This is a genomic window from Streptomyces sp. NPDC006733, assembly GCF_040636125.1.
Taxonomy (GTDB): Bacteria; Actinomycetota; Actinomycetes; order Streptomycetales; family Streptomycetaceae; genus Actinacidiphila.
The window spans coordinates 1-57,671 of record NZ_JBEYJD010000004.1 but is presented as its reverse complement, the minus strand read 5'-3'; the positions used below and the strand labels follow the sequence as shown (position 1 = coordinate 57,671).

Here is a 57,671-nt window from a genome sequence, read left to right as displayed (position 1 = left end):
GGCCACCGAAGGTGAAGTAGCCGGGTCGCTCGCCGGGTTCGCAGGCCGCCTGGAGATCGCGGCGATCAACGGCCCCACGTCGGTCGTGGTTTCCGGCGATGAAGACGCCGTCACCGACTGGCTTCCGCAGTGGGAGGGACGCAAGACCACCCGCCTGCGGGTGTCGCACGCGTTCCACTCCCCGCTCATGGAGCCGATGCTCGACGAGTTCCGCACGGTCGCGGAGCGGCTGACCTACTCCGCTCCGCGCATTCCGGTGCTGTCCAACGTGACCGGGCAGCTCGTGTCGGCGTTCGACGCCGACTACTGGGTGCGGCACGTGCGCGGCGCGGTGCGGTTCGCCGATGGGGTCGGCACCTTGTGGGAGCTGGGTGTTCGTCGGTTCCTGGAGCTGGGTCCGGACGCGGTCCTGACCGCGATGGCCCGCCAGTGCGTCGAGGATGACACCGAGGCGGTGTTCCTCCCGGCGCTGCGCGCGAAGCACGGCGAGCTGGAGACGTTCGCCGGGTTCCTGGGCCACGTCCACACGGCCGGCATCAGCGTCGACTGGGACGCCTTCTACGCCGGAACCGGTGCCCACCGCGTCGACCTGCCCACCTACGCCTTCCAGCGCGAGAACTACTGGCTGTCCCGCAACACCGGTGGGGGCGATGTCGCCACCGTCGGCCTGGACCGGGTCGAGCACCCGATCCTGGCCGCCGCCGTGCAGGTCGGCGACCGCGACGAATGGGTCTTCACCGGCAGCATGTCGCAGGAGTCGCAGCCGTGGACGCGCGACCACGCGGTGTTCGGGATCGTGCTGGTGCCGGGTACCGCGATGTGCGAGATGGCCCTGACCATCGGCAGGAGGCTGGGCTGCGAAGTCGTGGACGAGATGGTCATCGCCGCGCCTCTGGTCCTGGAGGACGACGTGACGCGGCAGATCCGGGTCACGGTCGGTGCGGTCGGTGACGACGGTCGTCGCGAGATCGCCTTCTTCTCCCGGATCGCGGTGGGCCCGGATGAGGCCACCGAGCTGACCTGCCACGCCCGCGGCTGGCTCTCCGCCCAGGCCGAGAGCCTGGAGCTGTTGCCCATCCCGTGGCCGCCTGAGGACGCCCAACCGGTCGCCGTGTCCGAGCTGTACACGCTGCTCAACCGGAACGCCCACCTCACTGACGTGGGCTTCGACTACGGCCCGGCTTTCCGTGCCGTGCAGTCCGCCTGGCGCCGAGGTGACGAGGTTCTCGTCGAGCTGGAGCTGCCCGAGGCGGCCGGCTCGGCCGACGGGTTCGCCATCCACCCGGCGATGTTCGACTCCGCCCTGCACGGCGGGCTCGGCATGCTCGACATGGGTGAGGAGAATCCCAGCGGCTTGCCGTTCTCCTGGTCCGGGGTGCAGTTGGAGCGCTTCGGCCTGACCCGGCTCCGGGTGAGGATCACGTTGCCGGACCCGATGTCCCTGCGGCTGGACATCGCGGGCGAGGACGGCCTGCCGGTGGCCTGCCTGCGGCGGCTCGACGTCCGTCCGGTGGAGCAGGCCCATCTGGAAGCCGCGCGTCAGCAGGGCGAGCGCCACCTCTACGCGATGGACTGGATTTCCGTGCAGGCCGTCGCGCCACGGCCGACCGTCGGTCTCGCCGCGGTCGGTCCGGTCGGCGGGTCGATGGACCGGTTCGCCGATCTGGCCGAGCTGGAGAAGGGCGCGGAGGAGGGCATGCGAGCGCCCGAGGCGGTGCTGGCCGCGATCCATACGCCGAGCGGCGACGTGGCCGAAGCGGCGCGCACGTCCGTGGTCGAGGCGCTGGCGCTGGTGCAGGAATGGTTGGCCAGTGAGTGGCTGGGCGACGCCCGGCTGGTCGTGGTGACCCGGGGTGCGGTGTCCGTCGGTAGTGAGGCCGCTGATATCGCGCAGGCCGCGGTATGGGGTTTGCTGCACAGCGCGCAGTCGGAACACCCGGCCCGGTTCGTGCTGGTCGATCTCGATCTGGATGGTGCGGAACCGGACTGGGATGCGGTGCTCGGGACGGACGAGCCGCAGGTGGCGGTGCGTGACGGCAGGGTACTGGCGCCACGGCTGTCGCGTGCCTCCACGGATCCGTCGGCGCCTGGTACGTCGGCGACGGCGTTCGATACCGACGGAACCGTGGTGATCACGGGTGGTACGGGTGGTCTGGGCGCGGTGTTCGCCCGCCATCTTGCCGCCGACCACGGCGTACGCCATCTGCTACTGCTGAGCCGGCGTGGCCCACAGGCCACCGGTGCCGCCGAACTGGTGGCGGAGCTGGAGGGCCAGGGCTGCCACGCCAGAGTCATTGCCTGCGACGTGTCCGACCGCGAACAACTGGCCGCCGCACTGGCCTCTGCGGAGCGTCCGGTCACCGGAGTCGTCCACGCGGCCGGGGTGCTGGACGACAGTGTGATCCAGTCGCTCACGCCGGAGCAGGTCGAACGGGTGATGCGCCCGAAGGTGGATGCGGCGTGGCACCTGCACGAGCTGACCGCCGAAGCGGATCTGTCGGCGTTCGTGCTCTTCTCCTCGGTCGCGGCGCTCATCGGCAGCCCGGGCCAGGGCAACTACGCCGCCGCCAACGCCGCCCTCGACGCACTGGCCGCCGCGCGGCGGGCCGTCGGGCTGCAGGCGACGTCCCTGGCCTGGGGCCTGTGGGGCGACGTCGGCGGAATGGCGGCGCAACTGGGCCAAGGAGAGTTGGCCCGTCTGGAGCGGATGGGAGCCAAGGCGTTGACGGCCGAGCTGGGTCTCGACCTCTTCGACGAGGCACTCACCTCGGACGCGGCGCTGCTGGCGCCGGTCCGGCTGGACCCGGCGGTGCTGCGCGCCCAGGCCCGGGCCGGGACGATCCCGGCCGTGCTGCGCGGGCTGGCACCCGCGGCGGCCCGGCAGGTGGAGGCACCGACGGTGTCCCTGCGGGATCGGCTCGCGGGAGTGTCCTCGGCCGATCAGGAGCACATCGTCCTGGACCTGGTCCGTACCCAGGCGGCGGCCGTCCTGGGGTACGCGTCGGCCGGGGCCATCGAACCCGGGCGCGCGTTCCAGGAGATCGGCCTCGACTCGCTCGGCGCCGTCGCCCTGCGCAACCGGCTTACGCAGGCGACCGGCATGCGCCTTCCGGCCACGTTGGTGTTCGACCACCCCACGCCGGCAGAGATCGCGCGCCTGTTGCTGGCCGAGTTCGGCGGCGGTGCCGCCGTCGAACCGCTGATCGATACGGAACTGAAGAAGCTGGAAGACATGCTCTCCGCGATCGCCGACGGCGAACGGGGGCGCGTGGCCGATCGGCTGCGCCGCCTGCTGTCCGTCGTCGTCGACGACGGGGAAGCGGAGAGCACGGCCGAACGCATCGAAGCGGCCACATCCATGGATGAGGTCTTGCACATGATCGACGCCGAGTTCGGCGAAGCGTGACAAGGGGCGGGGAAATGGCAGAGAACACCGATCAGCAGGAGAAGATCGCCCGCTATCTCAAGAAGATGGCGAGCGACCTCAACCAGGCCCGCGCGCGTCTTCGCGAGTACGAGTCGCGCGAAGGGGAGCCGATCGCGATCGTGGGCATGAGCTGCCGCTACCCCGGCGGGGTGACGTCGCCGGAGGAGCTGTGGGAGCTGGTGGCGTCGGGCAGCGACGGCATGGGGCCGTTCCCGACCGACCGCGGCTGGGACCTGGAGGGGCTGTACGACCCGGACCCCGACCGGCTCGGCACCGTGTACGCCAGGGAGGGCGGGTTCATCGACGGGGCCGCCGAGTTCGATGCCGACTTCTTCGGCATCAGCCCCCGCGAAGCGACCGCCATGGACCCGCAGCAGCGCCTGCTGCTCGAGGCGTCGTGGGAGGCGCTGGAGGACGCGGGCATCGACCCGCACCATCTGCGCGGCACGGCGACCGGTGTCTTCTGCGGTGTCGGCCCGTCCGACTACGCGGCCATGCCCGCGGGAGCCCTGCCGCAGATCGAGGGATTCCGTCTGACCGGCTCCACCACCAGCGTGGTCTCGGGCCGTGTCGCCTACAGCCTCGGCCTGGAGGGCCCGGCCGTGTCCGTGGACACCGCCTGCTCCGCCTCCGCCGTCGCTCTGCACCTGGCGGCGAACGCACTGCGGGCGGGCGAGTGCTCGCTCGCGCTCGCCGGCGGCGTCACCGTGCTGGCCGGCCCCTTCCTGCACATGGAGTTCAGCCGCCAGCGCGGGCTGGCGCCCGACGGGCGCTGCAAGGCGTACGCGGCCTCCGCCGACGGGACCGGCTTCTCCGACGGTCTCGGCCTGATCGTGCTGGAGCGGTTGTCGGACGCCCAGCGCAATGGGCGGCGCATCCTGGGCTTGATCCGTGGCAGTGCGGTGAACCAGGACGGTGCGAGCAACGGTCTGACGGCGCCGAACGGCCCCGCGCAGGAGCGGGTGATCCGGCAGGCGCTGAGCAATGCCGGGCTGTCGCCGTCCGACGTCGACGCCGTCGAGGGCCACGGGACGGGCACCGTGCTGGGGGACCCGATCGAGGCGCAGGCGCTGCTGGCGACGTACGGCCGCGAGCGCGACGGCGACCCGCTGTGGCTCGGCTCGATCAAGTCCAACATCGGCCACACCTCCACCGCGGCCGGCGTCGCCGGCGTCATCAAGATGGTCATGGCGATGCGGAACGGGGTGCTGCCCCGGACCCTGCACGTCGATGAGGCGTCGCCGCACGTGGACTGGCACTCTGGCCGCGTCGAGCTGCTGACCCAGGCCCGGGAGTGGTCCGCGAAGGACCGTCCGCGGCGTGCGGGCGTCTCGTCCTTCGGTGTCAGCGGCACGAACGCGCACATCATCCTGGAGGAAGCGCCGGCCGAGGAGCCCTCTGCGGGGCCGTCCGCGGACGGACCGGACGAGATGACGCGGCCCGCCGGTGCGGTCCCGGTGATCCTTTCGGCGAGCAATGACGCGGCGCTGCGCGCGCAGGCGGCGCGGCTGCGCTCCCACTTGGCGGTACGGGCCGAACTGTCGGTTGCGGACACGGCGTACTCGCTGGTGTCGTCGCGGGCACTGCTGGAGCGCCGGGCTGTCGTGGTGGCGGCGGACCGCGACGAGCTCCTGTCGCGGCTCGCCGAGATGCCGGCGGAGTCGGGCGTCGGGGTCGAGGGCAAGACGGCGTTCTTGTTCACCGGTCAGGGCTCGCAGCGGTCGGGGATGGGCCTGGAGCTGGCCGCAACGTTTCCGGCCTTCGATGAGGCGTTGACGGCGGTGTGTGCGGAGTTGGATCCACGGCTGGGCCGGTCGGTGCGGGAGCTGCTGGCCGCTGATGCTGAGGTGCTGGCCTCGACGGAGTTCACCCAGGTGGTGCTGTTCGCTGTCGAGGTGGCGCTGTTCCGGCTGATGGAAGCACTGGGGGTGCGTCCGGACTATCTGATCGGGCATTCGGTCGGGGAGATCGCGGCCGCTCACGTGGCCGGGGTGCTGTCCTTGGCGGATGCCGCCGAACTGGTTGTGGCGCGTGGCCGGTTGATGGGTGCGCTGCCTGCGGGTGGGGCGATGGTCGCCGTGCAGGCCGCGGAAGCGGAGGTGACCGGGTCGCTGGCCGGGTTCGAGGGCCGTTTGGAGATCGCGGCGATCAACGGGCCGACGTCGGTCGTCGTGTCCGGTGCGCAGGATGCCCTCACGGACTGGCTGGCGCAGTGGGAGGGACGCAAGACCACCCGGTTGCGGGTGTCGCACGCGTTCCACTCCCCGCTCATGGAGCCGATGCTGGATGAGTTCCGGGCGGTCGCGGACAAGCTGAGCTACAGCAGCCCGCGCATTCCGGTGGTCTCCAATGTGTTCGGTGAGGTCGTGTCGGTCTTCGACGCCGACTACTGGGTGCGGCATGTACGTGGCGCGGTGCGGTTCGCCGATGGGGTCGGCACCTTGTGGGAGCTGGGTGTTCGTCGGTTCCTGGAGCTGGGTCCGGACGCGGTCCTGACCGCGATGGCCCGCCAGTGCGTCGAGGACGACACCGAGGCGGTGTTCCTCCCGGCGCTGCGCGCCAAGCACGGCGAGCTGGACACCTTCGCAGGCTTCCTCGGCCACGTGCACACCGCCGGCATCAGCGTCGACTGGAACGCCTTCTACACCGGTACCGGCGCCCAGCGCGTCGACCTGCCCACCTACGCCTTCCAGCGCGAGCGGTTCTGGCTGACCCCGGGTACCGCTCCGGGTGATGTTTCCGCCGCCGGCCTCATCGCCGTGGACCACCCCGTTCTGGCAGGCCGGGCGCTCATCGGGGACCGTGATGAGTGGCTCTTCACCGGCCGAATCTCCACCGAAGCGCAGCCGTGGACGCGCGACCACGTCGTCATGGGCGCGATCATCGTGCCCGGTGTGGCGCTGGTCGAGATGAGCTTGGCCGCAGGGCGCGAGGTCGGCTGCGCGGTGGTGGACGAGCTGGTGATCGAGTCTCCGCTCGCCCTGGACGAGACGGTGGCGCGCCAGATCCAACTCCTCATCGGGCATGCCGACGAGGACGGCCGCCGCGGGTTTGCCATCTTCTCCCGTCCCGAGGGCGACGAGGCGGACGAGCAGTCCGGCGCGATCTGCCACGGCCGCGGCTGGCTGGGGCCCGTGCCCGCGGCCGTGCCCGCGTGGGATGTCGCATGGCCGCCCCGGGACGCCGAGCCGCTCTCCGCGGACGCGCTCTACACCCGCATGACCGATATCGGCTACGACTACGGCGCCCTCTTCCAGGGTGTGGTCGAGGCGTGGCAGGACGAGGACGTCGTCTACGTCGAGCTGGCGCTGCCGGACGACGCGGACGCGCAGGCCTTCGGTATCCACCCCGGGCTCTTCGACTCCGCGGTGCAGAGCTCGCTGTTCGGTGAGAAGGCGGATGACACCCTCGTCATGCCGTTCTCCTGGAACGGCGTACACCTCAGCGGGACCGGGGTGTCGCGCGCCCGGGCCCGGCTCATGCCGGTGGGTGAGGCCGCGTTCCGCATCGACATCGTCGACGAGCACGACGAGCCGGTGCTCAGCATGGACCAGCTCGTGTTCCGTCCGGTCGACCAGGCGCAGCTGAGGCGGGCCGGCGAGCCGCAGGGCTCGCTGTACCAACTGGACTGGATGCCGGTGGCGGCCGGCACCGGCCGGTCCGCCCAGGTCGCGGTACTCGGTGCGCTCAACGCCGCGGGCGAGCCCTTCGAGGACCTGGACGCCTTGGAGCGCGCCCGCAGGGACGGCGCCCCGGCCACCGAGCTGGTACTCGCGGCCGTCGACGCCCCGGGGGCAACGGCATCCGCGGTCGAGGCGCTGGCGCTGGTGCAGCGGTGGCTGGCCAGCGAGTGGCTGGGCGAGTCCCAGCTGGTCGTGGTGACCCGAGGTGCGGTGTCCGTCGCCGGTGAGGGCCCCGACATGGCGCAGGCGGCGGTGTGGGGTCTGCTGCGCAGTGCGCAGTCGGAGCACCCGGGTCGGTTCGTGCTGGTGGATGGTGAGCTGGTTGGTGAGGAGCCGGATTGGGGCTCCGTGCTGGGCGCCGACGAGCCGCAGGTGGCGGTGCGTGACGGCCGACTGCTGGCGCCGAGGCTGTCGCGCGCCGCCGCCGGTACGTCGGTGACGATGATCGACCCTGAGGGCACGGTCGTGATCACCGGGGGTACGGGGGGTCTGGGTGCGGTGTTCGCCCGGCACCTGGTGGCCGTCCATGGCGTGCGTCATCTGCTGCTGCTGAGCCGGCGCGGCCCCCAGGCCGCGGGCGCCGCCGCGTTGGTGACCGAGCTGCAAGGCCTGGGCGCGGACGTCCGGGTCGTCGCCTGCGACGTCTCGGACCGCGACCAGCTGGCGGCGGTCCTCGGCTCCGCCGACCGGCGCCTGACCGCGGTGGTGCACGCGGCGGGGGTGCTGGACGACGGCGTCGTTGCGTCGCTGACGCCCGAGCAGGTCGAGCGGGTGCTGCGGCCGAAGGTGGACGCCGCCCTGCACCTGCACGAGCTGACCGCCGACACCGACCTGTCCGCGTTCGTGCTGTTCTCCTCCGTCGCGGCGCTCATCGGCAGCCCGGGCCAGGGCAACTACGCCGCCGCCAACGCCGCCCTCGACGCGCTGGCCGCGTCGCGCCGGGCAGCGGGGCTGCCGGCGACGTCCCTGGCCTGGGGCCCGTGGTCCGACGGTGCGGGGATGGCGGCGCAGCTGGGCCAGCCGGAGCTGGCCCGCCTCGAGCGGATGGGAGCCAAGGCGCTGACGGCCGAGCTGGGCGTCGCACTCTTCGATCAGGCCCTGACCGTGGACGCGGCGCTGCTGGCGCCGGTCCGGCTGGACCCGGCGGTACTGCGCGCCCAGGCCCGGGCCGGGACGATCCCGGCCGTGCTGCGCGGGCTGGCGCCTGTCGCGGCTCGGCGGGCGGCGGCCGGTGGGTCGCTCGCCCGGCGCCTGGCGGGCGTGCCGGAGGCGGACCGGGTGCGGGTCGCGCTCGAGCTGGTGCTGGCCCAGGCGGCGGGCGTGCTCGGGCATGCCTCAGCCTCGTCCATCGATCCTGGCCGCGCGTTCAACGAGCTCGGCTTCGACTCCCTGGGCGCCGTCGAACTGCGCAACCGGCTCACCGAGGCCACGGGCGTGCGCCTGCCCGCGACCCTGGTGTTCGATCACCCGACCCCGCAGGCGGTGGCCCGCCTGCTGGTGTCGCAGGTCGCGGTGGACGGTGCGGTCGACCGGCCGCGTGCGGCGCGCTCGCGGCGCGGCGACGCCGACGAACCGCTGGCGATCGTCGGCATGAGCTGCCGGTTCCCCGGCGGAGTGACATCGCCGGAGGAGCTGTGGGAGCTGGTGGCGTCCGGCCGGGACGGCATGGGCCCGTTCCCGACCGACCGCGGCTGGGACCTGGAGCGGCTCTACGACCCCGACCCCGACCAGGTCGGAACCGTGTACGCGCAGGCCGGCGGATTCGTCGACCGCATCGGCGCGTTCGACGCCGACTTCTTCGGCATCAGCCCGCGCGAGGCACTCGCGACGGATCCGCAGCAGCGTCTGCTGCTGGAGGCGTCGTGGGAGGCGTTCGAGCACGCGGGCATCGACCCGACGACGCTGCGCGGAACCGACACCGGCGTCTTCTGCGGCACCGTCTCCTCGGGCTACCACGCGATCATGGCTCCCGAACTGGAGGGCTACCACCTCACCGGGACCACGACGAGTGTGGTGTCCGGCCGGATCGCGTACACCCTGGGGCTCGAAGGTCCGGCGGTCTCCGTGGACACGGCATGCTCCTCCTCCGCCGTTGCCCTGCACATGGCATCGCAGGCTCTTCGCAACGGCGAGTGCGGGATGGCCCTGGTCGGCGGCATTTCCCTCATGGCCACGCCGGACCTGCTCATCGGCTTCAGCCGGCAGCGCGGCCTGGCCCCCGACGGGCGGTGCAAGGCGTATGCGGCGGCAGCGGACGGGACCGGGTTCTCCGACGGGCTGGGCCTGATGGTCGTGGAGCGGTTGTCGGACGCCCGGCGCAACGGGCGCCGCATCCTCGGTCTGATCCGCAGCAGTGCGGTGAACCAGGACGGTGCGAGCAACGGTCTGACCGCGCCGAACGGCCCCTCGCAGGAGCGGGTGATCCGGCAGGCGCTGAGCAATGCCGGGCTGTCGTCGGCGGATGTGGACGCGGTCGAGGGGCACGGCACGGGGACCAAGCTCGGGGACCCGATCGAGGCACAGGCGCTGCTGGCGACGTACGGCCAGGAGCGGGACGGTGAGCCGCTGTGGCTCGGGTCGATCAAGTCCAACATCGGGCACACCTCGGCCGCCGCCGGCGTGGCCGGTGTGATCAAGATGGTGATGGCGATGCGGCACGGGGTGCTGCCGCAGACGTTGCACGTCGATGAGGCGTCGCCGCACATCGACTGGGAGTCGGGCGACGTGAAGTTGCTGACCGAGGCCCGGAAGTGGCCTGCGGGGGAGCGGCCCCGTCGGGCCGCGGTGTCGTCGTTCGGTGTGAGCGGCACGAACGCGCACATCATCCTGGAGGAGGCGCCCGCCGAGCTGCCCGCGAGGAGCGCACCCGAGCTGCGTCCGATGCCCGCGGTTCCGGTGACGGTGTCCGGCCGAGACCTGGCCGCGATGCGTGCGCAGGCGGAACGGCTGCGGGCGTTTGTGCTGGCGCGGCCGGAAGTGTCTCTGGCCGATCTGGGTTTCTCTTCGGCCACCTCCCGGGCGCATCTGGAGCACCGCGGTGTGGTGGCTGCGGCCGGGCGTGAGGAGTTGCTGGCGGGGCTGACGGCTCTGTCGCTGGGTGAGCCGTCACCGGTGGTGGTCGAGGGCCGGTCTCCGGCCTCGGCCAAGGCGGTGTTCGTGTTCCCGGGGCAGGGGGCGCAGTGGGTCGGTATGGCGGTGGGGTTGCTGGACTCCTCGCCGGTGTTCGCCACCGAAATCGCCGCCTGCGATGCGGCGCTCAGCGAGTTCGTGGACTGGCGTCTGGAGGAGGTGCTGCGCGGCGCGCCCGGCGTACCGTCTCTGGACCGGGTGGACGTGGTGCAGCCCGCCCTGTTCGCGACGATGGTGAGCTTGGCGGCGCTGTGGCGTTCGTACGGGGTTGAGCCGGCTGCCGTGGTGGGTCACTCGCAGGGTGAGATTGCCGCCGCGTATGTGGCTGGTGCGTTGTCGTTGCGGGACGCGGCGCGGATTGTGGCCGTTCGCGCCCAACTGGTGCGTGATCGGTTGGCGGGGCAGGGCGGCATGATGTCGGTCGCGCTGCCGGTGCAGCAGGTCGAGGAGTTGCTGGCCCCGTTCGCGGGGCGGGTGTCGGTGGCGGCGGTCAACGGTCCCGCGTCGGTGATCGTCGCCGGTGAGCCGGGCGCGCTGGAGGAGATCAAGGCAGGGTGCGACCGGGACGAGATCCGCGCCCGCCTCGTCGCGGTGGACTACGCCTCCCACTCCGCCTACGTCGAGAGCATCGAGGCGGAACTGCTGGAAGCCCTCGCGCCGGTGCAGCCGATGACGGGAACGGTCCCCCTGTACTCGACGGTGATCGGCGCCTTCGCCGACACCGCAGCGATGGATGGCGCGTACTGGTACCGCAACCTGCGCAACCCCGTCGGCTTCGAGCCCGCCATCCGCGCACTCGTCGATGACGGCACGGGCTGCTTCCTGGAGATGTCACCTCACCCGGTGCTGGCGATGGCGATCGAGGAGACCGTCGAGGCGCTGGACGCGGCGGGCCGGGTGGCCGTGGTCGGTTCGCTGCGCCGGGACGAGGGCGGACTGCCCCGCCTCCTGCTGTCGCTCGGCCAGGCCCACGTCGCCGGTGTGCCGATCGACTGGGACGCGGTATTCGCGGGCACCGGCGCACACCGCGTCGACCTGCCCACCTACGCCTTCCAGCGGGAGAACTTCTGGCTGATGCCCTCGGCACGGACCGGTGACGTCGCGGCGGCCGGTCTCGACCGGGTCGAGCATCCCGTGCTGGCGGCGGCGGTGCAGTTCGGCGACCGGGACGAGTGGCTGTTCACCGGTCGCCTCTCCGCCGCAGCGCAGCCGTGGCTGCGCGATCACGTGGTGCTGGGTGTCGTGATCGTGCCCGGCACGGCGTGGGTCGAGCTGGCGCTGGCTGCCGGTGGTCGGGTGGGTACCCCCGTGGTGGACGAGCTGGTGATGGAATCGCCGCTCCTGCTGGAGGAGGGTTGCGCGGCGCAGCTGCGGGTCACGGTCGGTGCGGCGGGTGAGGACGGCCGCCGGGAATTGGTGATCTTCGCCAGGTCCGAGGCCGGTGACGTAGCCGAGACGATCTGCCATGCGCGGGGATGGCTGGCTGCGGAGGACGCGACAACCGTGTCGTGGGTTCCGGGGCAGTGGCCGCCGGCGAGCGGTGTGGAGATGTCCGGCGCCGCGTTGTACAGCGGGATGGCGGAGCTCGGGTTCGACTACGGGCCGGTCTTCCAGGGCGTGCACACGGCATGGCGCGTCGGCGATGTGGTGTATGCCGATGTGGCCCTGCCGGGCGACTCGGGCGGCGAAGGATTCGGTCTCCACCCGGCCTTGTTCGACGCGTCGTTGCACGGCGCGTTCGCGGAGAAGGGGACGGACGGCGGCGCGACGCTGCTGCCGTTCTCGTGGTCCAAGGTGAGCGGCGGCCGTCCGGGCCTGTCGCGGGTTCGGGTGCGGATCTCGCCCGCCGGTGATGCGGCCCTGCGGGTGGACGTCGTGTCCGAGCAGGGCGAGCCGGTGCTGAGCTTGGAGCGCCTCGCCATGCGCCCCGTCGACCCCGCCCAGTTGGAACGCATGCGCCGCGGGGGCGGGCAACCGGTGTACCAGCTCGACTGGGCCCCGGTGACGGCACATGCCGGCCGGTCCGTCCAGGTCGGAACGCTCGATGACCTGACCGAGATGGAGCGGGTCGCGGCCGCCCGCGGCCCGGTGCCGGACTTGGTGCTGGCCACGGTCGAAACCCCCGGTGGCGACCTGGCCGAAGCCGTGCACACCACCGCCACCCGAGCACTCGCCCTGGTGCAGGGCTGGTTGGCCGGTGAGTGGGTGGGTGAGTCGCGGCTTGTGGTGACCACGCGCGGGGCGGTGGCCATCGGTGACGAGGCTCCCGATATCGCGCAGGCGGCGGTGTGGGGTTTGTTGCGCAGTGCGCAGTCGGAGCATCCGGGTCGGTTCGTGCTGGTGGATCTTGAGTTGGGTGGTGAGGAGCCGGACTGGGGTGCGGTGCTGGGCGCTGACGAGCCGCAGGTGGCGGTTCGTGGGGGTCGGCTGTTGGCGCCGAGGTTGGCGCGTGCCGCAGCCGCCGGTGAGCGGGCGGCGACCGTGTTCGATCCGGACGGGACCGTGGTGGTCACGGGGGGTACCGGTGGTCTGGGCGCGGTGTTCGCCCGGCACTTGGTGGCCGTCCATGGGGTGCGTCATCTGTTGCTGTTGAGCCGGCGCGGCCCGCGGGCCGCAGGCGCGGCCGAGCTGGTGGTCGAGCTGGAGGGACTGGGCGCCGACATTCGGGTCGTCGCCTGTGACGTGTCCGATCGCGAGCACCTGGCCGCCGCGCTGGCCTCGGTGGAGCGTCCGGTCACCGGGGTCGTGCACACCGCCGGTGTGTTGGACGACGCGGTGATCGCGTCGCTGACACCGGAGCAGATCGTCCGGGTGCTGCGGCCGAAGGTGGACGCGGCCCTGCACCTGCACGAGCTGACCGCGGACGCGGACCTGTCGGCGTTCGTCCTGTTCTCGTCGGTCTCCGCACTCATCGGCAGCCCCGGCCAGGGCAACTACGCCGCTGCGAACGCGACCCTGGACGCGCTGGCCGCGTCCCGCCGGGCGACCGGGCTTCCCGCCATGTCGATGGCGTGGGGTCTGTGGTCGGGCACCGCGGGCATGGCCGCGAGCCTGGACGAGGCCGAGCTGGCCCGCTTGCAGCGAATGGGCATCAACGCGCTCACCGCCGAGACCGGGCCCGCGCTGTTCGACCGGTCGCTGGAGGTGGACGCGGCCGTGGTGGCGTCGGTGCTGCTCGAGATCACTGCGCTGCGCGCCCAGGCGCGGGCCGGGATGCTTCCGCCGCTGCTGCGCGGTCTGGTCCCGGCCCCGGCACGGGCTGCCCAGCCGGGTGTCGCGGCGCTGGCGCAGCGGCTGGCCGGGGTGCCGGAGGCAGGCCGTGCGCAGATCGTGCTCGAGGTGGTTCAGGCCCAGGTCGCGGGAGTCCTCGGCCACGCCTCGGCCGCGGCCGTCGATCCCGAGCGCGCCTTCAAGGACCTCGGCTTCGACTCGCTCAGCGCCGTCGAGCTGCGCAACCGCTTGGCCCAGGCCAGTGGTGTGCGGCTGCCCGCGACCTTGGTGTTCGACCACCCCACCCCGAGCGCGGTCGCCGCGTTGCTGCTGTCGGAGGTCGGGGGAGGGGAGGAGCCGGAGCCCCTCATCGACCAGGAGATGCGGAAGCTCGAGGAGATGCTCACGGCGAGCTCCGAGGAGGACCAGCAGAGGGTGGCCAAACGCCTGCGCACGTTGCTCTCCAGCATCGGCGCCGGCGCTGGTGACGGCGCCAGGGGCGCCAAGAAGCAGGGAGCCAGGGAGCGGATCGAAGCCGCGACCACGGCGGAAGAGATCTTCCTGATGATCGATGTCGAGTTGGGTGACGAGTGACCGGGGGCACGGGGATGACGGAGAACATCGATCAGCAGGAAAAGCTGGTCCGCTACCTGAAGAAGGTGGCGGTCGAACTCAACGAGACCAGGGAGCAGCTCGACGAGGTCGAGTTCCGCGCGACGGAACCGCTGGCGATCATCGGCATGAGCTGCCGCTACCCCGGCGGCGTGACGTCACCGGAGGAGCTGTGGGAGCTGGTCGCCTCCGGGCGGGACGGCATCACCGGGCTCCCCACCGACCGCGGCTGGGACCTGGAGCGGCTGTACGACCCGGACCCCGACCGGACCGGGACGATCTACGCCCAAGGTGGCGGCTTCCTGGAAGGGATCGGGGAGTTCGACGCCGAGTTCTTCGGCATCAGCCCGCGTGAGGCGCTGGCGATGGATCCGCAGCAGCGTCTGCTGCTGGAGGCGTCGTGGGAGGCGTTCGAGCACGCCCGCATCGACGCGACCTCGCTGCGCGGCAGCGACACCGGCGTCTTCTGCGGTCTCAGCGTCACCGACTACAGCGTGGGACCCGACAGAACCACCCCCCAGGTGGAGGGCTTCCAGCTCACGGGCGGCTCGGCCAGCGTCTCCTCCGGTCGCATCTCCTACCTGTTCGGCCTGGAGGGGCCGGCGTTCTCCGTGGACACGGCCTGTTCCTCCTCCTCCGTTGCCCTGCACTTGGCCGCACAGGCTCTACGAGCCGGTGAGTGCTCGCTGGCGCTCACCGGCGGGGTGACCCTCATGCCCAGCCCGTTCATGCTGCGGGAGTTCAGCCGCCAGCGCGGTCTGTCCACGGACGGCCGCTGCCGCGCGTACGCGGCCTCGGCGGACGGGACGGGCTTCGCCGACGGGCTGGGCATGCTGGTGCTGGAGCGGTTGTCGGACGCGCGGCGCAATGGGCGGCGCATCCTGGGCTTGATCCGTGGCAGTGCGGTGAACCAGGACGGTGCGAGCAACGGTCTGACGGCGCCGAACGGTCCCTCGCAGGAGCGAGTGATCCGACAGGCGCTGGCCAGCGCGCGGTTGTCGCCGTCCGACGTCGATGCCGTGGAGGGACATGGCACGGGCACCGTGCTGGGGGACCCGATCGAGGCGCAGGCGCTGCTGGCGACGTACGGCCAGGAGCGCGACGGCGACCCGCTGTGGCTCGGCTCGATCAAGTCCAACATCGGGCACACCTCCGCTGCTGCGGGCGTAGCCGGTGTGATCAAGATGGTGATGGCGATGCGGAACGGGGTGCTGCCCCGGACCCTGCACGTCGATGAGGCGTCGCCGCATGTGGACTGGGACTCCGGCCGCGTCGAGCTGCTGACCGAGTCCCGGGAGTGGCCCGCGAAAGATCGTCCCCGGCGTGCGGGCGTGTCGTCGTTCGGTGTCAGCGGCACCAACACGCACATCATCGTGGAGGAGGCACCGGCCGAGGAGCCGGTGGCGGCGGACGGGCGAACCGCGCCCGCCACTCCGCTGCCCGTCATCCTCTCAGCGCGTACGGATGTGGCACTTCAGACGCAGGCAGAGCGGCTGCGTTCGCACCTGCTGGCGCAGCCCGGGTTGTCACTGGTCGACACGGCCTATTCGTTGGTCTCGTCGCGGGCGCTGCTGGAGCGGCGGGCTGTCGTGATGGCCGCGGATCGGGATGAGCTCCTGTCCCGGCTGTCCGAGGTCACCGCCGGTGCGTCGGGTGTGGGTGGTAAGTCGGCGTTCTTGTTCACCGGTCAGGGCTCGCAGCGGTCGGGGATGGGCCTGGAGCTGGCGGCCGCGTTTCCGGTGTTCGATGAGGCGTTGACGGCGGTGTGTGCGGAGTTGGATCCGCGGCTGGGCCGGTCGGTGCGGGAGCTGCTGGCCGCTGATGCTGAGGTGTTGAGCTCGACGGAGTTCACCCAGGTCGTGTTGTTCGCTGTCGAGGTGGCGCTGTTCCGGCTGACGGAGGCACTGGGGCTGCGTCCGGACTATTTGATCGGGCATTCGGTCGGGGAGATCGCGGCCGCCCACGTGGCCGGTGCCCTGTCCCTGGCTGACGCCGCCGAACTGGTGGTGGCACGCGGGCGGTTGATGGGCGCGCTGCCTGCGGGCGGGGCGATGGTCGCCGTGCAGGCCACCGAAGCGGAGGTAGCCGATTCTCTCGCCGGGTTCGCAGGCCGCCTGGAAATCGCAGCGATCAACGGCCCCACGTCGGTCGTGGTCTCCGGCGATGAAGACGCCGTCACCGACTGGCTTCCGCAATGGGAAGGACGGAAGACCACCCGCCTGCGGGTGTCGCACGCCTTCCACTCGCCCCTCATGGAGCCGATGCTCGACGAGTTCCGGGCAGTCGCCGACAAGCTGAACCACGCCACCCCGCACATCCCCGTGGTGTCCAATGTGACCGGTGCCGTGGTGTCGGCGTTCGACGCCGACTACTGGGTGCGGCATGTACGTGGCGCGGTGCGGTTCGCCGACGGGATCGGCACCTTGTGGGAGCTGGGCGTTCGTCGGTTCCTGGAGCTGGGCCCGGACGCGGTCCTGACCGCGATGGCCCGCCAGTGCGTCGAGGACGACACCGAGGCGGTGTTCCTCCCGGCGCTGCGCGCCAAGCACGGCGAGCTGGACACCTTCGCAGGCTTCCTCGGCCACGTGCACACCGCCGGCACCAGCGTCGACTGGAACGCCTTCTACACCGGTACCGGCGCCCAGCGCGTCGACCTGCCCACCTACGCCTTCCAGCGCGAGAACTACTGGCTGCTGTCGTCCACGCCCGTCGGCGACGTCGCGGCGGCAGGCCTGGAGAGGGTCGAGCACCCGATCCTGGCCGCGGCCGTGCAGGTCGGCGACCGCGACGAGTGGGTCTTCACCGGGCGCCTCTCCACCGAGTCGCAGGCGTGGACCCGCGACCACATCGTGCTGGGCCTGGTGATCGTGCCCGGAACGACGTGGGTGGAGGCGGTCTCGGCTGCCGGTCAGCGGGTGGGCGTGCCGGTGGTGGACGAACTGGTGATGGAGTCGCCGCTACTGCTCGAAGAAGGCTCGGCCGTGCAGTTGCGGGTCACCGTCGGTGCAGCGGGCGAGGACGGTCGCCGCGAAGTGGCGGTCTTCGCCCGCCGTGAGGCCGGGGACGACGAGCAGGGGGAGACGACCTGCCACGCTCGCGGCTGGCTGGCCACGGAGGACACCGCACACGCGTCGTGGACTCCCGAGCAGTGGCCGCCCGCCGGTGGTACGGAGATGACGGCGGATGCGCTCTACGCGGGCATGGCCGAGCTCGGGTTCGACTACGGTCCCGCGTTCCAGGGCGTGCGCGTCGCGTGGAGGGTCGGCGACGACGCCTATGCCGAGGTCGCCCTGCCCGGCGACACGGGTGGCGAGAGCTTCGGAATCCATCCGGCGCTCTTCGACGCGTCGTTGCACGCGGGTCTGCTGCAGGATGGCCCGAGCGACACGGCCTTCCTGCCTTTCTCCTGGTCCGGGGTACGCCTCGCGCACCGCGGCCTGTCCCGGGTGCGCGTTCGCATCCGCCGGGTGGACGAGACCGCCTTCGGTCTCGACGTGGCGGGCGAGCAGGGCCAGCCCGTGCTGAGCCTGGACCGTCTGGACATGCGACCGGTCGATCCCTCCCAGTTGGAGCGTCTGCGTCGCGGTGGCGGGCAGCCGGTCTACCGCCTCGACTGGGCTCCGGTCGCGGTCGGCGAGAGCCGGTCCGCCCAGGTGGCGGTATTGGGCGCGCATCCGGCCACGGGTGAGCGGTATCCGGACCTGGCGGCACTGGAGCGGGCGACGGCCGATGGCGCTCCGGCGCCGGAGCTGGTCCTGGCCGCGGTCGAGACCCCGGACGGTGACACGGCCCGCTCCGCCGGGCAAGCAGCCGCAGGCGCGCTGGCCCTGGTGCAGCAGTGGCTGGCCGCCGACTCGCTCGGTGACGCCCGGCTGGTGGTCACCACCCGGCGTGCCGTGTCCGTCGACGGCGAGACGCCGGACATCGCCCAGGCGGCGGTCTGGGGTCTGCTGCGCAGCGCGCAGTCCGAGCACCCGGGCCGATTCGCCCTGGTCGACCTCGACCTCGACGGCGCTGGCGAAGGCGCCGGCGACGAACCGGACTGGGGGGCAGTGCTCGACGCGGACGAGCAGCAGGTCGCCGTGCGCGGGCAGCACGTGTTCGCTCCACGGCTGAGCGTGGCCGCCGCTCCCGCCGACGATGCGTGGCAGCTGTCGATCACCCGCAAGGGCTCCCTGGACGACGTGGAGATCACGTCCTGTGACGCGCGGCGGCCGCTGGCCGCCGGCGAAGTGCGGATCGCGGTACGCGCGGCGGGAGTGAACTTCCGCGACGTGCTGATCGCCCTCGGCCTGTACCCCGATGCGGTTCCGCTGGGTGCCGAGGCGGCCGGTGTGGTGCTGGAGGTCGGGCCGGGCGTGGCCGATTTCGCGCCCGGCGACCGGGTCTTCGGCATGGTGGCGGAGTCCTTCGGCCCGGTGGCCGTGGCCTCTCGGGAGCTGGTCGCCCGGATACCGGATGCGTGGTCCTTCACGCAGGCGGCGTCCGTTCCGATCGCATACGCGACCGCCCTCTACGGCCTGGTGGACCTGGCAGGGCTGCGCGCGGGGGAGCGGGTGCTGGTGCACGCCGCCGCCGGTGGCGTGGGCACGGCGGCCGTGCAGATCGCACGGCACCTCGGCGCGGAGGTGTTCGCCACGGCCGGCCCGGCCAAGTGGGACGAGGTGCGCGCGCTGGGCGTGCCCGCGGAGCGCATCGCCTCCTCCCGCGACCTGGCCTTCCGCGACGCCTTCCAGGAGGCCACCGGCGGTACGGGAGTGGACGTGGTCCTCAACTCCCTCGCGGGCGAGTACGTCGACGCCTCGCTGGACCTGCTGCCGGGCGGCGGCCGGTTCGTAGAGATGGGCAAGGCCGACATCCGGGACGCGGCGGCGATCGCCGCGCAGCGGCCGGGAGTCGCCTACAGCGCGTTCGACCTGTGGGAGGCGGGACCGAAGCGGCTCGGCGAGCTGCTGTCCGAGATCGTGGCGCTGTTCCAGCAGGGGGTGTTCCAGTTCGCGCCGATCCGGACCTGGGACGTGCACCAGGGCCGCGAGGCGCTGCGCCACCTGCGCGAAGGCCTCAACGTCGGCAAGGTCGTGCTGACCGTTCCGGCGCCGCTGGGTCCGGAAGGCACGGTCGTGATCACCGGCGGTACGGGTGGCCTGGGTGCGGTGTTCGCCCGCCACCTGGTGGCCGCACACGGCGTGCGCGACCTGCTGCTGCTCAGCCGGCGCGGCCCGCAGGCCGCGGGCGCCGCCGAGCTGGTGGCGGAGCTCGACGCCCAGGGATGCCGTGCCCAGGTGGTGGCCTGCGACGTGGCCGACCGCGAGCAGCTGGCGGCCGCACTCGGCTCGGCGGAGCACCCCATCACCGGGGTCGTGCACGCGGCCGGCGTGCTGGACGACGCGGTGGTGGCGTCGCTGACGCCCGAGCAGCTCGAGCGGGTGATGCGGCCCAAGGTGGACGCGGCCCTGCACCTGCACGAGCTGACCGCCGACGCGGACCTGTCGGCGTTCGTCCTGTTCTCCTCCGTGGCATCGCTCATGGGCAGCCCCGGCCAGGCGAACTACGCGGCGGCCAACGCGGCCCTCGACGCGCTGGCCGCGTCACGGCGCGCCGCGGGACGCCCCGCGACCTCCTTGGCGTGGGGTCTGTGGTCGGGCACCGCGGGCATGGGCGCGAGCCTGGACGAGGCCGAGCTGGCCCGCCTGCGGCGGATGGGGATGAGCGCGCTCACCCCCGAACAGGGGCTGGCGCTGTTCGACCGGTCGCTGCACGTGGACGCGGCCGTGGTGGCGCCGGTGCTGCTGGAGACCGCCGCGCTGCGCGCCCAGGCCCGCGCCGGAATGCTCCCGCCACTGCTGCGCGGCCTGGTCCGGGCCCCGGCCCGCGCGGACCGGGCGAGCGCCGCGGCACTGGCGCAGCGGCTGGCCGCGGTGCCGGAGGCGGACCGTGCGCGGGTGGTCCTCGAACTGGTCCAGGCGCAGGTCGCGGGAGTCCTCGGCCACGCCTCGGCCGCGGCCGTCGACCCCGAGCGGGCCTTCAAGGACCTCGGCTTCGACTCGCTCAGTGCCGTCGAGCTGCGCAACCGGCTCACGCAGGCCACCGGTGTGCGCCTGCCTGCCACCGTCGTGTTCGACCACCCCAGCCCGGCGGCCATCGCCCGCCACCTGCTGCCCGAACTCGTTCCCGATGCCGCGGCCCGGCCGCGGTCCGAGCAGGAGGAGATCCGGGCGCTGTTCGCGACGATCCCCATCGATCGGCTGCGCAAGGCCGGACTGCTCGCAACCCTGCGCGAACTGGCCGACCACGACCTGCCCGAGGCGAACGCCGAGGACGGGGAGGCCGAGTCGTTCGACGACATGGACGCGGAAGCCCTGATCCGGATGGCTCAGGAGGACCTCGCATGACCCTGGCCGAGAACGCCGTCGCCGCAATGAGCTTGGAGATGAAGGAATAGACATGGCAACCGACCAGAACCAGCTCATCGAGGCGCTCCGCAAATCCCTCAAGGAGACCGACCGGCTCCGGCAGGTCAACAAGCGCATGCTCGCGCAGGCCGGCGAGCCGCTGGCGATCGTGGGCATGAGCTGCCGCTACCCCGGTGGCGTCACCTCCCCCGAGGAGCTGTGGGAGCTCGTGGCGTCGGGGAGCGACGCCATCACCGGCCTGCCCGCCGACCGGGGCTGGGACCTCGAGCGGCTCTACGACCCGAGCATGCGCCGACCCGGCGCGGTGTCCACCAGTGGCGGCGGATTCGTCGACGGGATAGCGGAGTTCGACGCCGAGTTCTTCGGGATCAGCCCGCGCGAGGCGCTGGCGATGGACCCGCAGCAGCGTCTGCTGCTGGAGGCGTCGTGGGAGGCGTTCGAGCACGCGGGCATCGATCCGACCTCGCTGCGCGGCAGCGACACCGGCGTCTTCTGCGGCGTCGGCACCAGCGACTACTGCACGGTGCCCGCGGGCAGCCTGCCGCAGATCGACGGCTTCCAGTTGACGGGCGGGGCGGCCAGCGTGTCGTCCGGCCGTATCTCCTACGTGTTCGGCCTGGAGGGCCCCGCGGTGTCCGTCGACACCGCGTGCTCCTCGTCCTCGGTCGCCCTGCACATGGCCACGCAGGCCCTGCGCGCCGGCGAGTGCTCGATGGCCCTGGTCGGCGGCGTCACTGTCATGTCCGGCCCGTTCCTGCTGGCCGAGTTCAGCCGCCAGCAGGCGGTGTCGCCGGACGGACGCTGCCGCGCGTACGCGGCCTCCACCAACGGCACGGGCTTCTCCGACGGGTTGGGCCTGGTGGTGCTGGAGCGGCTGTCGGATGCCAAGCGCAACGGGCGGCGCATTCTCGGTCTGATCCGTGGCACCGCGATCAACCAGGACGGTGCGAGCAACGGCCTGACGGCTCCCAACGGTCCGTCGCAGGAGCGGGTGATCCGGCAGGCGTTGGCCAACGCCGGACTGTCCCCGAACGACGTGGACGCCGTCGAGGGCCATGGCACCGGCACCACCCTCGGTGACCCGATCGAGGCCCACGCGCTGCTGGCGACGTACGGCCAGCAGCGGGAGGGCGATCCGCTGTGGCTCGGGTCGATCAAGTCCAACATCGGCCACACCTCCCTGGCCGCGGGCGTGGCCGGCGTCATCAAGATGGTCATGGCGATGCGGCACGGGGTGCTGCCGCAGACGTTGCACGTCGACGCGCCCTCCCCGCACATCGACTGGGAGTCGGGCGACGTCAAGTTGCTGACCGAGGCCCGGCCGTGGCCTGCGGGGGAGCGGCCCCGTCGGGCCGCGGTGTCGTCGTTCGGTGTGAGCGGCACGAACGCGCACATCATCCTGGAGGAGGCGCCCGCCGAGACGCCCGCCGAGGGACCGGTCGACGGGGCCACCGAGGGGCGCGCGGCCGGCGGCACCGAGGTTCCCGTGCCGCCCGCGGTTCCGGTGACGGTATCGGGCAGGAGCACGGCCGCGATGCGTGCGCAGGCCGATCGGCTGCGGGCGTTTGTGCTGGCGCGGCCGGAAGTGTCTCTGGCCGATCTGGGTTTCTCTTCGGCCACCTCCCGGGCGCATCTGGAGCACCGCGGTGTGGTGGCTGCGGCCGGGCGTGAGGAGTTGCTGGCGGGGCTGACGGCTCTGTCGCTGGGTGAGCCGTCACCGGTGGTGGTCGAGGGCCGGTCCCCGGCCTCGGCCAAGGCGGTGTTCGTGTTCCCGGGGCAGGGGGCGCAGTGGGTCGGTATGGCGGTGGGGTTGCTGGATTCCTCGTCGGTGTTCGCCGCTGAGATTGCCGCGTGTGGTGATGCGCTGGCGGAGTTCGTGGATTGGCGTCTGGAGGAGGTGCTGCGCGGGGTACCCGGCGTACCGTCTCTGGACCGGGTGGACGTGGTGCAGCCGGCGTTGTTCGCGACGATGGTGAGCTTGGCGGCGCTGTGGCGTTCGTACGGGGTTGAGCCGGCTGCCGTGGTGGGTCACTCGCAGGGTGAGATTGCCGCCGCGTATGTGGCTGGTGCGTTGTCGTTGCGGGATGCGGCCCGGATTGTGGCCGTGCGTGCGCAGTTGGTGCGTGATCGGTTGGCGGGGCAGGGCGGCATGATGTCGGTCGCGCTGCCGGTGCAGCAGGTCGAGGAGTTGCTGGCCCCGTTCGCGGGGCGGGTGTCGGTGGCGGCGGTCAACGGTCCCGCGTCGGTGATCGTCGCCGGTGAGCCGGGCGCGCTGGAGGAGATCAAGGCAGGGTGCGACCGGGACGAGATCCGCGCCCGCCTGGTCGCGGTGGACTACGCCTCCCACTCCGCCTACGTCGAGGCCATCCAGAACGAGCTGGTGGAGGCGCTGGCGCCGGTGCGCCCGGTGAGCAGCCGGGTGCCGTTCTACTCGACAGTGACGGGCGGATTCCTGGACACGGCGTCGATGGATGCCGCGTACTGGTACCGCAACCTGCGCAACCCTGTCGGCTTCGAGCCCGCCATCCGCGCACTCCTCGATGACGGCACGGGCTGCTTCCTGGAGATGTCACCCCACCCTGTGCTGGCGATGGCGGTCGAGGAGACCATCGCCGCCCACGGCGCGGTCCACCGGACCGAGGTTGTCGGCTCGCTGCGCCGTGACGAGGGCGGGCTGCCCCGCTTCCTGCTCTCGCTCGGCCAGGCCCACGTCGCCGGTGTGCCGATCGACTGGAACGCGGTCTACGCGGGCACCGGCGCCCAGCAGGTCCCGCTGCCCACCTACGCCTTCCAGCACAAGCGCTATTGGCTGGACGCCACCGGCCTCGCCGACGCGTCCGCGATCGGCCTGGGCCGCGTCGAGCACCCGGTCCTCGCGGCCGCCGTGCAGGTCGGCGACCGGGACGAGTGGGTGTTGACCGGCCGCGTCTCCCACCAGGGGCAGCCGTGGACCCGCGATCACGCGCTGTTCGGCACGGTCGTGCTCCCCGGCGCCGCGCTGGTGGAGCTGGTCATGTCCGCGGGCCGTCACGTGGGCTGCGATCTGATCGAGGAGCTGAACCTCGACGCCCCTATGGTGCTGGGCGAGGACGACGCCGCACGAATCCAGGTCACCCTCGGTGAGGCCGACGCGGACGGCCGCCGCGAGGTGGCGGTCTATTCCCGGCCCGAGGCCGCTGACGCGCAGACCACCGAGGCCGTCTGCCACGCCCGTGGCCGTCTCGCGGCCGGTGCCGAACCGCTGTCCGCGCGGCTGGGCGAGTGGCCGCCCGCCGGGGCCGAGCCCGTGTCGGTGGATGCCCTGTACACCGCCCTGGCCGAACGCGGCCTGGACTGCGGCCCGCTGCTGCAGTGCGCGCAGTCGGCGTGGGTGGCCGGCCGCGAGGTGTACGCCGACCTTGCGCTGCCCGACGGCACCGAGCCCGGCGGCTTCGCGATCCACCCGGCTCTGCTGGAGTCCGTGCTGCACACCGCCCACCGGCCCGGCGATGGTGCGGTGCCGACGGCGCCGTCCTGGTCGGGTGTGCGGATCGCGGGCGACAAGGTCGCCCGGGTACGGGCGCGCCTGGTCCCGGCGGGCGAGGACGCGCTGCGGCTCGACGTCTTCGACGCCGACGGCACGCCCGTGGTGCACGTCGACCGGATCGCCGTGCGCCCCACCGACCCGGCCAGGTTCGGGCAGCTGCGCCGGGGCCAGAACGCGCTGTTGCGCATGGACTGGGTGCCCGTCCCGGCCGGGAAGGGCAAGCCGGTGCGGCTGGCCGCGCTGGGCGCGGTCGCCGGGGTGGCCGAGCGCCACCCCGATCTGGCCGCGCTGGAACAGGCCGTCGCGGACGGGCCCGTGCCGCAGGCGGTGCTGGCCGCCATCGACACCCCTGCCGGGGATACGCCGGCGGCGGTGCGTGCCGCCGCCGGGCAGGCGCTGGCGCTGGTACGGCAGTGGCTGGCCGGCGAGGCGCTGGGCGGGGCCACGTTGGCCGTCGTCACGCGCGGAGCGGTGGCGGTCGGGGACGAGGCTGCCGATGTCGCGCAGGCCGCGGTGTGGGGCGTCGTACGCGCCGCCCAGTCCGAGCACCCCGGCCGGTTCCTGCTCATCGACGCGAGCGGTACTGCGACCGACGCCGCGACCGGCGCTTTGGCCGGTGACGCGGGCGCACCGCAGGAACAGGAATGGGGTGCGCTGCTCGGTCTGGACGAACCGCAACTGGCGGTGCGCGACGGCAAGGTGCTCGCTCCCCGGCTGGCCCGGGTTCCCGGCGGCTCGGCGGACCGGCCGAGGCCCCTGGACCCCGACGGCACAGTGCTGATCACCGGGGGCTCCGGTGCCCGGTTCGCCGAACACCTGATCAGGCACCACGGTGCCCGCCACCTGGTGCTGGCCGTCCCCCAGGACCAGGCCGACGCGCTGTCCGACGCGCTGGCCGCCGATCTCGCCTCTCTCGACCTCGACGCGCAGGTCCGCACAGCGCCCTGTGACGTGAGCGACCGGGAGCAGCTGGCCGCGCTGCTGGATTGCCTGGAGCACCCGCTGACCGCGGTCGTGCACGGTGCCGGGGTGCTCGACGGGGGCCTGATCGAGACGCTCTCGCACGAGCAACTGCAGACGGTGCTGCGGGCCACGGTGGACACGGCCTGGCACCTGCACGAGCTGACCGCGGGTGCGGACCTGTCCGCGTTCGTGCTGTTCTCCTCCTTCGAGGGCCTGGTGGGTCTCCCGGGCCAGGCCGCCCCCTCCGCGGCGGACGCCGCGTTGGTGGCCCTGGCCGGCCGCCGCCGCTCGGCCGGCCTGCCCGGCACCGCGCTCGCCTGGGGCCTGTGGGCCGACGGCCGGAGCGTCACCGACCGGGGCGCCGCGCCGAGTTCGGCCGACCGGGCGCTCGTCGCGCAGGCCGGGCTCGTTCCGTTCTCCACCGAGCTGGCCCGGGAGCTGTTCGACCGCGGCGTCGCCGCGGACCGCCCGCTGCTGGTGCCCGTCGAGCTGGATCCGGCCGTCCTGCGGGAGCAGGCCCTGGCCGGGCTGCTGCCGTCGGTGCTGCGCGGACTGGTGCGCGTGCCGGCCCGGCGCGCGGCGTCCGGCGGCACCCTGGCGCGGCGGCTGGCGGAGGTGCCGGCGGCCGAGCGCGAGCAGATGGTGCTCGAACTGGTGCGAGCGCAGGCCGCGTCGGTGCTCGGCCACGCCTCCGCCGACGAGGTGGACAGCGAGCGGGCCTTCAAGGAGCTCGGCTTCGACTCCGTCAGCGCGGTCGAACTGCGCAACCGGCTCGCGCAGAGCACCGGCGTGCCCCTGCCCGCCACCGTCGTGTTCGATCACCCCACGCCGGCGGCCGTCGCCCGGCTGCTGCTCGCGCAGGTCGACGGCGCGGCGGAGGACGTCCTGCCGGCCGCGCAGAAGCGGCGCGGCGCGGTGGACGAACCGCTGGCGATCATCGGGATCGGGTGCCGCTATCCCGGCGGCGTCACCTCCGCGGACGAGCTGTGGGAGCTCGTGGCAGGGGGCCGCGACGTGATCGGCCCCCTGCCCGCGGACCGCGGCTGGGACCTGGAGCGGCTCTACAGCCCGGACCGCGAGAAGATCGGCACGACCTACGCGCGCGGCGGCGGCTTCATCGCCGGCCTGGGCGACTTCGACGCCGAGTTCTTCGGCATCAGCCCGCGCGAGGTCATGGCCATGGACCCCCAGCAGCGGCTGCTGCTGGAGGCCTCCTGGGAGACCCTGGAGCACGCCGGGGTCGACCCGACGTCCCTGCGCGGCAGCGACACCGGGGTCTTCGTCGGTATCACCGGCTCCGACTACAGCCTGCTCGTGCCCACCGAGTACGAGGGCTACCGCGTCACCGGCACCATGTCCAGCGTCGCCTCGGGCCGTATCGCCTACACCCTGGGTCTGGAGGGCCCGGCCCTGTCGGTGGAGACGGCCTGCTCGTCCTCCGGGGTCGCGATGCACCTGGCGGCGCAGGCGCTGCGCAACGGCGAGTGCTCGCTCGCCCTGGCGGGCGGCGTGACGTTCATGACGACGCCGGTCACGATGACCGAGTTCAGCCGGCAGGGGGCGAACTCCCCGGACGGCCGCTGCCGCGCCTACGCGGCGTCCGCCGACGGCACGGGCTTCTCCGACGGTCTGGGGCTGGTGCTGCTGGAGAAGCTGTCCGACGCGCAGCGCAACGGGCGGCGCATCCTGGGCCTGATCCGCGGTACGGCGATCAATCAGGACGGTGCCAGCAACGGGCTGACCGCGCCGAGCGGTCCCGCGCAGGAGCGGGTGATCCGGCAGGCGCTGGCCAACGCCGGGGTGTCGCCGTCCGAGGTGGACGTCGTGGAGGGCCATGGCACGGGCACCGTGCTGGGGGACCCGATCGAGGCGCAGGCGCTGCTGGCGACGTACGGCCGCGAGCGCGACGGCGACCCGCTGTGGCTGGGGTCGATCAAGTCGAACATCGGCCACACCTCGGGTGCGGCGGGTGTCGCCGGTGTGATCAAGATGGTGATGGCGATGCGCAACGGGGTGCTGCCGCAGACCCTGCACGTGGACGCGCCGTCCCCGCACATCGACTGGCAGGCGGGCGCGGTCGAGCTGCTGACCGAGGCCCGGGAGTGGACCGGCACCGGCCGTCCCCGCCGGGCGGGCGTGTCGTCGTTCGGGGTCAGCGGCACCAACGCGCACATCATCGTGGAGGAGGCGCCCGCCCGAACGCCCGCAGCCGGTCCGCAGGCCGTGGTGGCGGCGCCCGCGCTGCCGGTGCTGCTGTCCGCGCGCACGGAAGCGGCCGTGCGCGCCCAGGCCGAGCGGCTGCGGCGGCGGCTGGTGGACGACCCCGGGCTTTCGCTGCTCGACGTCGGCTACTCGCAGCTGACCACGCGTGCGGCGCTGGAGCACCAGGCGGTGCTGGTGGCCGCCGACCGCGACGAACTGGCCGCCGAGCTGGCCGCCTTCGCCGTCGGGGACGTGACCGAGCGGACGGCTTTCGGCCGTACCTCGACCACCGCCAGGCCGGTGTTCGTGTTCCCGGGCCAAGGCGCGCAGTGGGAGGGCATGGCGGTCGGCCTGCTGGACTCCTCGCCGGTGTTCGCCGCCGAGATCGCCGCGTGCGGTGCGGCGCTCGCGGAGTTCGTCGACTGGCAGTTGGAGGACGTCCTGCGCGGCGCGCCCGGCGCCCCATCCCTGGACCGCGTCGATGTGGTGCAGCCCGCGCTGTTCGCGGTGATGGTGAGCCTGGCGGCGCTGTGGCGCTCGCACGGGGTGGAGCCGTCGGCGGTGGTCGGACACTCGCAGGGGGAGATCGCAGCCGCGTACGTGGCCGGTGGCCTGTCGCTGCGGGACGCGGCGCGGATCGTGGCGGTGCGCAGCCGGATCGCCCGCGACCGACTCATGGGCAGCAGCTGCCTGGCGTCGCTCGCCCTGCCGATCGCGCAGGTCGAGCGCCTGATCGAACCTTACGGACAGCGGATGACGGTGGCGGCCGTCAACGGCCCGGCGGCGGTGATCGTCGCCGGTGACCTGGAGTCGATCGACGCGCTGGTGGAGCACTGCGACCGGCAGGAGATCCGGGCCAAGAAGATCCGCGCCACGTTCGCCTCGCACTCCCCACATGTGGAGGTCGCCCGCGAGGAGATGCTGGAGGCGTTCGCCCCGGTCGCACCGCGCAGCGGAAGCATCCCGCTGTACTCCACGGCGGTGGGCGCGTTCGTCGACACCGCGTCGATGGATGCCGCGTACTGGTACGCCAATTTGCGCAACCCGGTCGGCTTCGAGCCCGCCGTGCGCGCGCTGATCGACAACGGCGCGGGCTGCTTCGTGGAGATGTCGCCGCACCCCGTGCTCGCGGTGGCCCTGGAGGAGACCATCGCCGCACACGGGTCGGCGACCCGGATCGGGGTGGTCGGCTCGCTGCGCCGCGCGGAGGGCGGCCCTGCCCGCTTCCTGCTGTCCCTGGCCGAGGCGCACCTCGCCGGGGTGACGGTCGACTGGGCGCCCTGCTTCGCCGACTCCGGCGCGCGGCGGGTCCCGCTGCCCACGTACGCCTTCCAGCGCAAGCGGTACTGGCCCAGTGCCCGCCCGGTTGCGGGCGACCCGGCCGTGTCCGGCCTCGGCCGCGTGGAGCACCCGGTGCTGACGGCGGGTCTGCATCTCGCGGACCGCGACGAGTGGGTGCTCACCGGCCGGCTGTCCCACGAGACCCTGCCGTGGCTGCGCGACCATGCCGCGTTCGGTCTGCCGGTCACCCCCAGCACCACGCTGGTGGAGCTGGCGCTGGCCGCGGGCGGGGGCGTGGGGACGCCGCTGCTCGACGAGATGATGTTCCAGGCGCCGCTGCTGCTGCCCGACGGCGCGGCGCTGCAGATCCAGGTGATCGTCGGCGCGCCGGCGGCGGACGGCCGCCGCCCGGTGGCGGTCCACTCGCGTGCGGACGGGGATCAGCACGCCGCGTCGACCAGCCACTGCACGGGCTGGCTGGCGCCGGACACCGAGCCCGCGGCGGGCTGGGCGGGCGTCTGGCCGCCCGCCGGCGCCGAGCCGGTGCCGGTGGACGGCCTGTACACGGCGCTGGCCGCTCTCGGCCTCGACTGCGGTCCGGCGCTGCACGGCGTGCGGACGGCCTGGCGCCGGGGCGCCGAGGTGTACGCGGAGCTCGCGCTGCCCGAGGACGTCGGCGCCGCGGAGTTCGGCATCCACCCGGCCCTGTTCGAGGCCGCGCTGCACCTGGGACAGCTGAGCTTCGCCGATCAGGGCGCGCCGCAGCTGCCGGTGTCCTGGTCCGGGGTACGCCTGGCCGCGACCGGCGCCGACCGGGGCCGCGCGCGCGTCACCTCCGAGGGCGACACCCTACGGGTGGAGGTCTTCGCCGAGGACGGCGCGCTGGTGCTGGCGGTGGACCGGGTGGCGTTCCGCGCGGTCGACCCGGCGCACCTGGAGGAGCTGCGCCGCGGGCAGAGTTCGCTGTACCGCGTCGACTGGGTTCCGGTCGAGGTCGGTGCGGGCCCGCCGGTGCGGCTGGCCGCGCTGGGCGCCGCCGCCGGGGGCGTGGCGGACCGGTACGCCGATCTGGCCGCCCTCGAACAGGCGGTGGCCGGGGGTGCGGCGGCCCCGCAGGCCGTGCTCACGGTGATCGACCCGCCCGCCGGGGACGATTCCGCGGCGGCACGTGACGCGGCCGGTGAGGCCGCGGCCCTGGTGCGGCGCTGGGCGGAGCACCCGCGGTTCGGTGCGGCCGTCCTGGTCGTGGCGACGCGCCGCGCGGTGGCGGCCCGCGACGCGGAGGTCCAGGACCCGGCGCAGGCGGCGGCCTGGGGCGTGCTGCGGGCCGCGCAGTTCGCCCACCCGGGCCGGTTCCTCGTCGTGGACGTGGACGAGGACGCCCAGCCGGAGTGGGGCGCCCTGCTCGCCGGCGACGAGCCGCAGCTCGCGGTGCGCGCCGGGCAGGTCCTGGCGCCGCGCCTGGCCCTGGCGCCGGTCGCGTCCCCGGACCGGCCGGCCCGGCAGATCGCCGACGGCACCGTCCTGGTCACCGGCGGCACGGCCCTGCCGGGCGCGGCGCTGGCCCGGCACCTGGCCGCCCAGCACGGCGTCCGCGACCTGCTGCTGCTGGGCACACCCGGAGACGCCGCGGAGCGACTGGTCGCGGAGCTGGCGGAGCTCGGTGCGCGAGCGCGCGTCGAGGAGTGCGCGCCCGACCGCCTGCCGGCGGTGCTCCGGTCCCTGGAGTCGCCGCTCAGCGCGGTCGTGCACACCGCGGCCGAGCCCGCGGGAGCGGAGCTGCTGCTGCGGCTGCACGCGCTGACCGAGCCGTACGCCCTCTCCGCCTTCGTGGTCTTCTCCTCCTTCGCCTCCCTGACGGGCGGTGGGGCGGCGGATCCGGTGGTGGACGCGGCCGCGGAAGCGCTGGTTGGCACGCGCCGTGCGGCCGGCCTGGCGGGCACCGTGCTGGCCTGGGGCCCGTGGGCGGGCGCGGACGCGCCGGCGGGGACCAGCGAGCTGCCGGTCGAGCGGGCTCTCGCACTGTTCGACCAGGCCCTCGCGGTGGACGCGGCGCTGCTGGCGCCGGTCCAGCTGGACCTGGGGGCGTTGCGGTCGCAGGCCCGCGAACGGACGCTGCCGGCGCTGCTGCGCGGCCTGGTCCGGCTGCCGGCCCCGCGCGAGGCGGGAGGCGGGTCGCTGGCTCAAAGGCTGGCGGGTGTCCTGGACGCGGACCGCGAGCGGGTCGTGCTGGAGCTGGTCACGGCGCATGTCGCGGCCGTGCTCGGCCACGACACCGTTGACCGGATCGAGGTCGAGGGCAGGCTGCGGGACCTGGGCATGGACTCGATGAGCGCGGTGGGGCTGCGGAACCGGCTGGCGCAGGCCACCGGGCTGCGCCTGCCCGTCTCGTTCGTGTTCGAGCACCCCACCCCGGCGGAGATCGCCCGGCAGTTGCTCAAGCGGGTCGGATCGGAGGCCGCGGCCGCCGCGGCGCCCGCGGCCGCCCAGGACACGATCAGCGAGCGGCTGCGGCAGGCCGCCGGGACGGGCACCTTGCTGCAGTCGCTGCGGCAGCTGGTGGACGCCGCCGGGGCCCGGCCGGTCTTCGCGTCGGCCGCCGAGCTGCCCGACACCGGCGGGAGTCTGGCGCAACTGGCCTCCGGCCCGGGCCGGGTGAAGATCGTCTGCGTGCCGTCCTACGTGTACGTGGTCGGCTCCGGCCAGGAGCAGTTCCTGCGCCTGGCCGACCGCTTCGACGGCGTGCGGGACGTGCACGTCTGCTCCCTGCCGGGGTTCGGCACCGAACTGGCCCCGCAGTCCCGCCAGGTGGCCGAGGAGATCTTGGAGGGCGCGATCCGCGCGGCCGTCGGCGACGCGCCGTTCGTCCTGGTCGGCTACTCCATGGGCGGCGTCGTGGCGGGCTCGCTCGCCGAACGCCTGCGGTCCTCCGGGGCCGCGCTCACCGGAGTCGTCATGATCGACACGCTGGCGCTCACCGGTGACGCGGACGAGGTCGGCGAGGCGTTCGCGGCGATGCTGGCGCAGATCCTCACCCAGGAGCGGCGCGCGGTCTCCATCGACGACGCGAGCTGGCGGTCGATGGGCGACTACCTGCGGCTGTTCGCCGGCCGGCGGGCGGCACCCGCCGCCAGGACGCTGATGATCCGGGCCGCGGAACCGCTCGGCGCCGCGGAGGGTGACCACCGGCGGTGGGAGGCCTCCGACGACCATGTCGACGTCGCCGCGGACCACTTCGCGCTGATCGAAGCCGCCGCCGCGGCCACCGCGGACGCGATCGAGGGGTGGATCGAGCCATGAGCACCGAGGGCGCGGCGCAGGACGGCTGTGACGGCTGTCCGGCGTCGCGCTCCTGCCGGCCGGTACGGGCGGGGATCCGTTACGGGCGCCAAGAGCACGCCAGAGCACGCGACTCACGCGGCAACGAGATAAGGAAGCACAGACAATGGACCACTCCAGCAACGTTCACGACGCGGCCGTCGCGTCCGGCGGCACGTGCCCGGTCGGCCACGCCGCTCCCGCTCCCCAGGAGGTCATCCCCTCCTCCGCGCTGCCTGTGGTGGACATGCCCCGGCTGCGCCAGGTGCTGAGCATCTGGGCCCGCCCCGAGCCGTATCTCAAGAGCTGCCGCGCCAAGTACGGCAGCCGGTTCCGGGTGACGATCATCCCCGGTGTGGCGCTGTACGTGATCTCGGCGCCGGAGGACGTCAAGCAGATGTTCCTCGCGCCCCGGGACGTCCTGCACACCGGTTCCAGCAACACCCCCATCGAGAAGTGGACCGGTCAGACCGGCCTGGCCTGGCGGGACGAGGAGGAGCACACCAAGATGCGGCGCGGCGTCATGCCGAGCTTCCGCGGCGAGGCGCTGAAGCGGGTCGGGCAGGAGGTCGTGCGGCTGGCCCAGGAGGAGGTCGCCTCCTGGCCGCGGGACCGGGCCGTGTCGGTGCACCCCTTCGCACACCGCTACACCACCAAGGTCATCTTCGAGGTCTGCTTCGGCGAGCACCGTCCCTCCAACGAGGACGCGATGTTCGCGGAGGTGGTCAAGATGCTGGAGTTCAACTCCCGTGCGAACACGATGAAGCCGTTTCACCTGCTGCCGTCCTGGAAGATGACGTGGATGCGGCTGAACCGGATCAACGGCGTCAACGACTTCCTGGTCCGCCGCGCGCGGCTGCACGCGATGCTGGACGCGGCCATCGACGAGCGGGTGCGCTCCGGCAAGCCCGGGGACGACCTGCTCGGCACGATGCTGGGCGGCATCGCCGAGGACGACTCCCCGGCGCGCCGGATCGAGATGCGCGACGAGATCATGACGCAGTTCCTGGCCGGTACCGAGACGACCGCGTCGGCCATCTGCTGGGCGCTGGAGTTCCTGACGCGCCACCCGCAGGCGGTCGAGCGGCTGCGCGCGGAGATGGAGGACGGGTCGGGTGACACGTACCTGACGGCCGTGGTGCACGAGGTGCTGCGGCTGGGACCGCCGATCCAGCAGATCGTCCCGCGCGAGGTGGTCAAGCCGGTCGAGATCGGCGGCGTGCTCTACGAGCCCGGCGCCCGGCTGTGGGCCAGCGCCTACCTGCTCAACCGGGACGAGCACAACTACCCGCAGCCCGACGAGTTCCGCCCGGAGCGCTTCTTGGGCGTCAAGCCCGCTTCGCACACCTGGATCCCGTTCGGCGGCGGCCACACCCGCTGCCTCGGCGACCGCATCGCGCTCGTGGAGCTGAAAGCCACCCTCACCGCGATCCTGACGACCTGCGACGTCGAACGCGCCGACGCCGCGCCGCAGTCCGCGCACAGCCGGACAGTCGTCAACATCCCGCGGAACGGCGCCCGCATGGTGTTCAAGCCGCGCACGGCCGGAGCCCGCTCTGCCGCACGGTGACGCACGGTGGGTAGATTGTCCGTTCCACGAGAAAAGGAGGTTTTCATGAGGCTCCCGAACACCGCGTTCACCGAGCGGCCGTGGCGAGTTCACGAGTTCACCAAGGACTTCGAGGTCGAGGACGTGTGGGACCTGGACACTCCGGGGGGACCCGACGACCTGGCGCTTTTGGTGCGGCAGTTCACCGGTGACGGGGCCGACTTCAAACCGTCGCCGATGTACAAGCTGCTGTTCGCGATCCGCTGGCGGCTGGGAGCCGTCCTGAAGTGGGACGAGGAGAAGCACGGCCTCAGCCCGCGCGACCCGTCCCTGCGCGACCGGCTGCCGGCCGACCTGCGCGACGGTCCGCGCGGCCCGGACCTGCGGACGATGCCGCTGCAGTCGGTCTACCAGACCTCCGACGAGTGGGTGACCGAGGTCGTCAACAAGACGGTGCACGCGGCGATGCACATCGGTTGGGTCGACGACGGCAACGGCCGGTACCACGCGCACATGGCCGTCCTGGTGCGCAAGAAGGGCCTGCTCGGGAAGGTCTACATGCCCGTGATCCTGCCCTTCCGGCGCCTGTTCGTGACGCCGTCCCTGGTCAAGGCCATCGGCCGCTCCTGGAAGGCGCGCACCGCCCGCTAGCCCCGCTGCGTGGCCCCGCCGGACCCCGGCGCGGCCACGCACCCGGGCGGCGGCCCCCGTATGCGGCGGCAGTCCTCCTGCCGCCGCTTCTCGCTGCCCGAAAGGTGGCCCGCGGCGCGCTGCTCCACCGGCGGCCGAAGGCCGCACACCGCCCTGGCGCAAGAGGGAAATCCGCCGGATTCGCGGCCCCGAAAGTGTATCTGCGGGAGCCGTTCGCCGATCCTGCAGGCAAAGGGGTAGAAAGGGCTGGAGCTCTATGGGCGGGAACGAGTGCGGGCAGGGGCTCACGGACGTGGGTCACCATGCCGTCGCTGTCATCGGAATGGCGTGCCGGGTACCGGGAGCACAGGACGTGCGCTCCTTCTGGGAGCTGCTGAGACACGGCGAGCAGGCGATAGCGGACGCGCCGGCCGACCGGTGGCCGAGGGACATCGACGAACTGGCGCGCCACCCTCAGGGCGGCTTCGTCGACGGCGTGGGGGACTTCGACGCGGCCTTCTTCGGCATCTCGCCGAAGGAGGCCGCGGTGATGGACCCGCGCCAGCGCATGGTGCTCGAACTGAGCTGGGCGGCTGTGGAAGACGCCTTCATCGCGCCGGAGAGCCTGCGCTCCAGTGCCACCGCGGTGTTCCTCGGCGCCACCGGCGACGACTACGCCTCCCTGGTGCACCGGCACGGCGGCGACGCGCTGTCCCACCACTCCATAGCCGGGCTGAGCCGGGGCCTGATCGCCAACCGGATCTCGCAGCAACTGGGCCTGCACGGACCCAGCCTGACGGTGGACACCGTCCAGTCCTCCTCCCTCGTCGCGGTGCACCTGGCCTGTCAGAGCCTGCGCGCGGGCACCGCGCGCCTGGCGCTGGCCGGGGGCGTGCACCTGAACCTGGTGCCGGAGAGCACGATCGCCTTCGCCCGCTCCGGGGCGCTGTCACCGGACTGCCGCAGCCACACCTTCGACGCGCGCGCCAACGGCTTCGTGCGGGGCGAGGGCGCGGGCGTGGTCGTGCTCAAGCGGCTGGCCGACGCGGTCGCCGACGGCGACGACGTGTACTGCGTCCTGCTCGGCGGCGCCGTCAACCATGACGGCCCGGGCGCGCTGACCGTGCCCAGCGCCGAGGCGCAGAGCGCGTTGCTGCGCGCCGCCTGCCGCGACGCCGGGGTGGCCCCCGCGCAGGTGCGGTACGTCGAACTGCACGGCACCGGCACCCGGGTGGGCGACCCGGTCGAGGCGAGCGCGCTCGCCGCGGCCTTCGGTGCGGGCCGCGACGCCGCGCAGCCGCTGCTCGTCGGATCGGTGAAGACCAACATCGGCCACCTCGACGCGGCCGCGGGCGTCCTGGGCCTGATCAAGGTCGGGCTGTCCGTCCGCCACGGCCTGCTGCCCGCCAGCCTCAACTACCGGACCCCGAACCCCGACATCCCCCTGACGGAGTGGAAGCTGCGCGTCAACGCGGCCGCCGCCCCGTGGCCCGACGGCCCCCGGCTGGCCGGGGTCAGCTCCTTCGGGATCGGCGGCACCAACTGCCACCTCGTCGTCGGCGCCCCCGAGCCGGCCGCCGCCCCGCAGCCGGACGGGCCGGCGGACCCGCGGACGCCGGGCACGGCGGTCCCGGTGCTGGTCTCCGCCCGCACCCCGCAGGCGCTGCGGGCCCAGGCCCGGCGCCTGCACGACTGGGTGCGCGACGACACCGCCCTGCGCCCGCTGGACGTGGGCCACTCCACGGCCACCACCCGGTCCTCGCTCAAGAGCCGCGGTGTGGTGCTGGCCGCGGACCGGGAGGAACTGCTGGAGGGCCTGGCCGCACTGGCCCAGGGCACCCCGTCGGCACGGGTCGTCACCGGCACCGCCGCCGAGAACGGCCGCGTCGTGTGGGTGTTCTCCGGTCAGGGCGCGCACTGGCTGGGCATGGCCCAGGGATTGTGGCAGGAGAACGCGGTCTTCGCCGCCCGCATGGACCAATGCGAGCGGCTGCTGCAGGAGTTGGGCGGCTGGTCGCTGCGCGAGGCGCTGGGCGACGCGGCCGCTCTGGAGCGGATGGACGTCGTGCAGCCGGCGCTGTTCGCCGTCATGGTCTCGCTGGCCGAGGTGTGGCGTTCGGCGGGCCTGGAGCCCGACGCGGTCGTCGGCCACTCCCAGGGCGAGCTGGCCGCCGCGACCGTGGCGGGCATCTTGTCCCTGGCCGACGGGCTGCGGCTGATCGTCGCCCGGGCGCGGATCATCACCGAGCAACTGTCCGGGCGGGGCCTGATGGCCGTCCTGGACCTGCCGGCCGACCAGGTCGACCAGACCCGGGTCGCGGTCGGGGCGGTGAACTCCCACGGCACCGTGGTCATCTCCGGTGACCCCGACGGCGTGCGCGAAGCCGTCGCGGACTGCCAGGCCAAGGGCCTGCGCGCGCGGATCGTCCCGGTCGACTACGCCTCGCACTGCGACCACGTCGAGTCGATCCGGGACGAGGTCCTCCGCGGCGTCGCGGGGGCCGCGACCCACGACACCGGGATCGCCTTCTACTCCACCGTCGTCGCCGGCCGGGTCGACCCGGCCACCTTGGACGCCGAGTACTGGTACCGCAACCTGCGCGAGCCGGTCCGCTTCGCGGACACCGTCCAGACGCTGTCCGCCGACGGGTACGGTGTGTTCGTCGAGGTCAGCCCGCACCCGGTGCTGACGATGCACATCGCCGCCACGGCCGGCAGCGCCGTCGTGCAGCCCACGCTGCGCCGCAACGAGCCGGAGACGCACCGCCTGCTGCTGTCCATGGCGGAGCTGTACAGCCGGGGCGTGGACCTGGACTGGCGCACCTGGTTCGGCGGCGCCCGGCGGGTGGCGCTGCCGACGTACGCCTTCCAGCGCGAGACGTACTGGGTCGAGGGTTCCGCCGCCGCGGCGTCCGCGCCCCGGCCGCTCCTGGCCGCCGCCGCGCCCACGGGCGCCGGCGCGGTCGCGGCGGCCGGGAGGTCCGAGCAGGACCTGTGGACGCTGGTGCGCGGCGAGGCGGCGGTGGTGCTCGGGCACGCCGACGCCGGGCGGATCGGGGCGGACCTCACCTTCAAGGAGCTGGGCTTCGACTCGGTGACCGCGGTGCAGTTGCGCGACCGGCTCAATGCCGCGACCGGTCTGCAGATGCCCGCGTCCCTGCCCTACGACCACCCGACCCCCGCGGCGGTGGTGCGGCACCTGCGCGCCCAACTCTCCGGCCAGGAGCAGGGGCACGAGCAGGGCCAGGACCGGGACCGGACCCAGCGCCCGGACCAGCACTGCGGGAGCGGGGCGCAGGCCGCCCCGCGTCCCGCCGCCGACGAGCCGATCGCGATCGTCGGCATGAGCTGCCGGCTGCCCGGCGGGGTGGCCACCCCCGAGGACCTGTGGCGGCTGGTCGCCGACGGCGTCGACGCGATCACCGGCTTCCCCCAGGACCGGGGCTGGCGCGTCGACGCGGACGCGGGCTTCGTCCCCGCCGGCGGCTTCCTGGACGGTGCGGCGGACTTCGACGCGGGCTTCTTCCGCATCAGCCCGCGTGAGGCGCTGGCGATGGACCCGCAGCAGCGGCTCGCCCTCGAAGCGGTCTGGGAGGCCTTGGAGGACGCGGGCCAGGACGCGGCCGGGCTGCGTCGCAGCAGCACCGCCGTGTTCATGGGCGCCATGGCGCAGGACTACCTGCCGCGCCTGCAGGACGTGTCCGGCAACCTCGCGGGCCACGCGCTGACCGGCGGATCCGGCAGCGTGGTCTCCGGCCGGATCGCCTACTGCCTCGGCCTGGAAGGGCCGGCCGTCACCGTCGACACCGCCTGCTCCTCCTCCCTGGTCGCGCTGCACCTCGCCGCGCAGTCGCTGCGGTCGGGGGACAGCTCACTGGCCGTGGCCGGCGGCGTCACCGTGATGTCCACCCCGGGCATGTTCGTCGAGTTCGCCCGGCAGGGCGGGCTGGCGGCCGACGGCCGCTGCAAGGCGTTCTCCGACGCCGCCGACGGCACCGGCTGGTCCGAGGGCGTCGGCGTGCTGGTGCTGGAGCGGCTGTCCGACGCGCGCCGCAACGGCCGCCGTGTCCTGGCCGTCCTGCGCGGCAGCGCGATCAACCAGGACGGCGAGAGCAACGGCCTGACCGCGCCCAACGGCCCCTCCCAGGAGCGGGTGATCCGCCAAGCCCTGGCGTCGGCCGGCCTGGCACCGGCGGACGTCGACGCGGTGGAGGCGCACGGCACCGGCACCGGCCTCGGCGACCCGATCGAGGCGCAGGCGCTGCTGTCGGTCTACGGCGGGGAGCGGGCGGACCCGCTGTGGCTGGGGTCGCTGAAGTCCAACATCGGACACACCCAGGCCGCCGCGGGCGTCGCAGGCGTCATCAAAATGATCATGGCGATGCGTGCGGGCGTGCTGCCCCGCACCCTGCACGTCGACGAGCCGTCGCGCCGGGTCGACTGGACGTCGGGAGCCGTCCGGCTGCTGGCCGAGCAGAGCCCCTGGGCGGCGGCCGGCCACCCGCGCCGCGCCGGAGTCTCCTCGTTCGGCATCAGCGGCACCAACGCCCACGTGATCATCGAGCAGGGCGACCTGGAGGAGCCCGCCGCGCCCGCCGCCGCACCGCCCACGGGTGCGACGGTGTGGCCGGTGTCGGCGCACAGCGCCAAGGCGCTGGCCGGGCAGGCGCGCAAGCTGCACGCCGCGCTGACCGCCGACCCCAGCGCGCAACCAGCCGACGTGGCCGTGACCCTGACCACCCGCCGCTCGTCCTTCGACCACCGCGCCGTGGTCATCGGATCCGGCCGGGCCGAGCTGCTCGCCGGCCTCGACGCCCTGGCCCGCGGGCAGCGCGACCCCGCCGTGGTCACCGGCCACGCCGCGGGGCCGGCCGCCGTCGGCGTCCTGTTCTCCGGCCAGGGCAGCCAGCGCCTGGGCATGAGCCGCGAGCTGATCGCGACCTTCCCGGTGTTCGCCGCCGCATGGCGCGAGGTCTGCGACGCGCTCGACCCGCTGCTGGAGCACCGCGTCGACGACGTCGTCGCGGCCGAACCCGGGACCCCGGCGGCCGGGCTGCTCGACGAGACCGCCATGACGCAGCCCGCCCTGTTCGCCTTCGAGGTCGCCGCCTACCGGCTGCTGACCTCCCTGGGGGTCGCGCCCGCCGTGCTCGTCGGGCACTCCATCGGCGAGCTGGCCGCCGCGCATGTGGCCGGCGTGTTCTCGCTGGCCGACGCGGCCCGTCTGGTCGCCGCACGCGGCCGCCTGATGGGGGCGCTGCCTGGCGGCGGGGCCATGGTGGCGGTCCAGGCCGGTGAGCAGGAGGTCCGGGCCGCCCTGGCCGGGCACGAGCACGCCGCCTCCGTCGCCGCCGTCAACGGCCCCACCGCCGTGGTGATCTCCGGGGTGAGCGAGGTCGTCACCGAGGTCGCCGCGACGCTGGCCGCCCACGGGCGCAAGACCAGCCGGCTGCGGGTGTCGCACGCCTTCCACTCGCCGCTGATGGACCCCCTGCTCGCCGAGTTCGCCGACGTCGCCGCATCGATCACCTACGCGCCCGCGCGGCTCGCCGTCGTGTCCAACGTGTCCGGCGCCATCGCCGAGCCGGGCGAGCTGGAGCAGCCCGACTACTGGGTGCGCCACGTCCGCGACGCGGTGCGCTTCGCCGACGGGATCGCCGCCGCCGTCACAGCCGGCGCCCAGGTACTGGTGGAGGTCGGCCCCGACGGCGTCCTCGCCGCCCTGGCCGCCGACGCCCACCCCCAGGCGGACCTGACGGCGATCCCGCTGGTCCGCAAGGGGCGCTCGGAGCGGCGGTCGGCGGCGGAGGCCCTGGCGCGTCTGCACACCGCCGGCGTCCCGGTCGACTGGCACGCCTACCTGGACGCCGTCGGCGCCGCGGGCCGCATCGTGGACCTGCCCACGTACGCCTTCGACCGCCAGCGCTACTGGGCGCAGCAGGCCGCGCCGCACGGCGATGTCGCACGCGCCGGCCTCGAACCGGTCGCCCACCCCTTCCTGGCCGCGGCCACCGACCTCGCCGGCGGCGACCAGGTGGCGTTCAGCGGGCGGATCGACCTCGCCACCGAGCCCTGGCTCGCCGACCACGCCATCTTCGGCACGCCGGTGTTCCCCGGCGCGGCCGTGGTGGAGATGGCGCTGCGCGCGATCGAGGACACCGGCTGCCGTGCCATCGAGGAACTGACGCTGCACGCACCCCTGACCTTCGCGGGGGGCCCTGTGCGCGTGCAGGTCGTCGTCGGCGCGGCGGAACCGTCGGGCCGGCGCCGGGTGGGCGTCTACTCCCGGCCGGCCGCCGGCGGCTCCTCCGCCTGGATCCGGCACGCCGACGGACACGTCATCCCGCAGGCTCCCGCGCCCGCCGCGCCCCTCGAGGTGTGGCCCCCGCACCAGGCCGTCCCGGTGGACCTGACCGGCCACTACCCGCAACTGGCCGACCGCGGCTACGGCTACGGCCCCGCCTTCCAGGGACTGCGCACCTTGTGGCGGCTCGGGGACGACGAGGCCTACGGCGAGGTCCAACTGCCCGAGGGCGTGCCGCATCCCCAGGCCGGATTCGCCGCCCACCCGGCCCTGTTCGACGCTGCACTGCACACGGCCCTGGCGCTGATGGGCACGGACGACCCGACGCAGGCGGTGCTGCCGTACGCCTGGGCCGGCGTGGCCTGCCACGGGCGCGGCGCCGGCCGGCTGCGGGTGCGCGCCGCCCGCATCAGCGAGACGGAGGTGACGCTGTCGATCACCGACGCGGACGGGGCGCCCGTGCTGACCGTCGAGTCGCTGGCCCTGATGCCGGCCTCGGCCGACCAGCTGTCCCCGGGCTCCCCGGACGACGCGCTGTTCGCCGTGCGCTGGTCGCCCGTGGACCTGGGCGCGCCGCGCCCGGCCGGATCGGCACAGCCGGCCGAGATCGTGCACTTCCAGGCCGACGCACACGCGGACCCTCCCACCTCCGCCCGGGCCAGTGCCGGCGAGGCACTGGAGCTGGTCCAGCGGCGGCTGAAGGACGCCTCCGACCGCCCGCTGGCGATCGTGACCGAGAACGCCGTGGCGGCCCTGCCCGGCGAGACACCCGACCTGGCCCTCGCACCGGTGTGGGGCCTGGTGCGCGCCGCGCAGGCCGAACACGGCGACCGGTTCGTGCTGGTGGACACCGACGGCAGCGAGGAGTCCCGGCGCGCCCTGGAGCGGCTCGACCCGCGCCTGCCGGAGCTGGTCCTCCGCCGGGGCACGGCCTACGCACCGCACCTGGTGCCGGTACCCGCCCCCGCCGCCGCCCGGCCGGCCTTCGATCCGAACGGCACGGTGCTGCTCACCGGCGCGACCGGGGGACTGGGCGCGCTGCTCGCCCGGCACCTGGTCGTCGAGCACGGGGTGCGCCACCTGCTGCTGCTCAGCCGCTCCGGCGGGGCCGGACCGGCCGCGGAACTGACCGCACTCGGCGCGCACGTCACCTCCGCGGCCTGCGACGTCTCCGACGCCGGGGCACTGGCGCGGCAGCTCGCGCTCATCCCCCCGCAGGCGCCGCTGACCGCGGTCGTGCACATGGCCGGCGTCCTGGACGACACCACCGTGGAGCTGATGACCCCGGACCGGATCGACCGCGTCTTCGCACCCAAGGTCGACGCCGCCTGGCATCTGCACGAACTGACGCGCCACCTGGAGCTGTCGGCCTTCGTGCTGTACTCCTCCGTCGTCGGCGTGATCGGCAACGCGGGCCAGGCCAACTACGCGGCCGCCAACGCCTTCCTCGACGCCCTGGCCGAGCACCGGGCCGCGGCGGGCCTGCCCGCCCTCGCCCTGGCCTGGGGCCCGTGGGAGATCGGCATGGGGCACGGCCTCGGCCCCGCCGACCGGGCGCGCTTTCGGCGGCACGGCATGGCGCCGCTGACGGCCGAGCGGGGCAACGCCCTGTTCGACGCCGCCCTCGCCGGGGACGAGAGCCTCCAACTGCCCGTCCAGGTCGACCGGGGCACCCTGCGCCAGGAAGCCACCGTGCCCGCCCTGCTGCGCACCCTGGTCCAGCCCGTGACCGCCCTGCCCGCACGGCCCGTGGCCGCCGAGGAGGGCGGTGCGTCGCCCATGGCGCGCAAGCTGGCCGCCCTGGCGCCTGAGGAGCAGCGCGCGGAGCTGGTGACGTTGCTGATGGAGACCGCCGCGGTGGTGCTGGGCTACCCGTCCGCCGAGGACATCGACGCGGACATGTCGTTCCAGGAGATCGGGTTCGACTCCCTGAGCGGCGTCGAGTTCCGCAACCAGGTCAAGCAGGACACGGGGGTGCAGGTCCCGGCCACGGTGATCTACAACTACCCGACGCCTGCCGCGCTGGCGGAGCGCGTACGGGAGCTGCTGTTCCCCGAGCCGGAGCCGACCGCCGACGCGACAGCAGGCCTGGTGGACGACGCAACCGAGGGCCCGGACGAGATCGACGACCTCGACATCGAAGCTCTCGTCCAGCGGGCGAACGCCGAATGAGAACCGTGTGCCCCTGTAGGCCTGACCTGGAGACGGTGGAGAGATGAACCCGCAGGACCTGAAGGCCGTCCGCGCCTTCGTCAAGGAGTGCCTCAGCGGCCCGCACGCGGAGCTGGACGCGATCGAGGACAAGCCCGCAACCGTGTACGAGACGTTCCGGCAGACCGGACTGGCCAACTGGTGGCTGCCGGAGGAGCTCGGCGGCCGCGGCCTCGGCCTGGAGGACAGCGTCGAGATCGTCAACGAGATCGCCTACGGCGACGCCGGGGTGGCGTTCACGCTCTTCATCTCGGTGCTCGGCACCAGCATGGTGCAGCTGTACGGCTCCGAGGAGCTCAAAGCCCGGCACCTTCAGCCCCTCGCCGCCCGGGGTGCGTTCTGCGCGACGCTGGGCAGCGAACGGTCCGCGGGCAGCGAACTGGCCAAGATCGAGACGGTGGTCGTGGCCGACGGCGAGGAACTCGTCGTCACGGGGGAGAAGTTCTTCTCCACCAACACCGACTTCGCGGACTTCCTCGTCGTCGTGGCCCGCTCGGCAACGGACCCCGAGTCGTACGAGGCGGTCCTCATCCCGCGCGACACCCCCGGCGTCGAGATCGTCAAACGCTGGGACGTCATCGGCCTGCGCGCCTCGCACACCTACGAGGTCAGCCTCGACGGCTGCCGTGTCCCCGCCGCGAACCGCCTCGACGGCTCGGGCCTGCGCCTGCTGGAGATCGGCCTCAACGCCAGCCGCATCCTGATCGCCGCCACCGCGATCGGGATCGCGCGCCGCATCCGCGACCACTGCATGACCTACGCCAAGAGCAAGCCGCTGCGCGACGGCGTCCTGATGGACAGCCACGTGTTCGCGCAGCGGCTGGGGCAGATGGAGATGCAGATCGACGTCATGAAGAGCCACTGCCTGCGGGCCGCCCGCGAGTACGACGCGATCATGGCGGATCCCGGCGCCGCCGCGGTGTTCCACCGCCAGGGCACCCTCAAGTCCGCCCTGACGGCGAAGATGTTCTGCGGCCAGGCCGGCTGGGACGTGGCCAGCGTGGGCTCCGAGATGTTCGGCGGGCTGGGCTACACGCATGAACTGCCCATCGGCAAGCTGATGCGGGACATGCGCTACGTGTCCATCGTGGAGGGCGGCGACGACATCCTGCGCGAGCTGCTCTTCAGCCGCTACGTCATCCCCGTGCCCCGCCGCAGCTGACGCAGACGACCCAGCGCCGTCCACCCCACCGGGCGGACGGCGCTGGATCGGCGGGGGGTGAGGCGCGCTGCGTCAGGGGACCTCGGCCTCGAACAGGGCGGTGCAGCCGTGGACGGTGAGCGTGTGCTCGGGGAAGCGGGCGGCCAGTTCCGTGCGCAGGTCCTCGAGGCTGTCCTCGGCGTTCTGCATCACGCCGCGCCGGTTGAGCAGCGGGAAGGCGACCCGGGCGGCAGCGCCCACCGGCACACCCTGGGTGAGGACGGTGGCGCCGAAGATGCGCCCCCCGGGCCGGACACAGGCCGCGACGTTGTCCAGCACCACGGCCTTCTGGCGGATGCTGCCCGGCACACAGTGCAGCAGGAAGTTCATCGACGCCGAGCCGAAGGACGCCTCGGGCAGTGGCAGCGGCTCCAGCGCGTTGGCTTGGACCGTCGTGACGTCGAAGCGGGCCAGCCGGCGGGCGGCGTGGCGCAGCGAGTGCTCGTTCAGGTCGGCCAGAGTGATGGCCTGCTGCGGCGCCGTGCGGCAGTGGTCGAGGAAGTAGCCGGTGCCCACACCGACGTCCAGGTGTTGGGCGGAGACGTTGCGGTCGAACAGGGCGACCACTTCGGGCACGGGCACGCGGAAGAACAACCGGCAGTTGACTTGGAACGCCACCCGGTCGTACAGCGGCAGCGTCCACGGAAGGTAGATCGCCTGTCCGGCGCGCACCTGGTCTGACGGGGGCGAGGCGGTCACGTGGAACCTCCGGCCGACGGGGCGAATACGTCTGTTCACGACTATACGTGGCGGGAGTGACGTGTCCGGCGGTGAGGGGCGAACCGTGCTCTGCGGATCAGGGGGCGGGCCGACGGCGCAGGCGACCGGTTAGGCTGCTTCGCGATCAAGGGCAGCGTGCCGGATCGCCGTGCTGGCGCCGGGTGTTGCCGCTTCCACGGAGGGACTGTTACATGCGACTGCGTAAAACCAAGGCCGCGGCTGTCATCGTTGCCGCGATGGGCCTCACCTTCACCATGGCCGGCTCCGCGAACGCCTGGAGCTACGGCGCGTACGAGGGCGGGGGTTACGGCGAGTGGCAGCAGGACCCATCCGGTGACCTCAAGGGTGACTCGTTCCAGGCCTGCGACATACGGTCCGACGGTTACGCGATCTACGTGCGTATCGACATCGGCCGGGACGGCGACTTCGACTCCTCGGCCACCACCCGGGGGCACTACGCCCCCTACTGCACGGACTGGAAGTACCTCGACCTGCCCGAGGGCACCCCCATCCGGATGTACGTCTACAAGACCGACGCCAACGGCAACCACACCCACCCGGTCTGGCGCGACGGCAACGCCTAAGCCGCAGCCGGCCGGGGTCCGCATTGCTGGTGCGGACCCCGGCCGGCCGTTCCCGGCTCAGCTCCCCTCGGTCGCCCGCCCGGTGCGCGACGGCAGCGCGGTCGCACCACCGCCACATGAGCTCTCGCCGGGACCCGCCGGTGGTGGCCGGGAGCGTGCAGCAGCCCGCCACGAACGAACCGCAAAGGACGAACCAGTGCAGCGCATCGGCATCATCGGAGTGGGCGAGATCGGCCGGGCCCTCGTGACGGGCCTGTGCGCCGCGGACGACGCGTCGCCGGAGGTCTTCCTCTCCCCCCGGGGAGCGCGCACGGCGGCGGAGCTGGCCGCGCGCTACCCGGTCGTCCAGGTCTGCGCCGACAACCAGGAGGTGGTGGACCGCGCGCAGCTGGTGTTCCTCGCCGTGCGCAAGGAGGACCGGCACGCGGCGCTCGCCGGTCTGCGCGTGGGGGCGGACACGGTGGTGGTCAACGTGATGGCCGGCATCGGCACCGACGCTCTGCGCCGCACGCTCGCCACCGACGCCGCCATGGTGCGGGCCATCCCGCTGCCCGCCATCCGCGAGCGCCGCTCGGTCACGGTGACGTACCCGGCGCACCCGGTGGTCGACGCGCTCTTCGAGCGGCTGGGCGGGGTGCTGCCGGTCGAGGACGAGGCGGCCTTCAACGTCCTGTCCACGCTGACCGGCACGCTGACCACCCACTACGCGTATCTCGCCGCGCTGGCGTCCTGGGCTGCCGGCCAGGGCATCGCCCCCGACGCCGCCGACCGCTACCTGCGCGGGCTCTTCCAGGGCGTCGGCCGGTCCCTGGGCGACGCGACCCGCTCCCTGCAGCAGCTCGCCGCCGACCACGAGACGCCGCAGGGAAGCAACGAACGCATCCGCACCACGTGGTTCGACCCGGCCAACGCCGACGCGCTGCACCGCGCCCTCGACGCCCTTTTCGCGGATCTGCGGTAGGCCCGGGGGCCCGGCCGCTCGCGCCCCGGGCCCTACCCCGCGGGGGCGCAGGCGGGGCGGGTGCGGGCGGCGTAGGAGCGGGCGGCCGTCAGGAGGGCGAAGCCCAGGCCGCCGAAGGCCAGACCGCCGAGGGCGGCCAGCCAGAGCGTCCCGGAGACGGTGGCGCCGAGCTCCGCGTCGGGTTCGGGGGCCGGCACCACCGCGAGCGCGGCGAGCGGAGCGTAGAGGACCAGGAAGACCCCGTACACCGACAGCCCGAACGCGGTCAGCCAGGCCGGGAGCAGGGGCAGCAGACGCGGCACGCGGCGCCCCGACAGCACGAGCGTCCAGTGGGGGAAGACCTGCCCCCAGGGGTACAGGAGGCCGGTCAGGAGAAAGAAGCCGAGTCCCGCCGCCAGCACGGTGACGTCGACGCCGGCCTCGGCGAGGGCTCGCGCCACCGCCGAGCCGCCGGAGTTCGACGCCTTCCATCGGGCGGCCGTGATGCCGAGCGCGTCACCGCCCAGCGTCCAGACGGTCTTGACGCCGGCCCATGGCAGCATCCCGCTCATCAGCAGGTAGGCCGTCCTCCGGGTGCGGCGGGAGGCGGTCGTGGCACCGGGGTGGACGAGGGGGGTGTCGGAGCCGCCGGGGTGCCGGTGCCCGCAGCGCGGGCAGGCCCCGGACCGCTGTCGGCGGTAGGACACGGCGACGAGGGCCAGGGCGGCGGTGAGGGCCGTGCTCAGCAGGGCGTGGGCCAGGCCCGTGGCGCCCTCCAGCCCGTCCCCGACCGCCAGGGGAACGAAGTAGGCGGGCAGGCTCGCGAAGCCCAGCGCGAACACGGGAAGGGCCAGGGCGAGCACCCCGCCCACGGCCACGCGGCCGGGTCGCCGCCACCGGCGCCTCGTGGCCCGGCAGGCGACGCCGGCAGTGACGGCCAGGCCGGCCAGGGCCAGCTGCACGGCCGGCGGGTAGGGGAGGTGCGCGGTGAACGGCACCGTGGTTCCCGCCGCCGCCCAGGCGACCTCGACCGCGGCGTAGACCGCGCTGCAGGCCATGGCGGCGGCAGGCGCCCACTGCGGCCACCGCCGGGGCCACGTGGCCCCGCGCGCCGCCCTCGGATCCGTCCGCGTCGTTGCGGGGTTGACCACCGTGACCTCCGCCTTTCGGGAACCTGACCCTTCACCCTCGGCCGGGTGCGTACCCGGTGGCATCGACCCCACGGCTGCTTCGGCTCCCTCGCGCGGGGGAGAGGCGGCACCTGCGGCGGCGGGCAGCCGCTCGTGTCGCCCGCGCACCGCCTTGACTTCAACCGCACTTGAGGTTTCACTATGGTCCCCATGAACCCGCACGCCGCGACGCACGCGGCAGACATCGCAGCCATCGAGCAGGTCGTGGCCACCGTCGAGCACTCCCAGCAGGCCAAGGACCCCGACGCGTTCCTCGCCCTCTTCCACCCCGACGCGGTCTGGACGACCGCCGGCGGCAAGGTCCTCATCGGCCTCGACGCGATCGCGCAGTTCACCCGCAGGGTGTTGCCCGCGGCCGATTGGGACGGCAAGGTCAGCTATGAGGTGCTGCACGTGCTGTTCATCCGCCCGGACGTCGCGGCGGTCAAGGTGCGCCAGCGCTACCTGAGCCCGGACGACCCGAGCGAGGGCGCGCCCCTGTACGTGATGTCCCGGCAGGACGACGGGCGCTGGCTGCTGATCGCCTGCCAGAACACGGCGGTCGCCGCCGCCTGATCGGCTCACGACGGGGTCATGGCCAGGCCCGCGTCCGCATCCCGCCCGGGCGCGTCCGCGGCCGCTCCGGCGGCCGCTCCGCCCGGCTACGGCGGACCGTTCAGCTCCTGCGCGGGCCAGACGTGGAAGACCGTGACCCTGCGCCACGGCAGCACCGAACTGGGGTACCTGCAGATTTGGTACTCCGGCGGCTACCAAGGGGGCACCTACTGCGCGCGGGCCGGCGAGAGCATCGCCGGCGCGCACCACATGGAGGTCGTCGTCCGCCGTGGGGACTGGCAGACCTCATGGCACGACTCCGGCACGTACAACGACTACGCCGGCTGCATCGACGTGTACGGCGCGGCATCGAAGTGCGTCCACCTCTTCGGTCGGGTCACCGTCAACGGGGTGAACTACGAGCGGACGTGGCTGACACCCGAGTGCCTGTGACGCCCCCCCGCGATGCGCGCCTCCTTCCTCGGGGCATGATCCCTTGCCCAACGGGGCGGCGGCAGGCGAGACTTCCGGTCAGGTGGGCGCGGGCCCGCGCGAGGGGGAGTCATGGGACAGCCGGCGTTGGTGCGTACCGGGACGACGGAGTTCTTCGTCGAACTGGCGGAAGGCAGTGGACCGCAGACGGTCGGTATCGCGGACGCCCTGTCCTTCGACGGGGTCCGCACCACCGTGGAGGCCATCGGCGACCAGCTCGCCGCCGCGTGGGAACGGGTGCGGCCCGACGAGGTGACGGTGGAGTTCGGGCTGAACCTCACGGCGAAATCCGGCAAGCTGACCGGCATGCTGATCGAGGGGAGCGGGGAGGCCGCCCTGCGGATCACCCTCACGTGGAAGGCCGGAAACCGGCCCTGAGCGGCCGGACCCCGCGATGTACCAACGCGTCGAGTCACGGGAGTTGCGCCGCAGTGTCGTCAGGATCGACACGGTGGACGGGATGCTGTGCGGGACGGGTTTCTTCGTCGCGCCCGGATATGTGCTGACCTGCGCGCACGTGGTGAAGGACCAGCCGGAGGTCCGCGTGGTCGCGGACCCGGTCCTGTGCGCGCACCCGGTGCAGGGCGCCGTCGTGGCCCGGTCCGCGCCCAAGGGGGCCGGTGCGCTGTGGCCCTTCCCCGATCTGGCAGTGATCCGGCTCGACGCAGCCCTCGACCACCCGTGCGTCCTGCTCGCAGCCGACGACCCGCTGGGCGCGCAGCAGTGCCAGACCTGGGGGTACCCGCCCCGGGAGTACGGCTGGGATCCGCCGGGCTCCCCGGCCACGTTCTCCTTCGAGGGCGTGGAGGGCGACGGGTACCTGCGGCTGAAGGCCGGGCAGGCCCAGCCGGGTCTGTCCGGAGCGCCGCTGCTGTGCCCGCAGCGCCGCGCGGTGGTCGGCGTCGTCTCGGCGTCCCGGAACATCGACACCGATCTGGGCGGCTGGGCGTCACCGGTCTCCGCGCTCTTCCACGGCGGTCCCGGCGTGCCGACAGAGCTGTTGACCCTCGGCCGGCGGCTGCGCCACCTCAATCGGGCCGCCGTCCTCGCCGACCGGTCGGCCTGGCACCGCGTCCTGCCGATCGAGGATGCCGCCAGGGCCCTGGAGCGGCCCGGGGCGCCGTTCACCCGCGGCCCCCGCTCCAGCCCGGCCGACCTGCTGCGCAGCGACTTCGCGGTGGTCCCCTACCGGTTCCGCGACGCGGAGCTCGACGCCCTGACCGCCTGGTGCCGGGCCCCCGAGGCGATGTCGGTGGTCCAGGTGGCCGGGCGGGGAGGTGCGGGCAAGACCCGCTTCGCCCTGGAGATGGCCGCCCGGATGGAACGCGACGGCTGGGTGAGCGGGCTGTGGCGGCGCGACGCCCCGGCCGCCTTGGCGCAGCTGCCGCTGCCCCGCTTCGTGGTGGTCGACTATGTCGAGGCCGTCGGCACGCAGGAGTTCCTGGCGCTGCTGGAAGCCCTGCGCGACAGCGCCACGGACGTGGCGCCGGTCCGGGTGCTGCTGCTGACGCGCACCGGGGCCGGACCGTCGGCGGACCCGCTGGCGCGCCTGGGCGAGGAGGCGCCCGCTGCGCTGCGGACGATCCTGGCCGCGGCCGGCGACAGCGCGGCCGCCGCCGGACCCCTCACCGGCGAGCAGCGCCGGACGCTGTACGCGCAGGCCGTCGACGCGTTCTCCCGTGCCTGGCACGGGCGCAGCACCCCGGTCGGGCGGCCGGACCTGGACGATGCCCGCTACGGCCTGCCCCTGGAGATCTTGTTCGAGGCGTTCGACCGGGTGCTGCGCCCGGACGCGGGGCCGGCCGACGGCGACCTGCCCGTCGACCGGGTCCTGCGCCACGAGGAACGCTACTGGGCGGCCACCGCCCCGCCGCTGCCCTGGCTCGACGCCGCCCTGCGCCGCCGCCTGGTGGCGGCCGCCACGCTCGCCGGTGCCGCCGACATCCGGCAGGCGCACGCGCTCACCGCGCTGGTCGTGCCGCGGGAGCACGGGGCGCAGGCGGCGCGCCGACCGGTCGTGGACTGGCTGGCCGGGCTCTACGAGGGACCGGGCCACCTCACCCCGCTGCGCCCCGACAGGCTGGGCGAGGCGCTGGTGACGTCGGTGCTGCGGGACGACCCGGACGGTGCGCTGCTCACCGGGGTGCTGGGACTGCCGGCCGACGGTCAGGTCGTCCACGCGCTCGATGTCCTCGCCCGGCTGGGGACAGCCAGCCACGCGGTCACCGCGTCGGTGGCGCGGGCCCTGGCCGTCCATCTGCCCGCGCTCGCCCGGCGCGCCGAGCAGGCCGGGCCGGCCGGGCAGGCCGTCCCGCCCGGATCCGGTGACCGGTCGCTGCTGCACGCGCTGCTGCGCGTGGTCGGCGCCGACCTGCTGGAGCAGACCGTGGCGGCCGCCCGCTCCGCCACCGCGGACGCCGCCCTGCCCGACCTCGCCGCCGCCTTCCTGCGGTTGGGGGATCTCGCCAGGTCCTACGGGCGCGGGCAGGAGGCGGGCCGCCTGTACGGCCAGTGCGCGGCCCTCGGCCGGGAACTGACCGCGGCCCACCCCGAGAGCTTCGGCCACCACCGGGACCTGGGCGTGGTCTGCAACCGGCTGGGCGACACCGCCCGGGCCGCCGGTGACCGCAACGCGGCCGCCGCGTGGTACCAGCAGGCCCTGGACATCGCCGAGACCCTGGTCCGGGCGACGCCGTCGAGCGCGCTGCACCAGCGGGACCTGGCGGTGTGCTACGACCGGCTCGGCGAGCTGGCCCGGGTGGACGGCCAGTGGTCCACCGCCGAGCGGCTGCACCGCAAGGCACTCGCCACGGCACGCCGGCTCGCCGCGTCCGAGCCGGACGACGCGTCCGTCCGACGCGATCTGCTGATCGCCTACAACCGCCTCGGGGACCTGCTCGCCGACACGGCCCGGCCCGGCCAGGCCGCCGAGATGTACGAGAAAGCCGTCCTGATCGGGCACGACCTGGCGCACCGCGCACCGGCAGGCGCGGTGCACCTGCGCGACGTGGCGGTCTCCTACAACCGGCTGGGCGACCTGGCCCGCGCCGCGGGCGACCGCAAGCGGGCCGCGGCGCAGTACGGCCGATCCCTGCGGATCCGCGAGGATCTCGCGCGCGCGGAGCCCGAGAGCGCCACCTGCCGCCGTGACCTGGGCCTGTGCTACGCCCGGCTGGCGGACCTCGCCCAGGAGGACGACGCGGGCCAGGAGGCGGCGCGCCTGTACCGCAAGGCGTGGGAGGCGGCGTACACGCTCGTGCGGGGCGAGCCGGGGAACGCGACGTACCAAGCGGACCTGACCGCGGTCCGCAAGCGGCTGGCGGCGCACCTGCGGGACCTGGGTGATGCCGGCCCGTGCGAACCGGTCGGCGCCGCGGCCCTGCAGTGGCCGGATCTGGCCCGCATCTTCCTGGAGGCCGCGGGGGAGGCCGAGGGCGTGGATCTGCGGGACGACGTCCAGGACGTGCCGTTCGTCGAGCTGGGCTACGACTCCCTCGCGCTGCTGCAGGTGGCCGGCCAGACCGGCCGCGAGTACGGCGTGGATTTGGACGACGACGCGCTCGTCGACGCGGACACCCCGCGCAGCCTGCTCGGTCTGATCAACGCCGCCATCGGTCTCAGCCGCAAGCCCCCGCGCACCCGGGAGCGGAAGGCGGGCCGTCCGGTCCCGCTCGCCGCCGTCCGTTCCTGGGTGCTCGCGTGGCTGACCGAGAACCTGGAACTGAGTGCCGCGCAGATCGACCTCGGCGACACGCTCTCCGCGTGCGCGGGCTTCGACTCGATCCGGGCGCTCGATCTGCTCGACGACATCGAGATCGTCTACGGGGTGTACGTCGCCTTCGACGCCGGCTGGAGCGACCTCACCATCCGCCGTTTCATCGCTGACCTCCACGCGGACGTGACCCGGCAACAGGGCACCTGAGACCGGGGGCCGCGGCTGGCCGCGCTGCGGCCGTCCGACCGCGGACGGTGTTGTCGTGTGCACGGCCATTGACAGCGCCGCGCGCGGCACGAAATCGTGGGAGCGCTCCCATATCGGGGGGCTGTCCCCTGGCCCCGCACACCCCCCAGCCGCCTCTGCCGAAGGTGAGTTCGCCGTGCGCCTCATCACGTCCACCACGCCCGGGTTATGGCGCAGACGCCTCACCGCCGGGGCCTCGGCCGCGGCCCTCGGGGCGGCCCTGCTGCTCGGCGGCGGGTCCGCGCAGGCCGAGGGGCCCCCGGCCCCGCCGGTCGACGTCACCGTCAACGCCCATGAGGGCCTGGGCACGATCCCCAGCACGGCCTACGGCCTGAACAGCGCCGTGTGGGACGCCCAGATGAACGCCCCCCAGGTCCAGGACCTGCTGCACGCCGCCACCATCGGCATGCTGCGCTACCCCGGCGGCTCCTACGGCGACATCTACCACTGGCAGACCCACACCGCGCCGGGCGGCTACGTCGCGCCCGGCACGGACTTCGACGCGTTCATGGGCACGGTGCGCACGATCGGGGCGCAGCCGATCCTCATCGCGAACTACGGCTCCGGCACACCGCAGGAGGCCGCGGACTGGGTGCGCTACGCCAACGTCACCCAGGGGTACGGGGCCAAGTACTGGGAGGTGGGCAACGAGCTGTACGGCAACGGGCACTACGGCTCCGGCTGGGAGCACGACGACCACGCCGACCACTCGCCCACCGCCTACGCGCACAACGTGCTGCAGTACGTCACGGCGATGAAGGCCGTGGATCCGACGGTCAAGGTCGGCGCCGTCCTGACCATGCCGGGCAACTGGCCGGACGGGGTCATGGGCGACGGGGAGAGCGCGGACTGGAACCACACCGTGATCCCGCTGATCGCGGGCAAGGCCGACTTCGTGATCGTGCACTGGTACCCGGGCAGTTCCACCGCCGCCCAGATGCTCACCACCCCCGCCCAGCTCACCGGTGAGCTGGACCAATTGCGCGCCCAACTGGCCGCGGCCGGGGCGGGCAGCACCCCGATCGCGCTGACCGAGGTCAACGGGGGCGCCTACCACAACACCCAGCCCAACGCCCTGTTCGGCGCCGACGCCTACCTCACCGCGCTGCAGAGCGGGGTGTTCACCGTCGACTGGTGGGACACCCACAACGGCGCCACGCAGATCTCGACCGCACCCGACGGCGCCACCGACTACGGCGACTGGGGGATCCTCTCCAGCGGCGACTGCATCGGCACGGTGTGCGCCCCGCCACTGAACACCCCCTACCCGCCCTACCACGCGATCTCGATGCTCAGCCGGCTCGCCGTTCCCGGCGACCGGCTGGTGGCGGCGGGCAGCAGCGACGCGCTGGTGGCGGTGCACGCCGCGCACCGCGCCAACGGGGATCTGAGCGTCCTGATGATCAACAAGGATCCGTCCGCCGCGCGGACCGTCGCCCTGCACTACGCCGGCTTCACCCCCGACCCGTCGGCCCCGGTCACCGTGGCCACGTACCGCGACCGGGCCACCGCGATCGACACCGCCACCTCGGCCTACGGCACCGCGCGAACCCTGCCGCCGTACTCGCTGACCACCCTCACCCTCCACCCCACCCCCGGCACCGCGTCGAGCCTGTCCGCGCCCGGCACCCCGCAGGTGACCGCGACCGACGACACCACCGCCACCGTGAGCTGGACCCCCTCCAGCGGAGGTACGGCCACCCGCTACGAGGTCTACCGGCAGGTCGGCACCAACAGCGAACTGCTCGCCGACAGCACCGGCACCACCGCCACCGTCCACAACCTCACGCCCGGCACCACCGCCACCTGGAACGTGCTGGCCCGCGACGCGACCGGCCGGCTGTCGCCCCCGTCCGATCCGGTGACCGTGCGCACCGGCACCCCCGCACACTCCCCGTGCCAGGTCGCGTACCGCACCACCGCCGGCTGGGGCAACGGATTCAACGCCGCGGTGACGCTCACGAACACCGGCCCGACGCCGATCACCGGCTGGACGCTGGCATTCGACTTCCCCAGCGCCGGCGAATCGGTCGCCGGCTTCTGGAACGCCCACATCAGCGCGAGCGGCCGGCACGTGGTGGCCACACCGGTGGACTGGAACGCCGAGCTGGCCGCGAACGGCGGCAACTCGGTGTCGTTCGGCTTCACCGGCGCCAACGACGGGGCCGCGCCCCCGCCGACCGTCTTCACCGTCAACGGCACCGTCTGCACCACCACTTGACCCGCACGCCGCCGGGCCCGACCGCACCGGGCGGGCCCGATCCGGCACACCGTGCACGTCCTGCCGGCCAGGGCCCTGCAGCACGCCCGCGCACCGGTCCGGCAGGCCCGCAGCCGCAGGCCGGCGGGCGGTGCCCTCCGGGGGCCCCGCGGTCCACGCGGAGACGGTGTGCCCGAACCCCGAGGAGAATGCCCGTGTTGCGATTTCGAACTCCACCCGGGCGCGCGGTCGGCCGCGCGCGGTCCGTGGCCGCCACCGCGGTGGCGGCCGTGCTGGCGCTGGCGCTGGCGACCACGGCCACTCCGGCCGCCCCGGCCGCGGCAGCGGTCCCTGCGGCGGCCGGAGCGTACAACTACGCCGAGGCGCTGCAGGGCTCGATGCTCTTCTACGAGTCGCAGCGCTCCGGCAAGCTGCCCGCCGACAACCGCGTCTCCTGGCGCGGCGACTCCGACCTCACCGACGGCGCCGACGTGGGACTCGACCTGACCGGCGGCTACCACGACGCCGGCGACGAGGTGAAGTTCGGCTTCCCCATGGCGTTCTCCATGACCATGCTCGGCTGGGGCGGCGTCGACGCGTCGGCCGGCTACGCCAAGAGCGGCCAGGACACCTACCTGCTGCGCAATCTGCGCTGGGGCGACGACTGGCTGATCAAGGCTCACCCCGCACCCAACGTGCTCTACGGCCAGGTCGGCGACGGCGGCACCGACCACGCCTTTTGGGGACCGCCCGAGACCAACCCCGCGCCCCGCCCCTCCTTCAAGATCGATGCGTCGTGCCCCGGCTCGGATCTGGCGGGCGAGACGGCCGCCGCCCTCGCGTCCTCGTCCATGGTCTTCAAGGCCGGCGACCCGGCCTACGCCGCCACGCTGCTGACCCACGCCAAGCAGCTGTACACCTTCGCCGACACCTACCGCGGCACCTACGACAAGTGCATCACCGCCGCCCAGGGCTACTACAACTCCTGGAGCGGCTACTGGGACGAACTCGTCTGGGGTGCGATCTGGCTCTACCGCGCCACCGGCGACAGCGCCTACCTCGCCAAGGCGGAGGCGTACTACGCGCAGCTGCCCAAGATGCAGCAGACCAACACGCCCGAGTACAAGTGGACGCTCGCCTGGGACGACAAGTCCTACGGCGCCTACGTCCTGCTGGCCGAGCTCACCGGCAAGCAGACCTACCTCGACGACGCCGAGCGCTGGCTCGACTGGTGGACCACCGGAGTGGCCGGTCAGAAGATCACCTACTCGCCGGGTGGCGAAGCCTTTCTGGACACCTGGGGATCCCTGCGGTACTCCGCCAACACGGCCTTCGTGGCCCTGCAGTTCGGCACCTGGCTGAGCAGCCACGGCAAGGACACGGCCAAGGCACAGACCTACCACGACTTCGGCGTGCGGCAGATCGACTACATCCTCGGCGACAACCCGGCCCACCAGAGCTACGAGATCGGCTTCACCAACTCCGGCCGGAACACCGCGTGGCCGCGCAACCCGCACAGCAGGGCCGCCCACGGCTCCTGGTCCCAGTCGATGACCGAACCGGCCACGACCCGGCACCTCGACTACGGACTCCTGGTCGGCGGCCCCGGATCGGCCGACGACGGCTACTCCGACGAGCGCTCCAACTACGGCGAGACGGAAGGCGCCCTGGACTACAACGCCGGCTTCTCCGGCGCCCTGGCCGCCCTCACCGACCAGTACGGCGGCACGCCGCGGGCGGGATTCCCCGGCAAGGAGACCCCGGACGGTCCCGAGGAGTTCCTGCAGGCCGCGGTGAACGCCGCGGGCACCAATTTCTACGAGATCAAGGCCCAGGTGGTCAACAAGTCCGGCTGGCCCGCCCGGCACCTCACCCACGGCAGCTTCCGGTACTACTTCACCCTCGACCCGGGCACCAGCCCCTCGCAGATCGTGCTCACCTCGGCGTACAACCAGTGCTCCGCCCCCACCGGCCCGACCCGCTTCGCCGGCAGCGTCTACTACGTGACGATCAGCTGTGCGGGGCAGGACATCGCGCCCGCCGGGCAGTCCGCGTTCCACCGCGAGGTGCAGTTCCGCCTCACCTTCCCCGGCGCGCACGACCGGACCCAGGACTGGTCGTACCAGGGCGTGTCCGGCACCCCGGGATCCACCCCGGCCACCGTCGACCACATCGTGCTCTACGACGGGGCCACCGCGGTATGGGGCCTGCAGCCCGGCGACCCGGGCGATCCGGGCGATCCGGGCACCGGCACCCCACCGTCCGCCCCCGCCGGACTGCGGGCGACCGCGGTCACGCAGACGTCCGCGACCCTGTCGTGGACCGCGTCCGCCCCCGGCAGCCAACCGCTCGCCGGCTACCAGGTGTTCACCGACAGCGGCACCGGACCCGTGCCCGCCGGCACCACCACGGGCACCTCCCTGACCCTCTCCGGCCTCACTCCCGCGACCGCCTACGCGCTGACGGTCCAGGCCGTCGACACCGCGGGATCCGTCTCCGCCGCGTCCGCGCCCCTATGGATCACCACGCAGGCCGCGACGGGAGCGGGCTGCGTGATCACGTACACCGTCGCCAACGACTGGGGCAGCGGCTTCCAGGCCGATGTGAAGATCACCAACACCGGTGCCTCCGCGATCAACGGCTGGACGGCGACCTGGGTCTTCGGCGGGGACCAGCAAGTCGGCGGCTCCTGGAACGGCACCGTGACCCAGAGCGGCCCGACCGTGACGGCCCGCAATGCCGGTCACAACGCCACCCTCGCCCCCGGCGGCTCCACCGCTCTCGGATTCACCGGCACCTACCGCTCCAGCAACGCCGCCCCCCACGGCTTCACCCTCAACGGCGTCGCCTGCGCCGCTCCCTGACATCGACGCCACGCGTGGCGGCCGCGCCGTGCGATCGCCCCACGGCCCGGCGGGCCAGGACCCCGAGGTCCCGGCCCGCCCGCGGTGCTGCCCGTGCCGCCGTCACCGCTGTGGAGCCGGGCGGCGGCGAGTCCGGAAGCTGGGCGGCCGGTGGCGTGCCCCGCAGACCGGCGACCGCGGTCGTCCGCGGTGAGACCGGACCAGGGCGTCCCCGAAGGCCTCGTAGAGACGGCGCACTCCCTTGAGCGGCGGGAGCGATGGCACGTTTTGGGAGCGCTCCCAACCAAAGGAGCCGGCGTGCGCACGACGGGTCGGCGCCCGGCAGGTGCGCGGTTCACCCGTTCGGCCGCGCCTGACCTGCGGCAACAGGGACAGACGCTTCGTGCACGGGTCGGTCGAAAGATCGTTGCGCTCGGGAAAGTTGCACGCCGTGCCGTGTGGTGCCTCGCGCAGAACGAAGTTTGTGAAACTCTTCACATGAAGTTCCGGCTCTGGGGCCCAATTTTCCCAGGCCCCAGGCCGGTGAC

The 57,671-nt window shown here is 73.4% G+C and carries 18 protein-coding genes (1 of these 18 running past the window's edge); 16 read left to right on the top strand and 2 right to left on the bottom strand.

Annotated elements, in window-relative coordinates; all coding sequences use genetic code 11:
- From ABZ721_RS05555 to ABZ721_RS05520, 8 genes are all read left to right on the top strand, one after another.
- Positions 1-3,406: the end of an SDR family NAD(P)-dependent oxidoreductase gene (locus ABZ721_RS05555; RefSeq protein WP_358787282.1), read on the top strand. The gene continues 7,214 nt to the left of window position 1, outside the view; only the last 3,406 of its 10,620 coding nucleotides appear in the window; the start codon falls outside the window, past its left edge; its stop codon occupies positions 3,404-3,406.
- A gap of 14 nt (positions 3,407-3,420) precedes the next feature.
- Positions 3,421-14,043, top strand: coding sequence for an SDR family NAD(P)-dependent oxidoreductase (locus ABZ721_RS05550; RefSeq protein ID WP_358787281.1), 10,623 nt, complete (start codon positions 3,421-3,423; stop codon positions 14,041-14,043).
- A 14-nt stretch (positions 14,044-14,057) separates the two neighbouring features.
- Positions 14,058-20,453 (top strand): type I polyketide synthase, encoded by a 6,396-nt coding sequence (locus ABZ721_RS05545; protein ID WP_358787280.1) that lies wholly within the window; start codon positions 14,058-14,060, stop codon positions 20,451-20,453.
- Positions 20,454-20,505: 52 nt separating this feature from the next.
- Positions 20,506-31,746, top strand: coding sequence for a beta-ketoacyl synthase N-terminal-like domain-containing protein (locus tag ABZ721_RS05540; RefSeq protein WP_358787279.1), 11,241 nt, complete (start codon positions 20,506-20,508; stop codon positions 31,744-31,746).
- A 145-nt stretch (positions 31,747-31,891) separates the two neighbouring features.
- Positions 31,892-33,334: a cytochrome P450 gene (locus tag ABZ721_RS05535; RefSeq protein WP_358787278.1), complete on the top strand. Its 1,443-nt coding sequence runs from the start codon at positions 31,892-31,894 to the stop codon at positions 33,332-33,334.
- Positions 33,335-33,379: 45 nt separating this feature from the next.
- Positions 33,380-33,964: a DUF2867 domain-containing protein gene (locus tag ABZ721_RS05530; protein WP_358787277.1), complete on the top strand. Its 585-nt coding sequence runs from the start codon at positions 33,380-33,382 to the stop codon at positions 33,962-33,964.
- 256 nt (positions 33,965-34,220) lie between these two features.
- Positions 34,221-42,419: a type I polyketide synthase gene (locus ABZ721_RS05525; protein WP_358787276.1), complete on the top strand. Its 8,199-nt coding sequence runs from the start codon at positions 34,221-34,223 to the stop codon at positions 42,417-42,419.
- Positions 42,420-42,462: 43 nt separating this feature from the next.
- Positions 42,463-43,620 (top strand): acyl-CoA dehydrogenase family protein, encoded by a 1,158-nt coding sequence (locus ABZ721_RS05520; RefSeq protein ID WP_358787275.1) that lies wholly within the window; start codon positions 42,463-42,465, stop codon positions 43,618-43,620.
- Positions 43,621-43,692: 72 nt separating this feature from the next.
- On the opposite strand, the gene ABZ721_RS05515 is transcribed toward ABZ721_RS05520, so the two are convergent.
- Complete coding sequence (locus tag ABZ721_RS05515) at positions 43,693-44,358, bottom strand: class I SAM-dependent methyltransferase (RefSeq protein WP_358787274.1); 666 nt, start codon at positions 44,356-44,358, stop codon at positions 43,693-43,695.
- Between the two features lie 212 nt (positions 44,359-44,570).
- Here ABZ721_RS05515 and ABZ721_RS05510 point away from each other — a divergent pair, with 212 nt between their 5' ends.
- Entirely contained in the window at positions 44,571-44,963 is a 393-nt protein-coding gene (locus ABZ721_RS05510; protein ID WP_358787273.1) for a hypothetical protein, read from the top strand.
- 196 nt (positions 44,964-45,159) lie between these two features.
- Positions 45,160-45,924: an NAD(P)-binding domain-containing protein gene (locus tag ABZ721_RS05505; RefSeq protein WP_358787272.1), complete on the top strand. Its 765-nt coding sequence runs from the start codon at positions 45,160-45,162 to the stop codon at positions 45,922-45,924.
- A gap of 32 nt (positions 45,925-45,956) precedes the next feature.
- Here ABZ721_RS05505 and ABZ721_RS05500 read toward each other — a convergent pair whose 3' ends face one another.
- Complete coding sequence (locus ABZ721_RS05500) at positions 45,957-46,961, bottom strand: hypothetical protein (protein WP_358787271.1); 1,005 nt, start codon at positions 46,959-46,961, stop codon at positions 45,957-45,959.
- 273 nt (positions 46,962-47,234) lie between these two features.
- Between ABZ721_RS05500 and ABZ721_RS05495 the strand changes: the two genes are divergently transcribed.
- From ABZ721_RS05495 to ABZ721_RS05470, 6 genes are all read left to right on the top strand, one after another.
- Positions 47,235-47,648: an SgcJ/EcaC family oxidoreductase gene (locus tag ABZ721_RS05495; protein ID WP_358787270.1), complete on the top strand. Its 414-nt coding sequence runs from the start codon at positions 47,235-47,237 to the stop codon at positions 47,646-47,648.
- Between the two features lie 18 nt (positions 47,649-47,666).
- Positions 47,667-48,080 (top strand): hypothetical protein, encoded by a 414-nt coding sequence (locus ABZ721_RS05490; protein WP_358787269.1) that lies wholly within the window; start codon positions 47,667-47,669, stop codon positions 48,078-48,080.
- Positions 48,081-48,191: 111 nt separating this feature from the next.
- Entirely contained in the window at positions 48,192-48,497 is a 306-nt protein-coding gene (locus ABZ721_RS05485; RefSeq protein ID WP_358787268.1) for a CU044_2847 family protein, read from the top strand.
- A gap of 16 nt (positions 48,498-48,513) precedes the next feature.
- The gene (locus ABZ721_RS05480; protein ID WP_358787267.1) at positions 48,514-52,041 is read left to right on the top strand and encodes a trypsin-like peptidase domain-containing protein; all 3,528 of its coding nucleotides are present in this window, start codon (positions 48,514-48,516) and stop codon (positions 52,039-52,041) included.
- A gap of 175 nt (positions 52,042-52,216) precedes the next feature.
- Positions 52,217-54,301, top strand: coding sequence for a cellulose binding domain-containing protein (locus ABZ721_RS05475; protein ID WP_358787266.1), 2,085 nt, complete (start codon positions 52,217-52,219; stop codon positions 54,299-54,301).
- A gap of 188 nt (positions 54,302-54,489) precedes the next feature.
- Complete coding sequence (locus ABZ721_RS05470; RefSeq protein WP_358787265.1) at positions 54,490-57,144, top strand: glycoside hydrolase family 9 protein; 2,655 nt, start codon at positions 54,490-54,492, stop codon at positions 57,142-57,144.
- Positions 57,145-57,671: the final 527 nt, after the last annotated feature.

Bases quoted from the DNA above. Each gene is read 5' to 3' on its own strand.
- ABZ721_RS05550 (WP_358787281.1), top strand. From the start codon at position 3,421: ATGGCAGAGAACACCGATCAGCAGGAGAAGATCGCCCGCTATCTCAAG.
- ABZ721_RS05545 (WP_358787280.1), top strand. From the start codon at position 14,058: ATGACGGAGAACATCGATCAGCAGGAAAAGCTGGTCCGCTACCTGAAG.
- ABZ721_RS05540 (WP_358787279.1), top strand. From the start codon at position 20,506: ATGGCAACCGACCAGAACCAGCTCATCGAGGCGCTCCGCAAATCCCTC.
- ABZ721_RS05535 (WP_358787278.1), top strand. From the start codon at position 31,892: ATGGACCACTCCAGCAACGTTCACGACGCGGCCGTCGCGTCCGGCGGC.
- ABZ721_RS05530 (WP_358787277.1), top strand. From the start codon at position 33,380: ATGAGGCTCCCGAACACCGCGTTCACCGAGCGGCCGTGGCGAGTTCAC.
- ABZ721_RS05525 (WP_358787276.1), top strand. From the start codon at position 34,221: ATGGGCGGGAACGAGTGCGGGCAGGGGCTCACGGACGTGGGTCACCAT.
- ABZ721_RS05520 (WP_358787275.1), top strand. From the start codon at position 42,463: ATGAACCCGCAGGACCTGAAGGCCGTCCGCGCCTTCGTCAAGGAGTGC.
- ABZ721_RS05510 (WP_358787273.1), top strand. From the start codon at position 44,571: ATGCGACTGCGTAAAACCAAGGCCGCGGCTGTCATCGTTGCCGCGATG.
- ABZ721_RS05500 (WP_358787271.1), bottom strand. From the start codon at position 46,961: ATGGCCTGCAGCGCGGTCTACGCCGCGGTCGAGGTCGCCTGGGCGGCG.
- ABZ721_RS05495 (WP_358787270.1), top strand. From the start codon at position 47,235: ATGGTCCCCATGAACCCGCACGCCGCGACGCACGCGGCAGACATCGCA.
- ABZ721_RS05490 (WP_358787269.1), top strand. From the start codon at position 47,667: ATGGCCAGGCCCGCGTCCGCATCCCGCCCGGGCGCGTCCGCGGCCGCT.
- ABZ721_RS05485 (WP_358787268.1), top strand. From the start codon at position 48,192: ATGGGACAGCCGGCGTTGGTGCGTACCGGGACGACGGAGTTCTTCGTC.
- ABZ721_RS05480 (WP_358787267.1), top strand. From the start codon at position 48,514: ATGTACCAACGCGTCGAGTCACGGGAGTTGCGCCGCAGTGTCGTCAGG.
- ABZ721_RS05470 (WP_358787265.1), top strand. From the start codon at position 54,490: ATGCCCGTGTTGCGATTTCGAACTCCACCCGGGCGCGCGGTCGGCCGC.